General features: G+C 65.7%; 48 protein-coding genes and 4 pseudogenes (2 of these 52 cut by a window edge). 16 read left to right on the top strand and 36 right to left on the bottom strand.

Annotated elements, in window-relative coordinates; genetic code table 11:
* Positions 1-1,608, top strand: the 3' portion of a protein-coding gene (locus GobsT_RS07155; RefSeq protein WP_010034546.1) for a sigma-70 family RNA polymerase sigma factor. It extends 309 nt beyond the left edge of the window; the window shows 1,608 of its 1,917 coding nt (coding positions 310-1,917); its start codon lies beyond the left edge, outside the window; it ends in the stop codon at positions 1,606-1,608.
* An 81-nt stretch (positions 1,609-1,689) separates the two neighbouring features.
* The gene (gene trpE / locus GobsT_RS07150; protein ID WP_010034549.1) at positions 1,690-3,192 is read left to right on the top strand and encodes an anthranilate synthase component I; all 1,503 of its coding nucleotides are present in this window, start codon (positions 1,690-1,692) and stop codon (positions 3,190-3,192) included.
* 100 nt (positions 3,193-3,292) lie between these two features.
* On the opposite strand, the gene GobsT_RS07145 is transcribed toward trpE, so the two are convergent.
* From GobsT_RS07145 to GobsT_RS07105, 10 genes are all read right to left on the bottom strand, one after another.
* Positions 3,293-4,360: a WD40 repeat domain-containing protein gene (locus tag GobsT_RS07145; protein WP_010034553.1), complete on the bottom strand. Its 1,068-nt coding sequence runs from the start codon at positions 4,358-4,360 to the stop codon at positions 3,293-3,295.
* Between the two features lie 103 nt (positions 4,361-4,463).
* On the bottom strand, positions 4,464-5,573 hold the full coding sequence (locus GobsT_RS40440) for a CobW family GTP-binding protein (protein WP_010034561.1): 1,110 nt from the start codon (positions 5,571-5,573) through the stop codon (positions 4,464-4,466).
* Between the two features lie 268 nt (positions 5,574-5,841).
* On the bottom strand, positions 5,842-7,314 hold the full coding sequence (locus GobsT_RS07135; protein WP_010034562.1) for an ABC transporter permease: 1,473 nt from the start codon (positions 7,312-7,314) through the stop codon (positions 5,842-5,844).
* A gap of 139 nt (positions 7,315-7,453) precedes the next feature.
* Positions 7,454-8,356 (bottom strand): DUF4351 domain-containing protein, encoded by a 903-nt coding sequence (locus GobsT_RS07130; RefSeq protein WP_010034563.1) that lies wholly within the window; start codon positions 8,354-8,356, stop codon positions 7,454-7,456.
* Positions 8,357-8,414: 58 nt separating this feature from the next.
* On the bottom strand, positions 8,415-9,131 hold the full coding sequence (locus GobsT_RS07125) for an ABC transporter ATP-binding protein (RefSeq protein ID WP_010034564.1): 717 nt from the start codon (positions 9,129-9,131) through the stop codon (positions 8,415-8,417).
* A 179-nt stretch (positions 9,132-9,310) separates the two neighbouring features.
* Positions 9,311-11,392, bottom strand: coding sequence for a hypothetical protein (locus GobsT_RS07120; RefSeq protein WP_148087641.1), 2,082 nt, complete (start codon positions 11,390-11,392; stop codon positions 9,311-9,313).
* Complete coding sequence (locus GobsT_RS07115; protein ID WP_148087640.1) at positions 11,280-14,588, bottom strand: TolC family protein; 3,309 nt, start codon at positions 14,586-14,588, stop codon at positions 11,280-11,282. The genes GobsT_RS07120 and GobsT_RS07115 overlap by 113 nt, the downstream gene beginning before the upstream one ends.
* A 114-nt stretch (positions 14,589-14,702) precedes the next feature.
* Positions 14,703-14,861 carry a hypothetical protein gene (locus tag GobsT_RS38660; protein ID WP_197905103.1) on the bottom strand — a complete coding sequence of 53 codons (159 nt, stop codon included), beginning with the start codon at positions 14,859-14,861 and terminating at the stop codon, positions 14,703-14,705.
* Positions 14,849-15,313 carry a 2OG-Fe(II) oxygenase family protein gene (locus GobsT_RS07110; RefSeq protein ID WP_050790202.1) on the bottom strand — a complete coding sequence of 155 codons (465 nt, stop codon included), beginning with the start codon at positions 15,311-15,313 and terminating at the stop codon, positions 14,849-14,851. Before GobsT_RS07110 ends, GobsT_RS38660 begins: the two co-directional genes overlap by 13 nt.
* Positions 15,314-15,352: 39 nt before the next feature.
* Positions 15,353-17,404, bottom strand: coding sequence for a serine/threonine-protein kinase (locus tag GobsT_RS07105; RefSeq protein ID WP_010034058.1), 2,052 nt, complete (start codon positions 17,402-17,404; stop codon positions 15,353-15,355).
* A gap of 470 nt (positions 17,405-17,874) precedes the next feature.
* Between GobsT_RS07105 and GobsT_RS07100 the strand changes: the two genes are divergently transcribed.
* Positions 17,875-18,894 (top strand): hypothetical protein, encoded by a 1,020-nt coding sequence (locus GobsT_RS07100; RefSeq protein WP_010034062.1) that lies wholly within the window; start codon positions 17,875-17,877, stop codon positions 18,892-18,894.
* A 456-nt stretch (positions 18,895-19,350) separates the two neighbouring features.
* Here GobsT_RS07100 and GobsT_RS07095 read toward each other — a convergent pair whose 3' ends face one another.
* Both GobsT_RS07095 and ltrA read right to left on the bottom strand, forming a co-directional pair.
* Positions 19,351-19,737 carry a (2Fe-2S) ferredoxin domain-containing protein gene (locus GobsT_RS07095; RefSeq protein WP_010034066.1) on the bottom strand — a complete coding sequence of 129 codons (387 nt, stop codon included), beginning with the start codon at positions 19,735-19,737 and terminating at the stop codon, positions 19,351-19,353.
* A 184-nt stretch (positions 19,738-19,921) separates the two neighbouring features.
* Positions 19,922-21,169 carry a group II intron reverse transcriptase/maturase gene (gene ltrA, locus GobsT_RS07090; protein WP_010041184.1) on the bottom strand — a complete coding sequence of 416 codons (1,248 nt, stop codon included), beginning with the start codon at positions 21,167-21,169 and terminating at the stop codon, positions 19,922-19,924.
* Between the two features lie 881 nt (positions 21,170-22,050).
* Here ltrA and GobsT_RS07085 point away from each other — a divergent pair.
* A complete protein-coding gene (locus GobsT_RS07085) occupies positions 22,051-23,175 on the top strand; it encodes a tyrosine-type recombinase/integrase (RefSeq protein ID WP_010034070.1) in 1,125 nt (374 codons plus the stop codon).
* A gap of 315 nt (positions 23,176-23,490) precedes the next feature.
* Entirely contained in the window at positions 23,491-24,006 is a 516-nt protein-coding gene (locus tag GobsT_RS07080; protein WP_010034072.1) for a DUF5675 family protein, read from the top strand.
* Positions 24,007-24,041: 35 nt separating this feature from the next.
* On the opposite strand, the gene GobsT_RS07075 is transcribed toward GobsT_RS07080, so the two are convergent.
* From GobsT_RS07075 to GobsT_RS07050, 6 genes are all read right to left on the bottom strand, one after another.
* A complete protein-coding gene (locus GobsT_RS07075) occupies positions 24,042-25,940 on the bottom strand; it encodes a MotA/TolQ/ExbB proton channel family protein (protein WP_010034073.1) in 1,899 nt (632 codons plus the stop codon).
* A gap of 174 nt (positions 25,941-26,114) precedes the next feature.
* On the bottom strand, positions 26,115-26,831 hold the full coding sequence (locus GobsT_RS07070) for a hypothetical protein (RefSeq protein WP_148087639.1): 717 nt from the start codon (positions 26,829-26,831) through the stop codon (positions 26,115-26,117).
* A 154-nt stretch (positions 26,832-26,985) separates the two neighbouring features.
* Positions 26,986-27,516 carry a hypothetical protein gene (locus tag GobsT_RS07065; RefSeq protein WP_109571232.1) on the bottom strand — a complete coding sequence of 177 codons (531 nt, stop codon included), beginning with the start codon at positions 27,514-27,516 and terminating at the stop codon, positions 26,986-26,988.
* The gene (locus GobsT_RS07060) at positions 27,513-28,322 is read right to left on the bottom strand and encodes a hypothetical protein (RefSeq protein WP_148087638.1); all 810 of its coding nucleotides are present in this window, start codon (positions 28,320-28,322) and stop codon (positions 27,513-27,515) included. Before GobsT_RS07060 ends, GobsT_RS07065 begins: the two co-directional genes overlap by 4 nt.
* A 66-nt stretch (positions 28,323-28,388) precedes the next feature.
* Positions 28,389-29,735 carry a hypothetical protein gene (locus tag GobsT_RS07055; RefSeq protein ID WP_010034082.1) on the bottom strand — a complete coding sequence of 449 codons (1,347 nt, stop codon included), beginning with the start codon at positions 29,733-29,735 and terminating at the stop codon, positions 28,389-28,391.
* 23 nt (positions 29,736-29,758) lie between these two features.
* Positions 29,759-30,481 carry a hypothetical protein gene (locus tag GobsT_RS07050; protein ID WP_148087637.1) on the bottom strand — a complete coding sequence of 241 codons (723 nt, stop codon included), beginning with the start codon at positions 30,479-30,481 and terminating at the stop codon, positions 29,759-29,761.
* 217 nt (positions 30,482-30,698) lie between these two features.
* On the opposite strand from GobsT_RS07050, the pseudogene GobsT_RS40965 reads away from it, so the two are divergent.
* A pseudogene (locus GobsT_RS40965) lies at positions 30,699-31,340 on the top strand (ISAs1 family transposase); the annotation flags it as partial.
* Positions 31,288-31,788, top strand: a pseudogene (locus GobsT_RS40960) (ISAs1 family transposase); the annotation flags it as partial. The pseudogenes GobsT_RS40965 and GobsT_RS40960, both read left to right, overlap by 53 nt.
* Positions 31,789-32,597: 809 nt before the next feature.
* Here the strand turns inward: GobsT_RS40960 and GobsT_RS07030 are convergent.
* The 9 genes from GobsT_RS07030 to GobsT_RS06995 form a co-directional block, all read right to left on the bottom strand.
* Positions 32,598-32,870 carry a helix-turn-helix domain-containing protein gene (locus GobsT_RS07030; RefSeq protein WP_010034095.1) on the bottom strand — a complete coding sequence of 91 codons (273 nt, stop codon included), beginning with the start codon at positions 32,868-32,870 and terminating at the stop codon, positions 32,598-32,600.
* Between the two features lie 44 nt (positions 32,871-32,914).
* Entirely contained in the window at positions 32,915-33,094 is a 180-nt protein-coding gene (locus GobsT_RS37575) for a hypothetical protein (RefSeq protein WP_010034098.1), read from the bottom strand.
* A gap of 6 nt (positions 33,095-33,100) precedes the next feature.
* A complete protein-coding gene (locus GobsT_RS07025; RefSeq protein WP_010034102.1) occupies positions 33,101-33,289 on the bottom strand; it encodes a hypothetical protein in 189 nt (62 codons plus the stop codon).
* Positions 33,289-34,149 carry a hypothetical protein gene (locus GobsT_RS07020; protein WP_010034105.1) on the bottom strand — a complete coding sequence of 287 codons (861 nt, stop codon included), beginning with the start codon at positions 34,147-34,149 and terminating at the stop codon, positions 33,289-33,291. Before GobsT_RS07020 ends, GobsT_RS07025 begins: the two co-directional genes overlap by 1 nt.
* Entirely contained in the window at positions 34,146-35,087 is a 942-nt protein-coding gene (locus tag GobsT_RS07015; RefSeq protein ID WP_010034107.1) for a hypothetical protein, read from the bottom strand. The genes GobsT_RS07020 and GobsT_RS07015 overlap by 4 nt, the downstream gene beginning before the upstream one ends.
* An 81-nt stretch (positions 35,088-35,168) precedes the next feature.
* A complete protein-coding gene (locus GobsT_RS07010; RefSeq protein ID WP_010034109.1) occupies positions 35,169-35,615 on the bottom strand; it encodes a hypothetical protein in 447 nt (148 codons plus the stop codon).
* A gap of 72 nt (positions 35,616-35,687) precedes the next feature.
* Positions 35,688-37,271, bottom strand: a complete 1,584-nt coding sequence (locus GobsT_RS07005; protein WP_010034118.1) for a type IV secretory system conjugative DNA transfer family protein — start codon at positions 37,269-37,271, stop codon at positions 35,688-35,690.
* A gap of 38 nt (positions 37,272-37,309) precedes the next feature.
* On the bottom strand, positions 37,310-38,137 hold the full coding sequence (locus GobsT_RS07000; protein WP_081471425.1) for a ParB/RepB/Spo0J family partition protein: 828 nt from the start codon (positions 38,135-38,137) through the stop codon (positions 37,310-37,312).
* Positions 38,138-38,304: 167 nt separating this feature from the next.
* Positions 38,305-38,496 (bottom strand): hypothetical protein, encoded by a 192-nt coding sequence (locus GobsT_RS06995; protein ID WP_010034124.1) that lies wholly within the window; start codon positions 38,494-38,496, stop codon positions 38,305-38,307.
* A 282-nt stretch (positions 38,497-38,778) separates the two neighbouring features.
* Between GobsT_RS06995 and GobsT_RS06990 the strand changes: the two genes are divergently transcribed.
* Together GobsT_RS06990 and GobsT_RS06985 are read left to right on the top strand one after the other, a co-directional pair.
* The gene (locus tag GobsT_RS06990) at positions 38,779-39,396 is read left to right on the top strand and encodes an RNA polymerase sigma factor (protein WP_010034127.1); all 618 of its coding nucleotides are present in this window, start codon (positions 38,779-38,781) and stop codon (positions 39,394-39,396) included.
* Between the two features lie 33 nt (positions 39,397-39,429).
* Positions 39,430-39,834: a hypothetical protein gene (locus tag GobsT_RS06985; protein WP_010034131.1), complete on the top strand. Its 405-nt coding sequence runs from the start codon at positions 39,430-39,432 to the stop codon at positions 39,832-39,834.
* 190 nt (positions 39,835-40,024) lie between these two features.
* Here the strand turns inward: GobsT_RS06985 and GobsT_RS06980 are convergent, their stop codons facing one another.
* Positions 40,025-40,615, bottom strand: a complete 591-nt coding sequence (locus GobsT_RS06980; RefSeq protein ID WP_010034134.1) for an RNA polymerase sigma factor — start codon at positions 40,613-40,615, stop codon at positions 40,025-40,027.
* A 137-nt stretch (positions 40,616-40,752) separates the two neighbouring features.
* Here GobsT_RS06980 and GobsT_RS06975 point away from each other — a divergent pair, with 137 nt between their 5' ends.
* The 3 genes from GobsT_RS06975 to GobsT_RS06965 all read left to right on the top strand — a co-directional run bounded on the left by GobsT_RS06975 (position 40,753) and on the right by GobsT_RS06965 (position 49,090).
* Positions 40,753-42,549, top strand: coding sequence for a serine/threonine protein kinase (locus tag GobsT_RS06975; protein ID WP_010034137.1), 1,797 nt, complete (start codon positions 40,753-40,755; stop codon positions 42,547-42,549).
* A 54-nt stretch (positions 42,550-42,603) separates the two neighbouring features.
* Positions 42,604-46,746 carry a CHAT domain-containing tetratricopeptide repeat protein gene (locus GobsT_RS06970; RefSeq protein ID WP_010034140.1) on the top strand — a complete coding sequence of 1,381 codons (4,143 nt, stop codon included), beginning with the start codon at positions 42,604-42,606 and terminating at the stop codon, positions 46,744-46,746.
* A gap of 235 nt (positions 46,747-46,981) precedes the next feature.
* Positions 46,982-49,090, top strand: a complete 2,109-nt coding sequence (locus GobsT_RS06965) for a caspase family protein (RefSeq protein WP_010034148.1) — start codon at positions 46,982-46,984, stop codon at positions 49,088-49,090.
* Positions 49,091-49,232: 142 nt separating this feature from the next.
* Here the strand turns inward: GobsT_RS06965 and GobsT_RS06960 are convergent, their stop codons facing one another.
* From GobsT_RS06960 to GobsT_RS06950, 3 genes are all read right to left on the bottom strand, one after another.
* Positions 49,233-50,015, bottom strand: coding sequence for a hypothetical protein (locus GobsT_RS06960; protein ID WP_010034150.1), 783 nt, complete (start codon positions 50,013-50,015; stop codon positions 49,233-49,235).
* Between the two features lie 236 nt (positions 50,016-50,251).
* Positions 50,252-50,668 carry a PIN domain-containing protein gene (locus tag GobsT_RS06955; protein ID WP_197905102.1) on the bottom strand — a complete coding sequence of 139 codons (417 nt, stop codon included), beginning with the start codon at positions 50,666-50,668 and terminating at the stop codon, positions 50,252-50,254.
* Positions 50,625-50,882, bottom strand: a complete 258-nt coding sequence (locus GobsT_RS06950) for an AbrB/MazE/SpoVT family DNA-binding domain-containing protein (RefSeq protein ID WP_010034153.1) — start codon at positions 50,880-50,882, stop codon at positions 50,625-50,627. The genes GobsT_RS06955 and GobsT_RS06950 overlap by 44 nt, the downstream gene beginning before the upstream one ends.
* 188 nt (positions 50,883-51,070) lie before the next feature.
* Between GobsT_RS06950 and GobsT_RS06945 the strand changes: the two genes are divergently transcribed.
* On the top strand, positions 51,071-52,048 hold the full coding sequence (locus tag GobsT_RS06945; RefSeq protein ID WP_238323532.1) for a tyrosine-type recombinase/integrase: 978 nt from the start codon (positions 51,071-51,073) through the stop codon (positions 52,046-52,048).
* Between the two features lie 59 nt (positions 52,049-52,107).
* Here GobsT_RS06945 and GobsT_RS06940 read toward each other — a convergent pair whose 3' ends face one another.
* The 3 genes from GobsT_RS06940 to GobsT_RS06930 form a co-directional block, all read right to left on the bottom strand.
* Positions 52,108-52,407, bottom strand: coding sequence for a type II toxin-antitoxin system RelE/ParE family toxin (locus GobsT_RS06940; protein WP_232068338.1), 300 nt, complete (start codon positions 52,405-52,407; stop codon positions 52,108-52,110).
* A 22-nt stretch (positions 52,408-52,429) separates the two neighbouring features.
* Positions 52,430-52,702, bottom strand: coding sequence for a type II toxin-antitoxin system ParD family antitoxin (locus tag GobsT_RS06935; RefSeq protein WP_010034157.1), 273 nt, complete (start codon positions 52,700-52,702; stop codon positions 52,430-52,432).
* Positions 52,703-52,830: 128 nt separating this feature from the next.
* Positions 52,831-53,118 carry a hypothetical protein gene (locus GobsT_RS06930; RefSeq protein WP_010034158.1) on the bottom strand — a complete coding sequence of 96 codons (288 nt, stop codon included), beginning with the start codon at positions 53,116-53,118 and terminating at the stop codon, positions 52,831-52,833.
* A gap of 220 nt (positions 53,119-53,338) precedes the next feature.
* Here GobsT_RS06930 and GobsT_RS06925 point away from each other — a divergent pair, with 220 nt between their 5' ends.
* Positions 53,339-53,566 (top strand): helix-turn-helix domain-containing protein, encoded by a 228-nt coding sequence (locus GobsT_RS06925; RefSeq protein ID WP_010034160.1) that lies wholly within the window; start codon positions 53,339-53,341, stop codon positions 53,564-53,566.
* Between the two features lie 527 nt (positions 53,567-54,093).
* Here GobsT_RS06925 and GobsT_RS06920 read toward each other — a convergent pair.
* A complete protein-coding gene (locus GobsT_RS06920; RefSeq protein ID WP_010034162.1) occupies positions 54,094-54,303 on the bottom strand; it encodes a hypothetical protein in 210 nt (69 codons plus the stop codon).
* 176 nt (positions 54,304-54,479) lie between these two features.
* Here GobsT_RS06920 and GobsT_RS06915 point away from each other — a divergent pair, with 176 nt between their 5' ends.
* A complete protein-coding gene (locus GobsT_RS06915; protein ID WP_010034164.1) occupies positions 54,480-55,139 on the top strand; it encodes a GP88 family protein in 660 nt (219 codons plus the stop codon).
* A 98-nt stretch (positions 55,140-55,237) separates the two neighbouring features.
* On the opposite strand, the pseudogene GobsT_RS41420 reads toward GobsT_RS06915, so the two are convergent.
* Positions 55,238-56,494: pseudogene (locus tag GobsT_RS41420) on the bottom strand (IS110 family RNA-guided transposase).
* 365 nt (positions 56,495-56,859) lie between these two features.
* Between GobsT_RS41420 and GobsT_RS06905 the strand changes: the two are divergent.
* A pseudogene (locus tag GobsT_RS06905) lies at positions 56,860-57,248 on the top strand (DUF6444 domain-containing protein) (its annotated part continues 252 nt past the right edge of the window); the annotation flags it as partial.

Raw genomic sequence — 57,248 nt, 5'->3', positions numbered from 1 at the left:
GCCCGGCGAAAAGCGCGCGAGCAGAAAGTTGCGCGCCCGGAAGCATCCCGGCCCGTTTCCGACGGCACCTGGAACGCCCTCCTGCGCGCGGCACACGAGGAAGTGCAGCACCTCCCCGAGGCCGAGCGGGTCGCGTTCGTGCTGTGCGATCTGGAGGGGGTGCCGCAACCGGACGCGGCGGCGCGTCTGGGGTGGCCGCTCGGGTCGCTGTCGGGGCGACTCTGCAAGGCCCGGCAGCGGTTACTGGACCGGCTTGCGGCGCGCGGGATCGCTCCCACGGCGGCGGTCGGGATCGGATTGGCGGCCGGCGGCGCCAGCGCCGTGCCCACGAAGTTGTTCGACGTGGTGAAAACGTTTCCGCGAACACCCGGCGCGGCTTCGGCTGCTGTCACGGGGCTTGCCCGCGGGCTTACAGAGGGGCTCACGATGCGTGCGAAGTTGATGGCGACTGCGACCGTACTGGTCGCAGCGGTCGGGTTAACCGGCGGGGCGGCGCTGCTGTCGCACGCCGACGCACAGTCGCCCGATGTGGTGCGAGAGATCAAGGACCTCACCGGGGCGATGGACGCGCAAGAGCCGGGGCGAGGGCGGCCGGGCAGTGGTGCGCCTTCGCCTGGTGGTAGTGGGGCACCGGGCTTGCCCCCCGGTGGGGCGTTTCCCGGTGGCATGCCTGGTGGAACCGGTCCCGGTATGGGCGGTCCGGGTGGGTTGGGCAGTTCCAGCGGCCCCGTCACGCCTCCCGTACCGAACGTGGAACACAAGTTCGTGGACATCAAGAGCGACCGTAAGGCATTCGAGGCGGCCATCGCTCAGCACGGCAATGCGGGCTGGGAGTTCTGCGGTTCCGAGCGGTTCGGACAGGGAGAACTGACCCTCGTGTTCAAGAAGGTGAAACCCACTAGCTCGCCATTCATGGGAAGCGCATCGGGCGGTGCGGGTAGCGAGGGTGGTAGCGCAACCGGCGCGGGTAGCGGACGTAGTACGCAAGACCCGGAACGCGGATGGCAGATGCTCCAGCGGCTCACGAACAGCACTGGTGACACCGTGGACCTCGGTTCGATTCCGCCGCAGACGCGCGAGTGGCTCAAGGGCGTGACCGAGCGCAGCGGCGGCATCCCGTTACCGGAATCGGGCACCATGACGAAAGCGCAGTACCTCGATTACCACGCCCGGAATGAAGCGGCTCGCGCCGCCGCAGGCAGTTCGGGCGGGAACAGCCCTGGAGGGAATAGTCGAACCGATACCCCGGGCTCTGGAGGCAGCGCTCCCCGCTCGGGCCGTGGCGGGTTTGGAGGTTCCGGCATGGATGGGCGGGGCTCAAGCGGGGGAAGCTCGGGCGGGACATGGGGGAGCGGGGGAAGCCCGAGCGGGGGATGGGGGAATGGTCCTGCCGTAACTCCCCCGAGTAAATTCCTTAACGTATTTCCCCTCAAGGTCAGCAAGGCCGATGAAATGATCCTCACGCTCAAGCCGCTCTTCCCCAATACGGATCTGGCGGCCGACCCGCGCACGAACACGATCCTGGTCCGCGGGGACGAAAAGACGCTCGACGAACTCCGCACGCTGATCACGCGTCTGGAAGGGATCGAGTCGGCGAAGCCCAAGTGACCGCATGGCAAAGGTACGCTCGCCATTCCGAACCCGGGTCGCGACAATAACACCAGTTTCCGTCGCATCCCGGGTTCGATCATGCACTTTCGTCCGACGTTCGACGAGTTCGCGGCGCTCGCCCGCGAGCACACCGTTGTCCCCGTGTACCGGCGCCTCACCGCGGACACGCTCACGCCCGTGTCGGCGTTCTGCAAGCTCCAGGAGGGGGACTGGTCGTTCCTGTTCGAGAGCGTCGTCGGTGGGGAGCGGGTGGGGCGGTACAGCTTCCTCGGGGCCGGACCGTTCCGCACGTTCGAGGCGTTCGGCACCCGCACCGTCACCCGCGAGGGCGCGAAGACGGTCGAGGGCGAATCCGCCGATCCGCTCCGCGTGCTGGAAGACATGATCGGCGAGTTCCGGGCGCCGCACCTCCCGGGGCTGCCGCGATTCTGCGGTGGCGCGGTCGGGTACGCCGGGTACGACACCGTTCGCTACGTTGAGCGCCTGCCGAACGCCCCCAACGACGACCGTGGGCTGCCCGACCTCAGCTTTGGCTTCTACGACCGCATGGTGGTGTTCGACCACGCCGCGAAAACGATCCTGGCGGTCGCACACGCCCGAACCCGCGCGAACGACGACCTCCGCGCCGCTTACGCCGCCGCGTGCCGGCAGGTCGATGAGTTGGTGGAGCGGCTCCAGCGCGGCGTCGCGGACCTGCAACTCACCGACATCGACCCGAAGGCCCCCCGCGCCGCCGCGGGCGCCCGCCCGCCCCTGGCCTCCAATTTCACCCGCGCGGGGTTCGAGGCGGCGGTGGAGAAGGCCCGCGAGTACATCAACGCCGGCGACGCGTTCCAGATCGTGCTCAGCCAGCGGTTCCGCACCGAAACGACGGCCCGGCCGTTCGACATCTACCGCGCGCTGCGGGTGGTGAACCCCAGCCCGTTCATGTTCTACCTCCGCGCCGGGGCGGTCACGCTGGTGGGCGCCTCGCCCGAAATCATGTGCCGGGTGGAGAACGGCGTCATCACGAACCGCCCGCTCGCCGGCACCCGGCGCCGCGGCGCCACCCCGGAGGAAGACGCGCAACTGGCGACCGAACTCCTCGCCGACCCCAAGGAGCGGGCCGAGCACATCATGCTCGTGGACCTCGCCCGCAACGACGTGGGCCGCGTCGCCGAACTGGGTAGCGTGAAGATCAGCGACCTGCTGACCGTCGAGCGGTACAGCCACGTCATGCACCTGTCCAGCACCGTGACCGGCAAGCTGAGGCCGGAGTTGACCGCGTTCGACGCGATGCGGGCGAGCCTGCCGGCGGGCACACTGTCGGGGGCGCCGAAGGTGCGGGCGATGGAGATCATCGACGAACTCGAGCCGCACCGCCGCGGCCCTTACGGGGGCGCGGTCGGGTACGTGGACTTCGGCGGCAACATGGACACCTGCATCGCTCTCCGCACGATGGTGCTGCTGGGCCAAACCGCTTACGTTCAGGCCGGCGCCGGTCTGGTCGCGGACAGCGTCCCGGCAACCGAGTATCAGGAAACCGTAGACAAGGCCGCGAGCCTGCTGCGTGCGATCGAAGTGGCCGAGACGCAGTTATGAGAAGGGTTTGATCCGCAGGCGGGCGCCGGCCCCGAAGACAAGAAGCCACTCTTCTGTCCTCGGGGCCGGTGCCTGCCTGCTCATGGGCGTCTCGCAGTGCTCAACCGGCCCGGAAGACCGCAACCGTTCCCGCCCCGCTCCCCGCAGCCAGCGACTTGTCGTCGAGCGACCACGCCAATGCGGACGCCTCCGTCACTCCGGGGAACGCGAACTCGCCGACCTGGGCGCCGCGGCGGTTTGTCGGTTGCCACAGCATTACCTTCCCGTCGCTCCCCGCGGACGCCAGCAGGAAGCCGCGGTGCTGGTATGCCAGCACAGTCAGGCTCGAATTCTCGTCGTGCCCGGGCAACATCGTCGGCTTGGTGCCCTCCGGCCCCTTCGGCCCGCCCTGGCAGTCCCAGATGCACACGACGGGACCGCCGCCGGTCGCGAGGTACCGCGAGCTGAAGTCCCACGCCAGCTCGCGCACCTTGGTCTTGTAGCCCCACATCTGCAAATCGTGTGACGCGTCGAAGTACCAAAAGTGAACCGTCGAGTCCTGGTTCCCGTGGGCCAGGATCTTGCCGTCCGGGCTCCACGCCATCGCGAGGGGAGAACCCTTCCAGGAGAGCAACTTTACCGGTTCGAGCCCGGCAAACGGGTCGTAGGTAGCCGCCGCACCGTATGCGAGGAGCGTGATGTGGTTGGTGCCGGGCCGCCACTTCAGGTCCATCACGGTACCGGCCTGCGCGGACAGTTCCCGCACCAGCTCACCGCCCGCGGACCAGACACGCGCTTTCTTGCCGGCCGCGGCGGCGAGGAACTGCCCCTGCGGGTGCCACGCCACCTTCTCGGCCCACGCCGCGCCGGCGTCGAGCGCTTTAACTTCCACGCCGGTTGCGGTGTCCCAGAGGCGCACGACCTTGTCTTGCCCGACCGAGGCGAGCAGGCTCCCCCCGGGCTGCCACGCGATCGCCGCGGTACCGAACCCGTTCCCCTTCAGCTCGTGCAGCGGCTTACCGGTGTGCGCGTCGAACACGACGACCGGCCCGCTGACCGTTGCGGCGGCGAGCTTGGCCCCGTCCGGGGACCAGGTCAGCCCGACGACGTGGTCCGGCGTCGGCGCCTGCCACACCGGGCGGAGTCGGTTCTCGGCCTTCGCGCCGCCAAAGATGTTGATGCGAGCCATATCAAGTCAACAGGGTAAAGGTAAACGGCAAAGACGGACCACAAGTGCAACGAGCGCCCCGGCACGGCGAACCGCCGGGGCGCCACGACCGATTTGACTTGTGCTACGCCAGGCAGCTCTTGAAGCCCTCGGTGAGGGCGCCGCGGTCGAGGTTGCGGCCGATGAAAATGAGCTTATTGGACCGCGGCGTCTTGCCCCACGGCTTGTCCGGGCGGCCGTCGAACAGCATGTGAACGCCCTGGAACACGAACCGGTTCGGGTCGTTCTTGATGCTCAGCACGCCCTTCATGCGGAAGATGTCCGGCCCCTTCTCCTGGAGCAGTTCCATCATCCACTTGTTCAGCTTCTTGACGTCGAGGTCGCCGGCCAGCGTGATGCCCACGCTCGTCACCGACGAGTCGTGAACGTGGTCGTGCTCCTCTTCTTTCATCACCCCGAGCGCGTGCGTCTTGTGCTCATGCTTGTGATCGTGGTCATGCTCGCACTTACCGTGCTCGTGATCGCAGTGGGAGTGATCCTTGTCGTCGTGCTCGTGATCGTGATCGTGCGAGTGGCCGCCGTTCTTCAGGAAGTCCGGTTCGTGCTCCAAGATGCGGTCGAGGTCGAACCCGCGGACGTTGAGCACGTTGTCGAGGTCGGTCTTCGCGTTGGTGGTGCGGTGGATCTTCGCGCTCGCGTTCATCTTCCGGATCAGCTTTTCGAGCTTGTCCAGTTCCGGCGGCGTCACGAGGTCGGTCTTGTTGAGCAGGATCACGTCCGCGAACGCGATCTGCTCCTGTACCTCGTGCGAGTCCCAGTGCAGCAGGACGTGCTTCGAGTCCACCAGCGTCACGATGCCGTCGATGGCGGTCTTGGCCTTCACCTCGTCGTCCATGAAGAACGTCTGCGCGACCGGCCCGGGGTCGGCCATCCCGGTCGTCTCGATGAGGATGTAGTCGAACTTGTCCCGGCGCTTCATCAGGTTGCCGAGGATGCGGATCAGGTCGCCGCGAACGGTGCAGCAGATGCACCCGTTGTTCATCTCGAAGATTTCTTCTTCCGAGTTGATGACCAGGTCCTGGTCGACGCCGATCTCCCCGAACTCGTTCTCGATGACCGCGATCCGCTTGCCGTGTTGCGCCGTGAGGATGTGGTTCAGCAGCGTGGTCTTCCCGGCGCCGAGGAAGCCGGTGAGTACGGTGACCGGAACGCGGTCGGTCGCGGTTGCTGGCATCGGTGTCTCCTGATCCGTGATTGGTGGGACAGGGGAATTGTACCAGTCCGGACCAGAGCGCGAAGGTTCTGAACCCCGTGCCCGCAAAAACGGCCACCGAACACGAGCCTTTACTGCCTCGCGCGACGAAGCGGTTTAAGAAAACGGGGCGCCCGGCCGGGTCGCCCCGGACCGAACGCCCCGCCAGCGGAAGAGCGGGGAACACCCCCGCCCGCGGGTAGAATGGCGAAGCGGGGGGGAACTTGCGCGTGTGTAGCGAACGATTGCACTACACGTGCCGCAGGGCCTCAATCGGGTCGAGCTTCGCGGCACGCCACGCGGGGTACAGCCCGAACACCATACCGACCAGGATCGACACGCCCACCGACAGGAAAATCGACAGCACGTGCAGCTTCGCGGGCAGCCGCACCTCGGACGCGAACCACGCGGTCGAGCGGACCAACTCCCACGCGGCGGGCACGCAGTACACCGACAGGACGCCGATCGCGGCCCCGAGCAGCCCGCCGATTGTCGTTTGGACCACCGCCTCCACGAGGAACTGGAGCACGATGTCCTTACGCTTCGCCCCGAGCGCGCGGCGGATGCCGATCTCGCGGGTCCGCTCGGTCACGGTCGCGAGCATGATGTTCATGATCCCGATCCCGCCCACGAACAGCGAGATGAACGCGATCACGCCCATCAGCATTGTGAACCGGCTCTGGGCGCGCTCGGCCTCTTCGAGCTTGTCCAGCGGGACCGTCACCGAGTAGTCCTTCTTCGGGTGCTTGCGGTCCAGCATCCCTTTGATCTCGTTGCCCACCGCCTGTACCTTCGCGCGGCCCGCGGGGGTGTCCACCTCGGCGTCCACGGTGAGCGTGATCTGGCTGTACTCGACCTTCTCGTTCATCCGCGCCCCGGCGGTGCGGACCGAGATGATCTCGCCGAACCGCCGTTTGCTGGTGCGGATCGGGATGTAGATGTCGCGGTTGTAGTCCTCGGCCGCCTGGCTGCCGCCGGAGCCGCCGGTCGGCATCCGGTCCCTCAGTACACCCACGACGACGAAAAAGTGGCTCCGCATCCCGACCGTCTGTCCGAGCGGGTCCTCGTAGGGGAACAGCCGGTCCGCCGCCTCGGCCCCGAGCACGCAGTAGTTTTCGAGGTCGCTGTCGTCGTTCTCGACCAGGAACCGGCCGCGGGACATTTCGAGCTTGTTCACCGCCTGGTAGTCGGGCGTCGTCCCGATGACGCGGGCGTTCACGAGCCGGTCCAAATACCGCGCCTCGCTCGGGAACACCCGCATGGGAACAATCCGCGCCACCGCCCCATCGGTCGTGAGCGTGCTGAACCGCTCGAGGTCGTCGCGCACCAGGCCGTAACTGGTGACGAACCCTTTCGCGGCGGTCGCCGAGTCGTCCGGCGGCTTGGTGCTGCGGACGATGATGTTGGTGGCGCCCTGGCGCTTGATGTCGTCGAGCGCGTCCTGCATGGACCCCTCGCCGAACGACATCAGCGAGATGACCGAGCACGTCCCGATGATGATGCCGAGCACCGACAGCACGGAGCGGAGCTTGTGCAGCCACAGGCTCTTCATCGCCAGTGAGACGCTCCGCTTGAGCTTCGCGGTGTTGCTGGCGAGCGGAACGCGCGCGAGCACCCAGGCCGCCGCCGCGCCGCCGAACACGAAAAACAGTACGGTGGCCACAACCAGCGCCGCCGCACCGAGGCCGACGAGTTGCAGCAGCGAGAAATCGTAACCGAACATTCACGTCTCCGAGAGCCGTACCGGGGCGCGGGATCGGGCACGGTCCTCTTCCGCCGGTTCTCGGCGGCAGAGGGTGGTTCGGAACGGGCGACGGGTCCGAACCGGGCGAGTGGCAGCGTTAAAGGCGCCCGCCTCGGGCTCACGCCCCGGCGAGGAGTTCGTCCCAGGTGCTGACGTCGAGCAATTTTTCGGCCAGCGCGTCGAGCCGCGCGAGGTCCGACAGCGCATTGAGAGCGGCCTCGTGTGTCACCGTCGGCGAACCGAACTTTTTGACCCCCTGGCGGAGTATCACCTTGCGTGCTTCATTCAACGAGCCCTGCTGCAAGCCCTGCTGCAAGCCCTGCTGCAAGCCCTGCTGAAGGCCGTCTTGCAGCCCGCGTCGGAGGATCGCCTGGTACGTCACGGATTCTTCCATCTGCATCACCCCTACGCACACGGCATCGATCAGCGGTTGCTCGAACGCGAGTCCCATCAGCACGTAACTCGCGCCCCACAGTTTTGCGGCCAGCGGAGGGTCCACCTGCTCGTCAATTCGGGCCTTCATGCCACGCACCACGGACGGCAGATCACCCTCGCTCACTCCGGCCAGCGGGGCGGGCGGGAGCAACCCGAGCGGCCCGGTCAGGAACTCAGACGCCGGCCGCTCCCACACCCGCACCACCTGGTACCGGAACGCCCAACTCGGCCCGACCGGCGGGGCAACCGGCATGTGCCCGCTCAGCCACGCTATGTTACCCTTCCGCCGAAGCAGCACCACTGCGGACGCCACCGGCACCCCATGCCGGGCGGTCAGCAGCGCGTTGTAGCGGAACACCCGGCGCTCGAGGTCCGCGCTCGGTCCGGTCTGAATGTCCAGGTGCAGCAGCCATCGGAACGGTTCGTCCACCCGGATCACCTTGTCCGCGGCCGTGGTGACCGTGGAGAGGTCCGCGTCGATCAGCCCCACCGCGGACGCCCGGACGGCCCCGCCAAGGAACGCGACCCAACCCGCCGGGTCCGTTTCGATCAGCTCCTTGGTCGTCGCGTCGTAGGGTAAGCTCATTCGCGGGCCGCCTCATCGGCTCGGAGTAAGGAGTACGGCCCTGCGGCGCTCGACGCGCTCAGCGGTCCATCTCGACGATGGTGCGGGTGTCGTTCCGCACGTCGGATTCGACCCGCCCGTCGCGCAGCCGCACCACCCGGCGCGCCCACTCGGCGATGTCGTTCTCGTGCGTAACCATGATGATCGTTTTGCCCGCCCGGTTCAGTTCCCGCAGCATCTGCATGATCTCGATGCTGGTCTTCGTGTCGAGGTTCCCGGTCGGCTCGTCGCCCAGAATCAGGTGCGGGTCGTTCACGAGGCTCCGCGCCACCGCCACGCGCTGCTGCTGACCGCCGGATAACTGGAGCGGCTTGTGGTCTAGACGGTCTCCGAGCCCGACCAGTTCGGCGAGGGCCACGCACCGCGCCTTCGTCCGCTCGTCGAGTTTGATGCCCTGGTACAGGAGCGGCAGTTCGATGTTCTCGACCACCGTGTACTGCGGGAGCAGGTTGTACGACTGGAAAATGAACCCGAGGTAGGTGCTCCGCACCTCGGAGAGCTGATCGTCGTCCATCTCGGACACGTCCACGTCGCCGAGGTAGTAGTGCCCGCTGCTCAGCCGGTCCAGGCACCCGAGCACGTTCAGCAGCGTGGACTTGCCCGACCCGGACGGCCCCATGAGGGCGACGAAGTCGCCCTCGTCGAACGCGAGGTTCAACCCCTTGAGCACGTTGAGGGTCTGGGTCCCCATGTAGTAATTCTTGACTAGATCGACGATGCGAACGATGGCAGGCATAAGGAAGCTCGAAGGGCGGGTCGTGGGTTCCTGAGCGGCCCGGCGTGAGCCCGCCGGAGCGACAGCGTTTCGCGGGCCGCGTAAGCCCGCCGGCGCGGCGCGAGCCCGCCGGTGACACCACACAGGTGCAATTCGCACCCTGAGTCGTGTCACACCGGCGGGCTCGCGCCGCGCATCGATCACCCCTGCTGGGGGCCTCCGGCGCCCGGCGGCGGGCCGCCCGCGCCGCCCTTTTTACCGCCACCTTTCTTACCGCCGCCCGGTGCGCCGGATCCGTCGCCCTTCGGGCTGTCACCGAACCCGCCGCCCTTGCCCTCACCCTTGCCACCACCGGGTGCGGCGTCGCGGGTGCGGGTCTTGTCGTCCGGGGCCAGCAGCACCTTCGGGTTCATCACCACGTCGTCGCCCTCGGACAGGCCGGTCTTGATCTCCACGAACTTCTCGTTGTAGAGCCCCAGCTCCACCTGCTTTCGATCGTATCCCCCGGCCGGGGACTTGACGTAGACCTCACGCTTCACGCCCATCTCGGTGCCACCGATGATTGCCTGCACCGGAACCGTCAAAACGGCCTCCCGCGCGGTGTCTACCGTAATCGTCACCTCCGCGGTCATGTCCGGTTTGAGCTGCTCGTTCTCGATCCGCTTCTTGGTCCCGTCCGGGAACACCTCGGAGTCGATCATGACCAGCGTCTGGTACAGCTTCACGTCCGAGATCCACGAGTCAGCCTGGCTGGCGACCGCGGACACCGTGCGCACGTGGCCCTCGAACTGGCGGTCCGGCAGCGCATCGACCCGCACCGTGGCCCTCTGCCCGTCAGCCAGCTTCTTGTACTCTTGGTTGCGGAACTTCTCACGCACCCGGTCGATCAGGTCGCTCCGCTGGCCCACGAGACGGCCGAACGGGTCGGTGTTCAGCAGCATCACCGCCTGGAACCCGTCCACGAGGTGGGTCGGCACCCGCACATCGCCGCGGATGCGGGCCACCATCGCCTCGTGGACTTTGGTGTTCACTTGCATCCGGTGCAGGTTCGGGATGCGGAGCAGCTTCTGCCCCTCCTTGACCTGCGCCCCCTGCTCGATAAGCCCCTGGCTGCTGCTGCTGCCGAACCGGTTGGACTCGGACCGGAAATACACCACCATCGAGTCCGGCTCGATGTCGCTCGGCGCCGTGATCTTGCACTCGGCGCGCTGGAGCGAGATCTCGCGCTGTTTCTCGTCCTGCTGGATGAACTCGGACGTGGCCCGTTTCTTCTCGGCCAGTGCTTTAGCGAGGTTCGCGTCCGCTTGCAGCACCGCCTGCTCGTAGGCCAGCAGTGCGCTCGTCCGCTTGCTCCGGAAGTCCGTGAGCTGCTGTTTGCGGTCGTAGCTGAGCATCTGTGCGAGCTTGGCCCGCTTGCTCCGCAAGTCCTCGACGGCGCTCTCCATCTTCGACCGCTCGGCCTGGGCCTGGGCGGCGCTCATGTACGAGAGCTTCACCATCCGGTCGGACCACGCGGCCCGCTCCCGGTACTGTTCCAGGTTGCTCTCGGCCAGTTTCACCTGCCCGGTCTGATCGTCCACCAGTTGGCGGAACGAGCCGGTCTCGGACAGCGACGCCATCCCGCCGCCGACCACCGCGAGCGCGCCGAGGGTCGGGTCGTAGTTCAGCCCGGTGAACTTCTCCAGATCGATCTCGGCCAGAGCCAGCGCGTTCTTTGCGGTCTCGACGGCGATCTCGTTCTGCTTGACCACGATGTCGTAATCGTTCTCGGCCTTGATTTTGTTGGCCGAGGCTGTGTCAACCTTGATCTGCTGCTCCTCCTCCTGGTCCTTCAGGGCGGAGTCATCGAGAATCATCAGAAGCTGACCGGGCTTGACCCGGGAGCCGTCGTCGATGACCCAGTTGATTGTGCTGGCGAACCCCTTCGAGCCGGCCCGCACTTTACACACGATGTCGCGGTTGTCGGCCGACTCGAGGGTCCCCTTCTCCGCGACCGTGACCACCAATGGCTCACGCCGGACGGTGTGGAGCAGCACGTCGTTGCGGACCGGGACCGGGCGGAAGGCGTACCACCCGCCGATCGCGGCGGCCGCCAGCGCCAGCGTCCCACCCAGCGCAAGCGGCAGGAGCAGTTTCCGCCCCTTGGCCCGGGACGGAAGCTGCCGCGGCTTACCGTCCGAATGGCCGGGGGGCAGGAAGCTGTTCACCGACGGGCTGCCGGGGGCGGTCGCCGGCGGGCTCGGGTGAACGACGGGAACTGTCGGCTCGGTTGAAGAACTCATCGATCCACACCCCGCGGTCGTCGAGGGTCATCTGTTCGAGGTCGAGGTACAGCTGCATCCGGCTGGTCTGGTAGGCGACCCAAATCTGGTACAGCGAGTTCTGCCCGGCCACCAGCCGGCTCTGGGCGTCGAGCACCTGCTGGGTGAGGGCGGCGGCGCTGCCCGCGTCGTTCCCGGCCCCGGGCGCCGGGGGCGCGAGCAGGATCGCCTGGGCGTTGTCCACCTGCGAGTACCCGAGTTCCACGACCCGCTGTTGGATGCGGTACAACTGAGCGAAGGTTCGCAAATCCCGGAGGTCGCTGCGCACGTCGTTGGTGATGTTGTCCTCGAACGCCATCAGCGTGCGGCGCGAGCGCTGGTAGGAGACCAGTGCGGCACGGTAATTATTACGCTCGGCGCGGCGAATTAGAGGCAGTTCCGCGTTAAAAGTCAGTCGGTGGTCGCTCCGGTCGGCGGAAAACGCGAGACCATTGTTCCGACCGGCCGGGGTGCTGCTCGTTAAATCATACCGGACGTCGAAGACCCCCTGCAACGAATTTGCCTGAATTGCGATCTGGCGCCACGAGTCCACCACCTGTGCCCGGGCGTTCATCAGGTCGAGCCGGTTCGACAGGGCCGCCCGGATCGCGGCCGTGTACGCCTCATCCAGCGGGGCCGCCAGCGCGTCGGTGCTCCCCTCCTGGCCCGCCCCGATGGGGAGCGGCGGCAGCTCGGGCCACTGGTTCCGGACCAGCACCAGCCGGTCGTTGCGGGCCTCCAGGATGAGCAGGTAGAACGCGCTGAACACGTCCCGGAACGCGCCGGCCTGGGCCGCCGCACGGGCCGGGCCGGTGAACTTGGTCCACGGCTGCGACTCGTACACCCGCACCAGCCGGTCGAACTCGCCCAGGTCGATCTCGTCCTCCAGCAGCGCGACGCGGCGGGTGTCGGCGGGCGGCTCCGGCTGGCCCTTCGCGAGCAGCGCGGCGCGGGCGTCGAGCAGCTTCCGCCGCTCCTCCCGGAGCAGGGCCAGTCGGGTGGCGGCCTGGTCGTCGTTCAGTTTGGCCGGCGCCCACGAGTCGAACCGCTCCCCGATGCTCTTCGCGAACGCGGTGCCCTTTGCCAGCGGCGACTCCGTGAGCAGGGCGCGCCACCGGCCGCGGAACTGCGCCACCGGCACCGCCGGGTCGTACTTCGCGGCCTCCAGTTCCACCTGCTGCACCTGCGCGTACACCTCCTCGAACCGACCGAGCTGCTGCCGGATCGGCCGCAGCGGCGTGTCGTCGAGGTCCAGCGCGACGGTCACCGGCAGCCCGAGCTGGAGCTTGTAGTTGTCGAGCGCGTCGAGGTACCCGCGGATCCCGCTCCCCCCGCCGCCCCCGCCGCCCGCCGCCACGCCCCCGACCTGCCCGAGGAGCTGGCCGCGGCTGCTGAGCAACTGCACTTCCACCTGCCCCACCTGGAGGTCGGACTGCTGCCCGCCCTCGCGGAACGCCTGGTACAGGCGCAACAGCCGCTCCAGCGCGGTCACGTTCTTGCGCTGGTTGCTGATGACCGCCGACTGGTACAGCAGCGGCATGAACCCGGTGCTCGGGGCGGTGAGGTTGCCGCCGATGCCGCGCCCCAGGTTCGTCGACAGCCCCTGGAGCCCGTACGGGTTGTTCGTGTACCCGCCGCCGCCCGCGATCGCCACGTAGAAGATCTTCCGGAACCGCGCGTACGAGCGCATCGCGTACAGCAGCGTGCGCTCCGCCTGCGTCAGCCCTTCGAGCGTGACGGCGAACCCGCCGCCGCGGAGGAACGGCTGCGCCAGGCTCAGCGTCAGGTTGCTGATGCTGGTCTGCGGCCGGTCGCCGGACAGGTCGATGACCACCTGGTTTGCGAGTTGTACGGCGAGCAGTGCCCCGGTCGGGAACAGTTTGTTGAAGCCCGCCGTGGTGCTCATGTTCCAGCGCTCGCCGCCCCCCAGTTCGCGCCCGGTGGACCGGCGAACCACTTGCTCGGTGAAGAACGCTTGCGCCGCGAAATTGAACCGCTCCAGCGTGACCGGCAACGCACTCAGGTACAGGTCCTCGCGCCGGTCCTGGTACTCGCGGGCGTTGAACAGCCCAAGCTCGACGGCCTGATCGAGCTTGATGCGGTACCCGGATTGTGCGGACTCCAGCGCTTTAAGGTAGTCCGACGCAGGGTCGCCGGTGGCGAGCACCGGCGGGTACAGGTCGGACATCGCCCCGAGCGGGCTCTCGCCCGACGGCTTCGTCTCAGACGGCTTCGGGTCGGGCAGCTTTGTTTCGGGTGGTTTCGTCTCCGGAACGGGGAGCGGGAGCGGCTGCGCCGGGGCAACGTCGGGCGCCGAAACCGGATCCGGCACCACGACGGGCGCGCGACCGACCGCAGGAACCGCAACACCACTCGGCTCGTCCTTGCCCGAAACGACGACCACGGTCGGCGGCGCCAGCTTGGCGCGCCCCGGCTCCGTATTCGGCGTGGGCGTCGTGCGGTTCGCTGCTGTCCACGGACCGAACTCGCCCGGCTTGGCGGGAGCGTTCGGCGCGACCTTGGCAGTGCCCGACGAGGTCGCCGGTTGTTTCGCGACCGCCGCGGGCGGCTCGACCGGGCTCGCACCGGGGAAACCGGGCGGCAAGCTGTGGCGCACGGCGGGGCGGTCGGGGGCCGGTTTCGCTCCGTCAGCTTCCGCCCGGGGGGCGGGCTTTTGTGCCACGGTGCGTTCTACGGGCCGCGCCCCTGGCGTGGTCGGCCACTGAGAGGTTGTCCCCCCGTCCTTCTTCACCGTCGGAGCCGAACCGGGGCTCTGCTCCGCGACCCCGCGTGCCGGTGGTGGCGGTTCTCCGGCGCGGTTCTCTGCGTCCCACTGCTCGAGCATCGCCACGTACCCGTCCCCGTCCACCCGCCCGACCCCGGACTTCTTCGTGGGGCGCTGCGGATGGGGGGACAGGACGCGGGCCGCGAAGTCGTCCGGCGGGTACGGCGGGCGGTCCGGATTGGAGTTGTCCGCGAACCGCGACCGCGGGTCGGGGTACACGTGCCAATCCTTCTTCACCTGCCAGTCGGGGAAGATGTTCTTTTGAGAGATCACCCCGGCGACATCCTTGTCGGCCCGCTCGCGATAATGAAATCGCGAGCAGCCCGGTGTCGCAATGAGGGCGAGGAGAGCGAACCCGGCGATGTAGGGCAGGCAGCGTGCTGATCCGTGCATGTCGCACCCGTGCAGAAACCGGAACACCGGCACGTTAGGCACGATGGTATCGACCGCGCAGTCTGCCCGAGTTGAAACGAACCGCACGGACAAGCGAATCCGTACAACCGGACGTTACCCAGACCGCCCCGCCGCATTCACGCCCCGGGGGCGCCCGTACATCACGTCGGTGCGCAGCACGTACTTTCGCCCGCTCTCCACGACCGCCCCCTCGTGGAGCAGTCGGTGCCGGAACACCAGCGCCGTGCCGCGCACCGGCTTCACCACAGCCACGGCCCCACACCAAACTGAAAGTGCGTCAGGAGGTTGTGGAAGAAGTTCGTGCCCCCGCCGGTGAAGTCGTTGTTCAGGTAGATCAGGAACGTCAATTCGCTCGACTGGAGCTGCCGGAACCGGTGGTGGGCCCCGTCGTGGTGCGGCTTGAACGTCTGCCCGGGGCCGTACCGGTAGAAGCGCCACCGCTCGTTGAAATCGACCAGCTCGTGCCCCTCAATAACTGATGGCAGGAACGCCCTCGCGCGCTCGAAGAGGCGCGCCGCGAGGGCCGGGTCGTCGAGCGTTGCCCGGTCGTTGTCGCGGAACGACTTGACCACCTCGCCACCGGCAAGCGGCGCGTCTCCGAACCCAACGGCCTCGCTCTGGGCAATGAACTGGGCGCATTCCTCCGGCGTGAGGAAATCGGTGATGGTGAAGATCGCTTCGCCGTCGAGCGGCGTCTTGGTCATCGGACTAACCTCCATATCAGGAAGTGAGTTCCGAACAGTTTACACCAACTGGCACGCGGGCCGGCGCTTCTGAAACTCGACCCGCACGTCGATGGTGTCGGCCCGCGGGGGCAGCGCGAGCCGTTTCAGCTTCCGCATCCTCGCGAGGTACGGGATCACGGTCGGCGAAACGTAAGCGGTGTTCGCCAGCCCGACGGCTTCCAGGTCAGGAAAGCGTGTCAGCAATAGTGTTACGCCCGAATCGGTGACCTGGGTGTCGGCGAGCCCCACGGCCTTCAGCCCGCGCAGGCTCGCGAGGTGCATCAGCCCGGCGTCTGTGACGCGAACGCAGCCCGACAGGTCGACGGCTTCGAGCCCCGGCAAACCGGCAAGCGCCTTAAGTTTGACAAGTTCGGCGTCGCCGGTTGTGTCGGGATTGAGGGAAAGGCGGTACACTTCCCCGGGCTTCGCGACCACCTCACCGGGTAGTTTTGCGCCACCCGGCGTCCACTGAGCGTCCAGTCCGTTGGTAGCCCGGGAGAACCATTGCCCGCGCAGCGGGATCAGCCACTTCTCGGGTTCGGCCGGCACCGCCTGCGCGACGATCGACACCGGCGCCGAGCCGCCTTCGAGCCCCGACGGGGTCGGGAGCGCCGCCCCTCGCCCCTCTCGCGAGGGTGCGGACGGCACCGCAGGCTTCACTGCCGACGAGCCGCCCGCCCGTTTCGGTTCCGCGGGCACCTTCTCATCCTTCGCCGCTGGGACAGGGGCCGAAACAGGGACCGGAGCGGGCGGACTACCCACCCGGGCCGGTTCGGAGACCGGGCTCTTCCCGCCGCGCAACTTGCCCAACCGCTCCGCCAGCTCGGCCGCGTCCTTCGGCCGCCCGGTCGGCTCGGTGTCCACGCAGTCGCCCACGATCTCGATCAGTTCATCGGACACGTTGCGGCGTTTGAGTTCGCGCTCGAACCGCGTCCCGGGCGCCTCGGCGAGTTTGCCCGTTAGCATTTGGAACGCGATCACCCCGAGCGCGTGAACGTCGTCGCGCGGGTCCGGTTTCGCGCCGCGGGCCTGCTGGGGGCTGGCGTACAGCGGCGTGTACGACCCGCGCAGCGACGTTTCGAGCCAGCCGGTCATCATCGACAGGCCGGCCGGGTTCGTTCGCAGGTAATCGACCGCCACCCCGCCGATGCCGAAATCGGTGATCCGAAGGCGCACGTCGGCGGCAGAGCCGCTCGGCCGCGCGTCGACGTGAAATAGGATGTTCGCCGGCTTCAGGTCGCGGTGAACGATCGCGGGGCTGAGCCGGTGAAACGCGCCCACCGCGCCGGCCAGTTGCCCGATCGCGAGCGCCGTCGCCGCTTCCCGTTCCGCCTCCGGGAGCGCCTGCCACCGGTGGATGAGGTCGATCAGGCTCCCGCCGCCCACGTACTCGTACATCAGCCACGGGGCCTCGCCGTCGAGTACCGCATCGAGGAGCGGGACGACGTTCGGGTGCGGCCCCTGCTCCATCACGCGGGCGATCACCCGGCCCTCGTGCGAGGTGAGTTTCGCGCGCACCTTCGCGTCGGTACAGAACTTCACCGCCCGCGGCTGCGGGAGGAAGCCGTGCCGCGCCAGCCACACCTCGCCGAACCCGCCGGCGCCGAGCAACTCTTCGAGCTTCCACCCCGGGCGCCCGGGGAGGTCCGCGCCGGGCCGGAAGTGCGGCACCCGCATCGGGAGGAGCTTCGCCAGGTCCTCGGGCTCCCCGATCGCGAAGTCCGGCGGGACCGTCTGCCCGGTCGGGTCGTCGGCGCGCTTCAGCGACTGCCGCACCGCCCCCGGCAGTTGGGTCAGGTACAGTTCGAGGGTGAGCCGGTCCTCGATCGAGCCCTCGTTCACCACCTGCCGCGCGACCTGTTCGGCGACCTTCTTGGCCTCGTCGGCGCTGCTGGCGGCGGCCTTCGCGATCTCCTCCCGGAACGCCTCGGCCTTCTTCCGCTCGCAGTACAGCGCATACGCCTGCTGGGCGACCTTGGCCACGTACTGCCCGCCGGGGACCAGTTCGGCCAGCCCATGCACCCCGTGCTCCTTGACCGCTAGCGCCACGCACTCGAAGACGGCGAACATGGGCCTGCTCCGCTCGGAAGTTTGGGGCCAACGGTCAGGAAGTCGCAACACGCAACAACGGACTCGGTCATTTTGCCGACTGTGTTCGCCACCTGTCTGCGTCAGTAGGCGAGTGCAACGAAACCAGAAAACCAGACCCGGACGCGGCACGGACGAGTAGAGCGATTGTGACCTCTCCGTCGGTCGTGGCGAATGATCTGTGGCCGGAGTACCGCCCGCACAGGAACGCAGACGCACGAACGGAAGAGGCGACGGCGAAGGTGCGTGAGTTGCTCGCGGATCGCGCCCGATGGCGTGCCCGGATCGCTGTATTTGCGGCCGTTGTCGCTCAGGTTACCATTAACCTGGCGAGCATCGCCAGCATTCTCCCGTCGCCGGCGCGCCACACCCTGGCGACCCGGGTACTGCGTGCGTGGTGAGGTTATTATCCGGGAGCGTTTCCTGTTCGTTGCTGCAACACCGAGGCCGCCATGAGTGGGCAGGCCGGGGGGCGAGGTTATCTGGTTCAGGCGTTGATCTCCGTGCTCGACGCACCGGCGAACGACCACGACTGGTCCTCCCTGGCGTTGGAGCCGGACGTGTCTTCCGACACGGTCGACATCCTCTGGGAGTATCCGGGTCGCCGGAAGGTCGTGCAAGTCAAGTCGTCCCAGAACCAGATCAGCGTCCCCGATACGAAGAGCTGGGCTGAGGATCTCGAAAGGTCGATAGCCGCCGACGAGTACGAGATCCGCCCTATTGGGCCGGCGTCGCAAGGCGTAATCGACTTGGGGGCGCACGGGCGGGTGCAGGTTCCCGCCCCGCACAATCTGGATCTCGGCGGGCTCATCCACCAGGCCGCCCACCAGTTGGATCACTACTTCCAGGCCCGCCAACTCGGCATCCGCTCACCGCCGATGCGAGAGATCGTCGTGAATGCCCTGGTCGCCCGCCTGTCCGCGTTTGCGACGACGGGAACGCCGGTCCGACGGGAGGCGTTCGACGGTCTCCTCCTCACCTGGATCGGGAAGGCGGTCGATGTCGGCCTTCTTCCGTCTCACGTCCCGACCATGCAGCCGCCGGCCTTTGAGCCCACGCCCGAGGAGGTGGAGTTCCTGACCCGCCTGATCGACTCGCGGACCAAAATGCTCCTCTTTGTTCGGGTCGGGTTGGAGGCGGGCTTCGCAGTCTTGATCGACATGACCGAAATCACGAGCTCACGGGATGGGGACGCCGCCATACCGTACATTGAGGGCGTTCAGCACCTGGAGCGGCATGGACTGCTGGTGAACCCCACCCGCGATGGGCAGGTGTGCCACCCGTCATCAGAAGGACGGGCTTTGGCGAAGAAGCTCAGGGGAAAATGCGCTTGCTGCAAAGGGTCGATGGTGAACGTCGGGAAGACCCGTCTCAGCCGCCGGTCTGGGAGTGCCGCGACAGCCTATGTTTGGGCTCGAAACGGCACCGGGATGCCGTCTTTCCGAAGTGCTGCAAGCGGCCCGTCGAGATAACAGACGGCGGGGTCGGGTATAGATTTTCTGTGCGGGGACGGCCACGCGTTTACGACGACACCCACAAGCGACGCGAAAAAGTCTTGGCCGGACGGTTCCTCGGTCTCACACGGTCTGTTGTGCCGACTCTGACGACGTGTGTTGTTGCATCATCCACGCGGACTTGGGCCTGGGCACGCAAAAAGAGAAGAACCGCTACACGCCGGAACTCGTCCGCGAGCGGCGACGCCTGCCGGTCTGACCCTATTACCGTTCGGACGGCGCTGAACGGCGACGGGGTGTGCGCCTTCGAGAGCAGCCCGATCCGGTTTCCTTGCACCCTCGACTTTTCAAAACCACTTATTCAATCGCCTCCCGTAACCCATAATCGCGGACGTGCGATCCAGGTTGTGAGGGAGGGGAGTGGTTCTCCGGAACAACGCCACCGGACCGAAATCGCAGTTCCGTCGGCCCGTGTCACCCGACCTCGCCCTCTTCGCTCGCCCCGAACCGCTCGAACCGGAGGCCGTCGAACCCGGCCGACAGCGGGGCGACACGCCCCGTGTGGTGGCACTCCCGTGCCCAGGCAATCAGGGCCTCGTACACGGCGTCCCCGGCCAGTCCGCCGAACCAGTTGTTCCCGCCCGGGGTGATGACCAGGGCGACGTTGGCCAGGTCGCACGGCCCCAGGCACCCGGAGACGGTGAGCTGCACCGAGCGGTTCAGCTTCTCGCCCTTCCACACGTCCTTGAGCCGCCCGACGGGCACCTCGGGCCGACCGCGGTCCGTGCGCCCGCAGCAGCACCCCTGGCAGACCACCAGTTGGGCGAGCGGCCGGCGGTTCGTGACGGGCAGATCGATCATGGCCACTCCGTCGAACTCACGGTTGGGCAGCGACAACTCGGCATCAGTTGGTTGTCTTCAAAGTGGTCGTGTCGATCTGATTTGATGGGAATCGAGCGGCGTGAAGGGTCATCGATCGGGTAGGAGGCGGGATTGCCCCGCCGTCCTCCCACACCACCGGACGTACTTACGTATCCGGCGGTTCCTAACGTGTTTGCAACTTCTCGTACCGACCGACGAGATTCACCAATCCGAGCGTCTCCCACCAACTGGATGGCATCGCCTGGTTCGCCACCGGCGTCCCCGACTTCCGCCACCAGCCCTTCCCCGACAACGCGGTACACCACGCCTGACGCAGCGACACGCCCTGCCGAGCGAAGAAATCTACCATCGGCTTCACTCGCTTGCACTGCTTCAACCGCACGCACCGCAGCTTCCGGCGAACCCAGCCGTCCAGCTCGGTCAGGTGATTTTTCATCGCCGCGTGGCGAAAATACGTCACCCAGCCGGTCAGAAACGAGTTGAGTTCCCTGACCATCCGCTCGAGGCCGATGCCCCGATTCCGACGGGTGATCGCCCGGATGCGGTCCTTGGCCCGCTCCAGACTCGCCGGCGCGATCCCCAACCGCCCGTCGCTCAGGAGGCGATAGCCGAGGAACTTCCGCTCCTCGACCCGTGCCACCGCACTCTTCTCACGATTGACGCGCAACTTGAGTTTCGCCTCCAGGAACGTCACGACCGACGCCATCACCCGACGACCGGCCGCCTCCGACCGCACGTAAATGTTGCAGTCATCCGCGTACCGGCAGAAGGTGTGGCCCCGGCGCTCCAGTTCCTGGTCCAGGTCGTCCAACAGCAGATTCGCCAGCAGCGGCGACAGCGGACCCCCTTGCGGCGTCCCCTCGTGACGTGCGACACACACACCGTCTTGCATCAGCCCCGCTTCCAGGAAGCGACGCACGATCCGCAACAAGCGCGTGTCCGACACACGACGCGCCAGCCGGGCCATCAGGATGTCGTGGTTCACCCGGTCGAAAAACTTCTCCAGGTCCACGTCCACCACAATCGCTCGACCATCCGCCACGTACTCCTTCGCCTTCAACAGCGCCTGGTGAGCGCTCTTGCCGGGACGGAAGCCGTAGCTGGATTCCGAAAAGGTCGGGTCCAACAAACGCGTCAGCACTTGCAGAATCGCCTGCTGAACCAGACGATCCACCACCGTCGGAATCCCTAACTGCCGCTCGCCTCCGCCCGGCTTCGGGATCAAAACCCCACGCACCGGACTCGGACGATACGACCCGTCGAGCAGACTCGACAGCAGTTCCTGCTTGTGCTCGGCGATCCAGCGGAGCGAGTCCTCGACGGTCATCCCGTCGATTCCCGGTGCCCCTTTGTTCGCCTTCACCCGAGAGTAAGCTTGGTTGAGATTGCCTCGCTGGCACACCTCCTCCATCAGACGATCCGTCAAGGCGCGTGACGGCTCCAACGCCGCAGACGCTTGTGACTCCTCGACCACACCCGCTCCGGTTCCGCCTTCGCCGGTTGTGTCGTGGCGCCGGTCGGCCTCCGAGCCCTCGAAGAGGGTCCGTTGGTCCGGCCGGCCTTGCGGTCGCTTCACGCCCATCGAGTCGGCTCCGGCTGCTCCTTGGCACATTAAGTTCGGCCCTTCGTTCGTCCTTACGAGGTGTGGGTGCCTCCCCCGTGGATCGCTCCACCGGACGGACGAGTTACTACGGCCTCGGCTGACTTCTCCCGAACCATCCCCCCACCGTTACCGGTCGCGGTGCGAAGATCGCCTTCGCGGATCGGGAGATCTCCCAGGGTAAGTTGCGTTGCTTCGTCGAGCGACCGCCGGATTTACCCGCGTGTGCGTCCGAGTGAGATTGGGCTTCGCGGTCCGTTGCCCGCTGACCCCGCCACGCCGGCCTGATATCCGGTTCCTGTTCGTCGGCTCCCGACTGGGGGCTTCGGCTTCCTTCAGATTCCGCCTCGCGACGGGCACCCTTGCCTCGCCTTGCGGTTCCGCTCACCACGGCCCGCGGAGGACTTCCACCTCCTCATACGCAACATGCCTGGCACACAACGAAAACGCCCCGGTGACAACCGGGGCGTTGGGTTTGGTGCACTCTGCTCTGCACCCTTCACGAAACCCTTTGTTTTCCAGTATGCCCGACAGGAGTTGAACCTGTAACCTTCGGCTCCGGAGGCCGCGGTTCAGGGAGTCAATCGCTGGAAAATGAGTCTTTTTCGCACATTGATGATTGGTACAGCCCCCATAATTCGGTACGATCCGCATGGGTTTAGTACGGGTTTGGTACACTCCCAGGGGGCACCATGGCACGCCCGGCAAAGGTTTGGTACAGGTCCGACATCGGCTGGTGGATGATCACCCTCGGGGGCGAGAAGACCCGCCTCGTGCAAGGGCCGAACGACGACCACCACCGGCACCTCGCGGAAGAGAAATACATTGAGCTGCGGAAACTCCGCCGCACCGCTCCGGAAGCGGTGGGGAGTCGAACCGCCGACGTGATCGAGGCGTTCCTCCATCACAGCCGCGTCCACTTCGCTGCCGACACCCACCGCCTGAACAAGTATTACTGCCAGCTCTTCGCCGAGGCGTGCGGCGAAGTGCTCGCCCGCGAGCTGAAGCCATACCACATCGACCGCTGGATCGACCCCAAGGTCGAGGCGGAGGAATGGGGCGAGACAACCGTCTACAACGCGCGGAAGGCCGCAGGGAGGGTGTTCTCGTGGGCAGCAGAACGGAAACTTCTGCCCGAGAACCCGATCGATGGGATGAAGAACCCGAAGCCGCGGCCCCGACAGCGGGCGATCACCGACGTCGAGTTTTGGAAGATGCACGAGAACGCTGGCGGACCGTTGAAGGATTTGCTGCTCGCTCTCTACCTTACCGGCGCGCGGCCGAAGGAGGTGCGGGAACTGACATGGGATCAGGTTCAAGAGGACCGCTGGGTGTTGATAGAGCACAAGACCGGGAAGAAGTCGGGCAAGCCGCGCGTGATCTACCTAACCGGGCCGTTGAAGGAGATCACCGGCCGGCTCCGAGGGAACGGGCACACGCATGTTTTCCTGAACACCGAAGGCCTGCCGTGGACGATGAACGCCCTTCGGCTGCAGGTATGGCGAATCAAGAGGAAGTTGGAACTGCCCAAGGACGTGTGTGCCTATTTGTGCCGCCACGGATTTGGAACCCGGGCGATTCTCGCGGGCGTTGATGGCCAGACATTGGCGGAACTGATGGGGCACACGTCGCAGGAGATGATTTCCAAGGTGTACGTGCACCTCGCGGATCAGCACCAGCACCTGAAAGATGCGGTGAACAGGATCAACGGGGTTTCCGTGCCTTTGCAAGCTGTGGAGGGTTCAACTCGGAAAAGGGCAAAGCCGGTGAACCCAAAGAAGCCGGGACCAAAGCCAGAGGATGTACCCCAACTTTGAGCGACGTCAAACGCGAAATAGCCTCACGCCGAAGCCACAACCCGCAAAGGGCGGACGCGACTGCGATAAGATCGGTCGCTTAACTCTTTATTTACCAGCGGGAGCACGCCGACCGCGATTGCGTTGCAACCGCCGCGTCGTTTTCAATGCGTGATAATTTACACATATAGAATACCAATAGAAATTCCAATAATTGTGGTGTATTAAAAATTTAAGAGTGTATATAAAGCAATCAATTAAGAGTCGCCCGTCTTCACTCTTCCCGCCCGCGCCGTATGATCGCTTTCAGCTACCACCTCAAGTCAGGGGGCCATCATGGGCAAGTGCTCGCTCTCCGCGTGGGTCATCCTCTTTGCTGCTTCCGCAGCCCCGGCCGCCGACCCGTTCAAGGTGGTGGTGACGAGGGGCGAGACCAAGGACGGACTCATCGTCGGAAAGCTCTCCGTGAACGGTGAGGCGGTGGGTACGGTTTACGAGCGGGCTGACAAGCACGTCCCGGCCGGCACCTACAAGGCTCACCTTCGATACGAGTCCGGCAAAAACCACGTTCAGGGGCCGGGCGGCGTCCTGAGCAAAAAGGGCGACTTCCTGATCGAACTGGACACGTTCACTGCCGGCGGGAAGAAGTGGGAGTTCATTCAGTTCCACGCCGGAAACAAACCGGACCACTCGGACGGGTGTATCCTCTGCGGCCCGGCCACGACAGACGAAAAGACGAAAGAGAAGATCGCCCCCGAGACGCTGAAGAAGTTCCGGCTGAAGTTTTACGGGGCCGACAAGCCGAACTCCACGCCCGAGCGGGAGATTACAGTCGAGTTCAAAGGGCCGTAACTCGCGACTGGTGGTGACCGGAAGTCCTCGGCCAGTCACTCGCGTTGTTTGGCATACTTGGACAAATTGGCCCACTGTGCTTTTATCTGTGACTCAACCGCCAAAGCTGCGGCAGAGTCCTTCCCGAAGTAGATCGTCAAACTGCCTAACGTGATGGTAATACCGACCACAATCGCGATTGCGTCGGCAGAGTAACGCCGACGCAACGGCCTTATCTCACGCAATCGAAGTACCACCGGTTGCTGCGGCCGGCGCGGTGCAGACGGGTTCGGTGCGGCGGTGACCGCCGTGGCGGGTTGCAGGTGGAGCGGCTGTAATGAGGCATGGGGCGGCGCCGAAACTTGGTTCGGGTCGATGAGCGAGTTCAGCGTCCGCTCGGCTGCACGTTGGATGAGTTCCTCCTCGCTCTTCTGAATCGAGCCAATCATGAACATTGTAACGATGCTAAGTATCAGCGCCACAAACGTAGTATCAAATGCTGTGCCGAGCTTTCCCGCGATAGCTTGAATGGCGGACTGTTGCTGTAGCGGGTTGGTAGAGAGCACGTCGCCTGTGCCGAGAAGCGCGTCTCCAATGCCAATGACCGTGCCGACAAACCCGATCGAGGGGATGAGCCAGACCAAGAACCGGAACAGCCACTGACGGCTACCGGCTCGCTCCAAGAAGAGCGACACGCGAGTCTGGACGAAGGCCGGCACACCTTCGGCGCGCATATTCGCCGCGATCAGCCCGCAGTAGCCACTGTACGCGATCTCAAGCGGGATGCAGGCAATCACGCTGTCTCTGCCTTGGCCCTCGCGGTACTTCTGCCGCAATGCTTCGAGGCTGCGGACTCGCGCTTCGACATGATCGTGATCAACCGTAGTGTCGTCCGTCGGGAACAGCTCACCGCTCTCGAGGTAGTCGCGCTGGTTCTCCACGACACGCCATTGGGCGAAGTAAATGACGACCGCCGCCCAGAACGCAACGACCGTCAGGAACTGGATGACGCCGAGAACATCGCTACCTTGAAGCCGGCGCGGCCAAGCCGTTCGCTGCTCCAGCGTTTCGTATTCACGGTCAGTCCGCAACCCTTGCTCACTGCCGCCTGATGGCAATTCCTTTCCCAGTTTCCTGAGAATCACTTGTTGAATGAACGTCTCGACCTCTTGCACCTTCGCCCGATCCTTGAGAACGATGTTCACCAGGTTCGGCCGGCCTCGGACATCAGCCTTCATCTGATCGACGAAGCGCGACGCTAACTCGCCGGCCGAGTGGTTGACCGCACAGGGTTGTAGCGCCGCGAACCAGTACGTTGGCCGGTCGAGCACGACGAAAGCTTCCTTCACCGCGGACGGCTGCTCCTTGCCGTCGATGACGGGAAAATACCGGGCAACGATTTTGAACTGTAACCCCACCTCTACTGCCTTAATCTCCAAGACGTACACCAGAGGCATTTCCACCTTGGCGTTCGGCTTTGGCTTGTCGCCATCGGCGGCCCCTGCCGGCGGCCCATCACCGCTCCGCCAAACAACGGCAAAAGACGGGCCGTCGGGCTGTGGCAACCCCACTTCCGAGCCCACCTTATGCCACTGCTCCTTCCCTTCGCGAGCACTGGTCAGTTGAGTGTGTCCCACCACACGGTACGGTTGCATAACCGCCAACTTCTGCAACTCTTCCCTGCCCTCTTTGGTGAGCGTCGGAGATAGCACCGATCGACTCAGGACTGTGGCTGACGCCGGTTCGGCGAACGATTTTAGGTCTGACGGCGGATAACCGATAGCTCGTGCGTAGCATTCTAGTTTGTCCGCTGGGGAAAACGATTTGAAACTGCGGATGTCTGAATAGAGTGTCGAATTGAAGATCAGCCCCAGAGCGAAAAACGTGAGCCAGGCGAGGCTCCAACTGACAACGCACAAGATCAATAGCCCGAGCAGGCTGCCCCCGGTCAGCATTCTGACCACCCGGTTTGGTGGAGGCGGGGGCTGAAGATTGGATTCTGGGGGCGTAGTGGGACGACGCTTCAGTTTGCCGACGATTTGCGACCAACGCTCGCGAAGACTTTTGCGAGTCGGCTCGCCAGTTGGGTCCTCCCCGCCACCGGACTGCGCAACTCCGCTTGACATAGGTTAGTCTCCGAAGAACCACACATCCGGATCGGACGGGTAGCTGTAAGGGTGTGAGTGCCACACATCTGGCGAGGTGACTGCGAGCGCGGCGACGGCATCCATGCCCGCCACCGCTGGGTCCACTCCTCCGAGCGTCCTGACCCAACCAGGAAGTCCGCAGCGCGCAATAAGGTGCGATCGGGTCGGGCGCAGTGCACCCGACCGCCACTCGGCAATCCTGTACTCCCTCGCCGTGGCGAACGCTACCCCCTCCCTGCCCAATCCGATCCAGCGGGCCGAGTGCGTCTCGGCCGCCACGAGAGTGAGTAGCGGTTGCAGGGCTTCGGAGGCGATGCCGTCCTCGAACACGTCTAGGTCGTATGGCAGAGAAAGCAGCGGGGAGGCCACACGAGCGGTTAATACCGAACGCGTGTCTTTCTGAAAGATGAAAAAGGCATCTGCCGCCTGCGACTCACGGTACCCGATCTGCTTCCCGCCTTGGCCGAATTTGGACACCACATCGAGAAACGAAGCGTACTTGTGGGCCGGCCTCAATTCTCCCGGATAAGTGTTGTTCAGCATGTCTTTCCAGAACTGCTGGCTTGTGACGGGGTCGATCCGCTGACAGTCGGAGCGCGGCCCCCACTCTAGCCAGACCTGATCGTTCGCGTCGCTCAGGTAGACCCGAAAGTCAGACATGCTCGAATAGTAGCCGAGTTGCTTGGCCTTGGGGTCCAAGTACCCGTTCAGTGTCGTGAAACGCTGGGCAAGTTGTGAACTACTTGTGGTTGGGGGCTGGGCCGTGGTAACGGTGAATGGACCGACGACAGTCGCCCCGGCGAGGACGACGCCAGTGAAGGTCAATGTCCGCCTCCAACGCCTCATCACGCTCTCATTCCCATCGGAAACTGTAGGTATCTGACTCGACCCCCTCAAGCGTGAAACTTCGGTGGGCCGCCTCACCCGGTTTCAACTGCACCTTGTCCTTGGTCGATGCACCTTTCCCGTACCGTTCGACTTCCACGTCGATCCCTTGGCGGGGGGCGTCAGCGTAGTCGTGGATGTATACACCCACGCGGTGGGTGCGGTCGAATCGCTCTCCGGTCAGCACGACGGTATACTCGTTCGCGCCGAGATCTTGTGGGATGATGCTCAACTTCACTCCCCCCACAGCCAGCGGCGGCTCTCCCGCGCTCAGCCGGCAGCCGACATCGCCGAGTTCGACGTAAACGCCGAGCTTCGGAGGTGCGCTGCCCGTGTGCGGCACGACGCGAACACGAATTAGGGTTGTCTCGCCCTTCACCCTACCCTGAGACATTTTCGAGGCGGCGAAAACGAGGCAGAGCAGGATCACAGCCCCCAGACCACAGGAGAGTAGGTCGAGGAACGAGGTGCTGAAGACAGTGATCTCTCGGGTTCTCATGGCCACCCCACCTGCTTCACCGGGTCAGTACCCGGCTCTGCATCGGGATCTAGAATGATCGATATCGAAAATGTGCCGTTCGGCGATTTTACGAACTGGTACGTGTAAATGTCCCTGTTGAATGACACGGCTGAGTTTGTTGTGTATATAGACACGCTCACTCTAGTTGGCAATGTGTATATAACTTCTTCTCGACCTGCGTAGGTATGCGACACCCACCCTCTACCGTTTGGAGCTGGACCGCCTACGAAGTTGAGATTGTCATCAAAGTGATGCGCAGAAGATGCGGAGATCAAACCCCGATGGACAGAGTAGGTGACAGCCCTCGGCGAGTTCCAATCGCGGATGGATATTGATGTCTGCCGCCGTCCGGTAGGCATGTGGTCCGTGAGCCTGCAGACCACACCTCCAGACGCGCGGCCGGGAAACGTCAGCTTTGGCGCGTCCAGCGGGTCTCGCCAAAAGTTGCTTGTCACGTCGGCCCCGTCCAGGTTCGAAGCCCCCCCCACCCTCGGCACAGCCTCGCTCTCCAACCCCACGAACGTCGGAGCCGAACCTACCGTATACTCGAACGGCTTGGCGCTATCGCCGCTTGGTCGAATCGCGAGGAGTGGTTTGCCGTCCAAGGTCCAGACCTCACGGTGGGCCACAATTGGAATGTCGCCGTAATCGACTCTGAACGAGACCGACGCAAATGCGGCCGCGTCGCGTGGCTCAATCCGCAGCCTACTCAAGAAGATGATGAGCAGGATGATCACCGCCCCCATCCCGCACGACAGCAGGTCAAGGAAAGACGTCGAGAACACGTTTATCTCGCGAGGCCGTCCCATGTGGCAGTCTACTCTGAGGTGCGCGGGCCGGTCGTTCACCGGTCAGCGTTCAGGCAAGTCCTTGGCACTGATTGGCCGCATTGTCATCTTGCCGCGGCCTTCCTCACGCACCTCGATCATCCAGTATGTCTTCGAGCCTTTTGGCGACTCGACATAGACCCGACGGATGCCGTCACCATCGGTCATAGCGATGACCACTCCCACCCCAGTCTTGAGTTTCTCGACCCCGCTATCGTCCACCTGCATGAAGAAGTCCCAGGCCGAGCCGCCTGCTTTCCGGCGTGAAAGTTCTTTGCCTTGCAGCAGCAGTTCGTAGTCACCACCGCCGCCATCCACATTGCCGCTGTTCTTTGCGGGCTGCGGTTTCTCGTCCGGTTTCGGGTTCTCAACTTTTTGCGGCGTGGTCGTGGGCGGCGGGCTTGTAGACGGCGGGTTGGGCGGATCGGGATAGTCACCCTTGTCGCCATCCTTATCCCCGTCTTTGGTGCCGTCTTTGGTGCCGTCCTTGGTTCCATCCTTGGTGCCGTCTTTGTCGCCACTACCAGGCCCTTCACCACCACCCGACGGTATGGCGTTCGCCAGTGTCATTAGCGCGAAGGCGAGTTCAGGATTCCCGCTCGCGAAAGCGATGAGGGCTGCCGCGTTTAGCAGGTTCTTCAGGAGCGTGAGTACGAGGCGGGTGGTTTCGTTCTTCTTTCGCTCAGCCTCGAGCTTTTTCTCGACCTCCTGTTTCTCTTGTTCGAGCTTTTTGAGCCGCTCCTCCTCCTCCGGCGTACGGTCTTTCTTTTTCTTTAGCTCCTTGATTTGTTTTTCTTGCTCTTGTCGCTGCTTGCCGAGCTGTTCGATCAGCTTTCTCGATTTCTCCTCTTCCGCTTTGAGTTCGTCTATCGTCTTCTTCAACGCGTCCTGCGCGTCTTTTGACTCCAACGACTTTATCGGGTTCTTGGCGATCTCATCAGCCTTCCTTATCGCGTCGTCGAGCTTCTTGCGTGCGTCTGAGTCTTCCACCTCGGCGGTGTGTTTTTTGGCGGTGTCAGTGTCGTCCTTGATCTGCTTGCTCTCATCCTCGGTCAGGCCGTTGCCGCCCTTGTCCATCATCTGCTTCCTGACCTGTGCCGGCACAAGTTGCCTTTCGACCTGCTTGCGGAGGTCGTCGATCTGCTTCGTCTGCGCCCGCACCGAGTCCAGCAAGACGCGGTTGGTATCTGCCTGTGAGCTGGCCTGTTTGCGGAGCGTTTCGACCGTCCCGCTCATCCACTGTTGGACCTCGCGGTCGTACTGTTCTCGGGTTGTTGCGGCGCGTTTCGCTTCGTCCCGCGAAGTCCAGGACCACACGCCGAGCGCCACGACGCCGGCCAGCAGCAGGAGAGTCAGGGCGTTCTTCTTCATCTGTCGGCCTCACAGGCGTGTAATCAGTGCGGGGGCAACCGGAATGCGGCAACCGTGAAAAGATTCGCCGCGACTCCGGCCAGGTACATCACCAAATGCCACATGCAACGCGAGTAGGTGACCTCCCCGACTACCTCTGCGAACACTTTCGAGTTCCACTTTGGTGCGGCTTGGATTCCTTCGACTGCATTCCGGACGGCAGCGTCCACTCGTCTGAGTTCATCCCTACTCTCGGGGCTGAACGAGTGCTCCCGTGAGGCGTTAATGTAGTACGGTATCACCGCCCCTAAGTTACCTAGCTTGACAGAAAGCAGAGCGTTGTACAGCCAGTCTCCGACCGGATTGCCTTTGCGAGTCGAGCCGTCGAAATAACCGAGGACGGAGGCCCGCCCCACGTGCGTCGGAACGACGAGTTCGAAAACTCCCAGCGCGATTAAGGTCACGAGGCACACGGCGACACTGGTTCCCAGTGTCGCCGTTTGGATAAGCAACTCGCTGCCCGAAACATGTGTCAGCAAGTCACCCCGGGACAACGCTGCGCTCAGGCCGGCAGTAAGCAGGCCGACCAGCAAGAACCTGGCAGACAATCGCCCCACAACGTCTTGGCGCAGCGGCCATAGGAGGTCGCGTTCGACCAGTTCTCTCAATGGCTTGTTACTGGGGATGGCCTCGACCGCCGACGGCACGAACCAGTCGTGCAGGAAGAACGATTCGACCGCTACCAGAGCGTGACGCAGCGAGCGCAACGATACCTCCCGGAAGTGGTAATCTGGCATGGAAACGAGCAGCCCCCAGACCGAGCTTCGGCCAACGAGGCAGAACGGATCACTCGGAAAAGTGAATCTCCATGTAGTAATGTTGTACCCGATCAACCCGGTAGCCGCAAGAAGCGTGTTGAGGAGGTCGCGTCGCGGCCAGGGCCGTTCCTTATTTCATCTTGGCGCGAGCGGGTTTGTTAGATAGATGGGGAACTCCTTCGGCCCGAGGTGCTCGATGCCCGCGCGCTCGCTGTATGAGGAGTTGTCAACGATCCCGGACCCGCGCGGGTTGCAGGGCCTGATTCACCCGCTGCCGGCGGTGCTCGGGTTGGTCACGTTGGCCCTGCTGATGGGGCGCACGAGCCTCCAGGGGATCGCTCGGTTCGGGCGCCAGCACGGGTTCCCGCTGGCTCACGCGCTCGGGTTCCGACGCGGCAAGACCCCGGCCGCGTCGACCCTGTCCCGGACCCTGCGCCGGTTCGATCCCCAGCAACTCGAAGCGGCCCTGACCCGATGGCTCGACGGGCGCGTCGGCCCCGTGGCCCGGACGCACATCGCTTTGGACGGCAAGACGTTGCGCGGCAGCCGGGACGGCCAAGTGCCGGGCCAGCACCTGGTGGCCGCGTACGCCCCGGCGGCCCACGCGGTGCTGGCCCAGGTGCGGGTGGACGCCAAGACCAACGAGCACAAGGCGGCCCTCGCGCTGCTGGGCATCCTACCGGTAGCCGGGTCGGTACTCACCGGGGACGCGATGTTCTGCCAGCGGGACGTGGCCGCGGCGGTGATCGCCGGCGGTGCGGATTACGTGCTGGTGGCCAAGGACAACCAACCGGGGCTGGTGGCCAGCATCGAGGCCGGGCTCGGGTTCGAGGACGCCGCCCGAGGGATCGCGGCGGCTACTTCCCCCCGAGCCGGTCCCAACGCCCGAGCAACTGGGGCGCCAGGCGACAACGGTGGACAAGGGGCACGGGCGGATCGAGAAGCGGACCCTGCGGGCCACCCCGATCGTGACCGCCCACGACCGGTGGAAGGGGCTCAAGCAGGGGTTCCGGATGACCCGCACCCGGACCACGAACGGCGCGACCACGGTGGAGGTGGTGCACGGGATCACCAGCTTACCGCCCGAGCGGGCCGACGCACGAGCACTTCTGGATTGGGTTCGATCGCACTGGCACATCGAGAACCAACTCCATTACGTGCGGGATGTGACCCTGCGCGAGGATGCGTGCCGGGTCCGCAAGGGGGCCGCGCCGCAGGTGCTCGCCGCGCTCCGCAACGCCGCCATCCACCTGCTGGGTAACGTTCCGGCACGCAGCACACCCGAAGCACTCGAATGGCTCCAGTTACACCCCGAGTACGCACACAAACTTATCGGCATCCCTCAAAGTGAATAACGGAACGGCCCTGGCGTCGCGGCTTGCAATGTCTCTCGCTCTATCGAGTGAGAGATTCGCGGTGCGGTTTCGCCATAACTGATGGGCAGAACGAGTCATGAGCGCGCCTCGTTTCACGTCCGAGGAACGGGACGAGCTCCGGGAACGGGCACTCCGGGTCCAGAGCCACATGATCCCAACAGTCCCCGCGGTGCCCTCGGATCCGCAGTACTTCTCCTTCCGGTCCACGAACGACTACTTCTCATCGAATTAGACCTTGTTGGTCCGAGGGGGAAAGAGCCACGAACTCATGGTGGTGGCGGGCCTGTTCACCGGCCGCTCAGGTGTGTCAAGTGACGGTGTCCCGACGCACCCCGGCCGACCGGGCAGTCTTCCGTGTTCCGATCCTTTCGGCCACATGGCTCAGCACCGTGACCACCTTCGGAGCCGACAACCGGCCCGTACAGCAGGGGTCCATACGCTCGGAGAACCGCGCCCGGCATGTGGAACAGCGGAGCAGGCGGGGCCCGTTTAGCACATATCGTGCCGGGATCGTCAGGCTTCCGAAGCCCGGGCACTCCGGATTCAAACAGCAGGAGCAGGATCGGCTTAGGCCCTCCACGAACGATCTAAATAAGCATATTTAAAATAACTACGATATTATGAGATATTTTTGACGTGTATCAAGCATATTTTGTAATCTTAATTTATTAAATTTAATACATATAATATCAACCCCGCCTCCATGCCTTCGCAAGCCGCTGAGAGTTCAACTCGGAAAAGGGCAAAGCCGGTGAACCCGAAGAAGCCGGGGCGGAAGCCGAAGGACCCGACACCTTGAACGCGGCCATCATCCCGTCCAGGTCCTCGACGCGGATGCGGATCGTGCCCCGCTTCCCCTTCCGGCCGAGGCGCATGTGCGGCAGCGTGCCGTCGGCACACCAAGCATAAATCAGCGACTCCGACACGGCGGCCCGTTCCGCCGCCTCGCGCACGGTAAGCACGTCACGCTCCCCAAAAGTAGGGGCCGTCCGTAGCCCCGGTGCGATTACTTTTGCCAAACACTCGCCGCCGTGCGCCGCAACCGCTCCTCCCGGTCGTAGTGGCGCCACCAGCGCAGCCGGTAGCGGTCGACCCGCCACCGGAGCTGCTGCCCGTGCACGAACGCGGAGACGAAGACCAGTGCCATGACCGACAGGAACAGCCAACATCCTTCAATGATGTCCATAACCCCTCAGTTGTCGGACGGTTCGTAAACCCACCCGCGTACCCCGTCCCGGTACGCGGCCAGGGCGGCCTCGAAGCACGCCTTCAGCCGTTCAAACTGCTCGCTCGGCGTCAGCGCATTGAGGCGCGGCAGCACACAGTTGAGACAGTACGCCGCGCTCGCGGCGCACACGTCCTCGGTCAGGCTCTCGTTCATTACGCCCCCTGTTGGGGCGGGTGCTTGGGGCCGAGGACGGCCACCGCGGCGCGCACGACCTCCCCGCTCGGGAGCCCGTACTTGCACACCAGCCCGATCGCCGCCAGGAGCACGACCCCGAGCACGACCAGCGCGACGTTCAGCAGCGTGAACACCCCGCCGAGCACCGGTTTGACCACCGAGTCTCCGGCCACCGCGGCGAGATCGCGGGTCCCGCTGAGGAACGGCTCGGGATCGGCCAGGAACGCCGTAAGCGCCGCCCCGCCGGCCAGCGTGGCCTTGTTACGCCACAGGAACTCGACGGCCGAATCCCCGTGCTTGGCGACCACCCCGAGCACCTCCGGGTGCCGGGCGGCGCCCGCCGCCAGCTCACCGTTCAGGAGCATCGCCACCCGCCGCCCGTTTTGCGGGGTGACCGCTCCGAGGGCGCGCACCGCGTGCGCCCCGCCGCTTTCGATCAGCGGCTCGGCCACCCCCGGGTGCCGCACTAGCACCGACGCGGCCTCGTCCCCGTGCTGCAGGAACTGCTTCATGGACGTGGGGCGGGAGAGCACCCGCGCGGCCCCCTCCTCACCGTGCGCGGCGAGCACCCGAAGGGCTTTGGCACCGTTCGGGCCGGCCGCCTCCACGAGCGCGACGCCTTCCGGGCCCCCCCGGCGGAGCGCGACGAGCGCCTCGTCCCCGTGTCGGGCCGCCAGGGCCTCGATCCTCCCGGCCAGGTGCGGCACGCTTCGCCCGGCCGTCCCGCCGCGGGCGACCAACAGTTCGGCCACCTCCTGTATCGCCTTCGCGCGTCCCTGCGCGAGCCCCGTCCCGGGCACGAGCGCCAGAGCGATCAGCGTTCCGAATAGCGCTTTCACTTGTCGCCCCCTTTCAGGTACTCGTAAACCGCCGCCCGCCGCACCTGCGACCGGCTCTCGTGCAACTGCTGCAGCCGCACCCGCAGCGTGCCCGTCTTCTCCCACGGGAGGAAGCTGTGTTCCTGAAGCAGGGCCGTCTGCACCTTATTCAGTGACGCCTCCACGCGGTTCTGCACCTCGCCCGCCGCGTCGTACCCGAGCGCCTCCAGCACCAGCCCGACGATGTAGTCGGCGATGATCCCCACGACCGCCCCGACGCCCAGCGTGGCGGCCGTCGAGCTCCCCATCACGGTCAGGCTGATCCCCATTTGCGTGGCGGCCGCGGTGAGCGCCTGCGAGGCGACCCTCGACACCACCTCCCCGGCCACCAACCGGGCCACGTCCAGGCCCAGATCGGTCTGGAGGTCGGTCGCTACCGCCGTCAACAGCCGCTGGTACTCCTGGGCGAAGGCCTCGTCGGTGCCCAGGTGCGGCAACCCCGCCCCGCCCGTCGCCAGGTCCGCCCGGAGCCGCACCAGCATCTCGGCCTCGATCCCCTCGATGTCCAGCAGGTACCCGCGCACCGCGCCCTCGATGGCGGCCCGCAGCTCGTCCGAGCTGAACACGTGCCGGGTGAACGCGTCGGTCACGTACTCCTTATGCGACCGTCCGTCGAACAGTCCCACCAGCGCGTTCCATTTGCCGCGCATCGACAGGGCGTCTTCGGCGAACGGCTTGGCCCCTTTGCGCCCCTTGGCGAGGACTTCGGACACCGACCGCAGTCGCGGCTCGATAGCCGCCTCGCACTTCTCATCGGCCTCGCGCAGGCAGGCCCGGACCTGGCGCTTCTGCGGGGTGAAGAACTCCAGATACACGCCGACGGCCATGCCCAACATTGCGGCCAGCAGTGCGCCGCCGAAGGCCGTGCTCAGCCAGTGGCTTTGCTTCCCACTACTCATGACTCATCTCGCTCGGGTGAAAGGGACAGATCCCTCAGTGAACGAATCAGCGCGGGGGCGGGAACGCCCCCGCGGCTCGGCTCACAGCTCCAACTCGTTGTCGCATTCCGGCTCCATGCCCCGCGCGGCCTTGGCTTCGCGTGCCAGGGCCCGCAGCTCGTCCATGCCCATGGGTTTCTCCGGGCTCACAAGGGGCTGGGCGATCCCTTCGGAGGTGATGCCTTCAGGAGCGTTCGCTTCGGTAGCGATGCCCTCGAAAGTGAGTCCCTCGGGAGCAACCCCCTCAGGGGTCAACCCCTTGGCGTCCTCCGGTCCGGGCGCCGAGCGCTGGTACATCACGTAGGCACTGCCGCTGAACAGCGCGGCCGCCGCCTCACTGCGTCCATGGTCAAAGGCCGGTTGGGCCACGTCCCACGCCTTCCCGAGAAACTGCCTCGTCGGCTCCAGCTTTTCCAGGACCTGCCCCAGAGCCTGTTTCACCGGAGCCACCTCGTCCCGGATCTTGTCCAGGACTTCCTTCGCACCCATCACACACCTCCGTTCGGCCCGCGCGGCTCGGGCCATCTTGCCGCGGGGACGTCCCGCGGCACCGCGGGCGGACTACCGGGCGGCCAGCACCGCCGCGGCAACGACCAGGGCAGCGACGAGGAGCGCGATCACCGGCCCCCGCCACGGCCGTAGGATCCTTCGGTAATGTCGATCAGCGTAATACTGGATCCGTCGTGCGAGGATCGGGCCCGGCAGCCCCGCCACGAACGCGATAAGCAGGTCCACGGGCAGCCGGAGCACCTCGTCCGGGTAGAGCAGCGGGCGACCCAGCACGGACGTGTTCTCCGAACCGCCCCAGGTGGTGCTCCCCGCCCCGTCCTGGGGGTCGGTCCGGCTCCAGTTGTCCGCGTAGGAGCTGACCGCCTGCGTGAAGTTGCCGAGGCTCTTGGAGATCCGTTCCGCGGTCTCGAGGCTCGCGGCCCCGAGGTAGATGTGGGCCGAGGTGTTGTCGAAGATGAGCGTCGGTTTCTCCGGGAAAGCGGCCTGAACCTGCGCACACGATTGATAGGCCAGCAGTAACCGCAACCCCGAAGACCGGCCGCGCACAAGGGCCTCCTCAAGGGCCGGGAGCGCGCCCAGGGCGCTGGCCTCATCGAGCAGCATGAGGCACTCGCCGTCCGCGCCGCCGCGGATGCGCATCAGCGTCGAGGTCCAAAGCCTCAGCAGCCCCTGTTGCGCGGCGAGCTGGCTCTCGGGGATCGTCAGGTACAGCGTGCCCCCCGCGCGCAAGAACTCACGCGGGTCGATGTCGCTGGCCGCCACCGAGGCGGCGACCGCCGGGCTGGCGAGGAAGTCCAGGTGCCGCAGAGCGGTGGAGACCACCCCAGTCCCTTCTTTGGTGAGAGTTCCCCCGCGATCGAACAAGCTCCCCAGGGCCGCGCCCTGGCTGCCCGGAAAGCCTCCCATCGCGCGGAGCGCCTCGGCGGCGGAGCGGAGCAGCTCCGGATCGCAGATGGTCTCGTAGACGCTGTTCAGGTTCCGGCTGTCAGCGGGGAACTTGATCGCGACCAAGGTCAGGACCGCGGCCACCAGCTGCGTGGCCTTCCCGTCCCAGTGGGGATCCACGGCCTTCACACTCGCGACCACGAGACCGCAGGCCATGCTCCGCACGTTGTCGATCAGCAGCGGGTCGCCCGGGGGGATGGTGTCGAGCGGGTTCCACCGCGCCCCGGTCCCGAACGGGTTGAGCCGGGCCACCGGACCGAGCCTACGGCGCCGGCGGGCGGTGATCTGGTACAGGTCGCCCTTGGTGTCGAACACGACCACGGAGCCGCGGCGGTACTCCAGCAGGATCGGTAGGATGAGACCGATCCCCTTGCCGCTGCCCGTTCCACCTATAATTAACGTATGTACGTATATTGTATTTCTTAGTAGTCTTCCGGCTTGTGATCGTCCGATCACGAGCCCCCGCCGGCCGTAAAGGCCCCAGCGCCGGAGCTCACGTTCGGTCATCCATGCCGCGGTCCCGTGGGCGGTGCGGGACAGCCGGCGGCGGCCGAAATAGGCGACCACGAGCAGGAACAGCATGATCACGAGGACCGCCAGGTTGGCCTCATCCGAACCCGCGCCGGTGGCCATGGGTATCGGGACCGGCGGCGGGTCGGGCGGTCCAAAAGCGTAGGGGTGCAACGACATTTATGGGTCTCCAAAAAGGGTCGGGGTGGCTCGCGGGGTTACACCTCCGCCGTCGCGCCGAACCGCCGGGCGACCGTCTCGGCGACCACCGCAGCATCGAGGTTGAGCTTGCTGAGCCGTTCGATCTCGGTGGCCAGCTCGCGGGCCCAAGTTTTGACCTTCTCCAGTCCGGCGGCCGTTTTCTCCAGCACCGTGCCGACAGGTGCGGTCCCGGGTTTTCGGCCCTTTGGCTGGCCCTTCAGGAGCCCTTTCACAGCGACCTCCAGGGCGTCGCGCGAGAGGCCCGCCGCAGCCAGTTCCTTCTGCTTGTCGGGGTTGCCAACCCGCGCGATGTGGTACGCCGACGAACCCCTCAGCAAGCCCGTCCGGACTGCGCCCTGGAGCTCTGGGCAGAGCCGCTTCAGGGTGAGCGTCTTGGTGACGCTGCTCTCGCTAACGTGGACCGCCTCGGCCAGTTGCTTGGCGGTCCAGTTGTTCTCCCGGATGAGCGCCTGGTATGCCTCGCACCGGTCGATCTCGCTGAACCCGCGGCGCTGCTCGTTCTCAATCAACTGGTCGACGAGCAGTTCGGTCCGAGTAGGCATCCCGTCCAGGACGATGGCCGAGAGGGACTGCATGCCGACCAGCCGTGCGGCCAGCAGGCGGCGGTGGCCCGAAATCACCGTGTACCGGTCGTCCTCGCGCTTCACGACACGGATCGGCTGCTTCTGCCCGTCCTGGACCATGGACGTGCCGAGGTCGAGGAGCTCGGCCTTCTCGGCCGGCGTCAACTGGTCGAGCTTGCGCGGGTTGTCTTCGTGCGGGAGCAGCAGGGCAACGGCGATTAGCACGATCATTCGTGTCTGGCAGGAAGGTGTTTCGCTCATATGGGGCCTCCGGGCAAACAAGGGGATCGGCCCGCGCCACGTGGTGCGGGCGGAATCCTGAGGAAGCAGGTCATAACAGGCGGTTAGATCTGTCAGAACCGATTGCGGAACTAGGCGCGGGGGGCGCGGACAATTCCTCGAACGACCGGCGCGGGGCAAGCCGCGTGTCAGTTTTGTGCCCGGCCACCGGTCACTCCCGCGGGATGCGCCCGTGTGTCTCGTCCGGGTGCGCCGGCGTCGTTCGGCTCGTTGGCGTCGCGGCCGCCGTCGTCCAGCCACCGGCCCAGCGCGGGTGCGTCGGCCGCGCCCGCCGACCAACCGGCTCGGTCGCCAGCCCCGGTGTCGTGTGCAACCGTCATGTGGGAACCTCTGGAGGCTGGGTGCGGGGACGAGCGCCCCCGCGAATCACTATCAGACCATGGCGCTCGACGCCGGCTCGTTGGGCGAAACGAGCGCCACGGGGCCAAGCGGCCCGAACCGGCGAAAAAGCGCCAACGGCCGTCCGTGCCGCGCCATTGATTGAGGAAAGCCCGACGCCCGTCCGCTGGCACGACGCCCACATGGGGCGGGCGTGCGACCACGGGACAACGCCGGGGCGGGTCGTGACATGAGTACCCGTCGCCACTCGCGGAGGGGTTTCGGTGGGCACGCCGGCAATCAACGAACTGCTCGAGCGGGCGCGGCGCGACGACCGAGACGCGCTGAACGGGCTCGTCACGCGGCTGTACGGGATCGTATGGGACTGGTTCCGGGTGCTGTCGGGGGACCCGCACCGCTCGTCGGACCTGACGCAGGAGGTGTTCGCGGTGTTCTGCCGCCGCGGCCCCTACCGCACCGCGCGCGACGTCCCGGCGCTCGTGGCGTGGCTGCGAGAGGCGACGCGGCGCACCTGGCTCGGGGACGCGCGGTCGCGGCGCCGCGACCGGGGGCCGGACGGCGGGGGGCGACTCGTTGAGGTGCCCGCCCCGGAACCCGAACCGCCCGACGTGGCCGAGCGGAACGAGAACGTCGCCGTCCTGCGTCTGTGCCTGGCGGAGCTGAGCGCCGAACTGCGGGAGGTGCTCGTCCTGTCGGCGATCCGGGGGCTCGCGTTCCGGACGATCGCCGAACAACTGGGGACCACCGAGGAGACGGCGCGGTGGCGGGCGTGGAAGGCGCGGGCCCGCCTCGTCGAACTCCTGGACGGGATGAAGCCGGGACTGGCCGAACGGGTCGGTCGCCCAAAGGCCCCGGATCGCGACACGTGGCCCGGAGCGTGAAGGCGGTCACTCCAAGAACCGAGGGGTACGGACATGAGCGATTCACGGACGCAGCAGGACCCGGGCGGGTCGCCCGCCGCGGTCCCGTTCGGGCCGGACGACCCGTTGACCGAACTCGTTCGGCTCGCCCACCACGCGGCCTGGCGCCAACATGGCATGCCCGACCCGGCCGACGCGGTGGCACGGCTGTGGGACGAACTGGGCTGGCCCGTGCCAGATTCGACGCCCGCCCGAACCGATTCGCCGGCGCCGGACGCGCCGACCGTGCCCGACGTTCTGGCGGGAGACACCGTCGATGTTCCTCCGGGTCCGCCCGCCGAGCCGGTGGCCCCGAATGGGACCGGCGCGCGGCCCGGTATGGCCTGGGGGCCGGTACTCGTTCTCGTCGCGCTCGCGCTGCTGGGCGCTGCGCTGCTCGTGGCCGCCTTCCCCCCCTGACCGCCGTGCGCCCCGTTGTCACCGCGAGACGCATGACCACACTCTTCCGCGATGTGCTATCACGAATCGGCCGTCGCGCAGCACGGTGCGAGAAGACGGGTCGCACCGGCCGGGCACCGCTCCCGCCATGCGCCTGTGCGACCGGTGGCCGCAACGGGTAACCCGCAACCGCGGTCGAGCGAGCTGCCGCCTAATTCGGTTCCAGGATGTCGTCGCGCCACAGCGTCCGCACCAACTCCATCCGGCGCTCCACGGTGCGTGGGGTGCGGTCGATCGTCCGGGCGATATCCTCCGTCGTGCGGCCGTCGAGCCGCAGCACCAGCACCTCCCGGCACTCCGGTAGCAGCCCGGTCAGCCGCCGCTCGATCTCCTCGGCGACCTCGGTCACCACCTCCGCAGTGACGTCCGGGGCCGGCCGGTCCACCCCCCGGCCGCCTTCCTCAGGTGCGTCGAGCGGTTGCCCCCGGCGCACGTCGCGCCGCTGCCGCTCACGCCCCTCGGCCGCACGCACCGTGTTCAGGGCGACGCTCACGACAAGGTGCAGGAACTGGTCCCGGTTCGCCAGGTCGAACGTGCCGCGCCGGAGGCGGTTGTAGAAGCTCAGCAGCACATCCTCGGTGTCCGCCCGCTGTCGGGGCCGCGGTTGCGTCCGGCCGGCGATCAGCGCGAGCAGTTCCGGGGTGTAGCGCTGGAGCAGTTCCCCCGCGGCCCGGTCCCGGACCGCCGGGGCCTCCGAGCGGAGTTGCAGCAACAGGTCTGTGACCGAGCCATCGTTTTGCACGGGCGCTCTGCTAAGGTTGAGTGTTGGATATGACTGTGACCCCGATTATACTGACTGTGCTTCATTTTCGGGAGATAGTGTCGGGCGGCGCTCCGCGCCAGCGGTTGGCGGCGGTTCCGTTGTTCTAAGGGGGAACGATGACCGACTCTGCCTCGACCGCGCCGGCCGCGTCCGCCGACGCACTCGCGGTCCACCGGCTCGCGGAATTGTTTGACGGAGACTGGCGGCCGGCGAACTGGGACCGGATCGCCGAACTGGTCGGGCGGGCGCCGCCGCACCTCGCCCGCGCCGTGATCCAGGAGCTCATCGCCATCGACGTCCAGCGGCACGTCGCCAACCAGCTCACCGTGCCGAGCGTTCACTCGTACCTCAACCGGTTTCCGGGCCTGGCCGACCCGGACGGACCGCCCCCCGCCGGCGCGACGGACGGCGGCCTCGAACCTCCGGCGGAACGGACGCTCCCGGCACAAATCGGCCGATACCCCGTCAACAGCCACCTTGCGGCGAGCGGCGAGGCGGACGTGTACCTCTGCTACCACCCGGATTGGCGCGGCCTGGTCGTGGTGAAGTGGATGCGGGCCGAGCGAACGGCCCGGTCGGACTGGCGGGCGCGGTTCGCCCGTCAGGGCGAGCTCCTCAAGGGGCTGGAGCACCCGCACATCGTCCGGATCTACGACCAGGGCGAGTGCGAGGGGCGCCCGTTCATCGTAACGGAGTACGTTCAGGGGCGCCCGCTGAGCCGGTACGCCCTGGACACCCGCCCCGACCCGGCCCGAATCGCCGCGATGGTGGCCGACGTGGCCGCGGCACTGGACCACGCCCACCGGTCGGGCGTGGTCCACCAGGACGTGAAGCCGGCCAACATCATGGTCGACGGCCAGGGCGGGGCGAAACTGCTCGACTTCGGGGTGGCGTGGTTCCGACCGGCGTGGGCCGGGGAAGACGGGTTACCCGGCGGTCCCGCCGGAACGCCCGGCTACCTGTCCCCGGAACAGGCGCAGGGCGGCGAGGTCACGGCGCGTACGGACGTGTTTGGGTTGGGCGCGGTGCTGTACTTCCTGCTCACCGGCTCGGCCCTCTACCCCGACTCGGATTTGAACACGGCCTTCCGCCGCGCGCGGGCGTGCGACTGGGCCCGGCCCGCCCTGGCCCGGTCGGGTGCCCCCACCGGCCTGCGAAACGCGTGCGAACAGGCGCTCGAGATCGAACCAGCTGCGCGGCACGCTTCGGCCGCGGTGTTTGCGGCGGCCGTGCGGGACGCGGTGCGCGTGCCGTGGTACCGGACGCGGCGGGGCGTTGTCGTGGCGGCTGCGCTCGTTTGCCTCTTCTGTGCAGCGGTGGTCGGTGGCCGCTGGCTCGCCGTCCGCTCGCTCCCGGCCGCTACGCCGACGATCAGCGAGAATGCGAACCTGACCGTGCTGGTTCGTCGGCAAGGGTTCGATCCGAAACCGCTGGCCGAGGTCGTGCCGCTTCAGACCGGAGACCAGTTGCAGGTGCGGTTCCGGGTGCCCGCAGGAATGCACGCCAGTCTCGTGTACGTTAACGGCGCCGGGCGGTTAGAAGTACTCGAAACGTACGAACGGCGATCAACCGCCTATGAGGCCATCTGGCCGGGTGCCGGAACCGGCACGGAATTGCTCCCGCCCGCTGGCACCGAGTTCGTGTTCATGTGCGCCCGACCCGACCGCGCGCCAACTCCGGACGAGTTGCGGTTGTCGTGGGCGACCGAGGACGAATGGCCGGCACTGGAGCCGGGCGGGCTGTTCCTGCGCGTGCGGCCCGACGAGGTGGCCGCCGGAGGGGCCAGGGAGCGGGACCTGAGCCGGGCGATGTCGTTCCCGGACGGTGGCCCGGTGAAGCGTCGGCTGGAGCAATTCCGCGAGCGGTTGCAAGACGTGCCGGTACTCGATGGGGTGGCATTCCGACACCAGTGACGTGCTTACGACAACGAATCGAATCTCTCTTTGACAGCCTGCAGGAGTGCGCCCATGAGCGGTTCCCGGTTGGTGATGGGGCTGGTGCTCGCGTTCGATCTGGTGGCCGGCCCAACCATAACGGCCGCGCAACCGTCGGCAGAGAGAGCCAAGCAACGTGCTGAGGCCGGAGCTAAGGTGACGGCGCTGCTTCGAGAAGGCAAGTTTGCTGAGGCGATTGGCCCGGCCACGAAGTGCGCGAAGCTGTCGCGGGAGATCGACGGCCCGAAGCATTGGCGCACGTTCGATGCCGAGCACACGCTCAAACTGGCCGAGGCCGCCGCGGGGTTGACTACCGACAAACAGAAGGCCCTCGTCGCCGCACTGACTGCAGAGGAGAATGTGAAGAAAGCTGAGATAACTGCACCGGAAAAGGCCCTCGCGATCGCGCGGTCGGCACTGGAGATGTACGATAGGGCATTTGTTAGCGAGGAGACGGTAGAGATAGCGCAAGTGCTGCATGCTGTCGGGCGTATCGAGGGGGTTCTCGGGAACACCAATGACGCAAAGGCAATGAACGAGCGGGCTCTGGCGATTCGTCGCAAATTATTGCCGGTGCAGCACCCGGATCTCGGGCGATCGCTCAACAACCTGGCGCTGTTACAAGCCAACTTAGGCGACCGAAAGGAGGCCGCAGAAGGTTATCGTAAAGCGGTCTGTATTTGGAAAGCAGGGCTAGGAGCAGATGACCCGCTAGTGGCGTTCGGTCTGACAAATCTAGGGCTCGTGCAGCACGACCTGCGGGATCTCGAGGGCGCCCGGAGGAGCCACCAGGAGGCACTGGCCATCCGCCGCAAGGCCCTGCCCAAGGATCACCCCGACATCGCCTCGACCCTGAACAACCTGGGGCTCGTGCAGCGCGACCTGCGGGATCTCGAGGGCGCCCGGAAGAGCCACCAGGAGGCACTGGACATCCGCCGCAAGATGCGACCAACGGGCCACTCCGGCGTCGCCATGAGCCTGAACAACCTGGGGCTCGTGCAGCGCGACCTGCGGGATCTCGAGGGCGCCCGGAAGAGCCACCAGGAGGCACTGGACATCTGCCGCAAGGCCCTCCCCGCGGGCCACCCCGGCGTCGCCATGAGCCTGAACAACCTGGGCAACGCGCAGTACGACCTGCGGGATCTCGAGGGCGCCCGGAAGAGTCACGAGGAGGCACTGGCCATCCGCCGCAAGGCCCTGCCCAAGGATCACCCCGACATCGCCTCGACCCTGAACAACCTGGGTGTCGCGCAGCACGACCTGCGGGATCTCGAGGGCGCCCGGAAGAGCCACCAGGAGGCACTGGACATCTGCCGCAAGGCCCTCCCCGCGGGCCACCCCGGCGTCGCCATGAGCCTGAACAACCTGGGCAACGCGCAGCACGACCTGCGGGATCTCGAGGGCGCCCGGAAGAGCCACCAGGAGGCACTGGCCATCCGCCGCAAGGCCCTGCCCAAGGATCACCCCGACATCGCCTCGACCCTGAACAACCTGGGGCTCGTGCAGCGCGACCTGCGGGATCTCGAGGGCGCCCGGAAGAGCCACCAGGAGGCACTGGACATCCGCCGCAAGATGCGGCCCGCAGTTCTCCCCGACATCGCCTCGACCCTGAACAACCTGGGCGTCGCGCACCGCGACCTGCGGGATCTCGAGGGCGCCCGGAGGAGCCACGAGGAGGCACTGGCCATCCGCCGCAAGGCCCTGCCCGCGGGTCACCCCGACATCGCCATGAGCCTGAACAACCTGGGCAACGCGCAGCACGACCTGCGGGATCTCGAGGGCGCCCGGAAGAGCCACCAGGAGGCACTGGACATCCGCCGCAAGATGCGGCCCGCAGTTCTCCCCGACATCGCCATGAGCCTGAACAACCTGGGCAACGCGCAGCACGACCTGCGGGATCTCGAGGGCGCCCGGAAGAGCCACCAGGAGGCACTGGACATCCACCGCAAGATGCGGCCCGCAGTTCTCCCCGACATCGCCTCGACCCTGAACAACCTGGGTGCCGCGCAGGGGATGCTTGGGGAGTTGAAAGCCGCGCGGGAGAGCCACGAGGAGGCCCTGGCCATCCGCCGCAAGGCCCTGCCCAAGGATCACCCCGACATCGCCTTGAGCCTAACCAACTTGGGTGTCGTACAGCACGAATTGCGGGAACTCGAGGAATGTAAGAGGAGCTATCGGGAAGCACTGGACATTTACCGCAAGGCTCTGCCCGCGGGTCACCCCGACATCGCCAGGAGCCTGAACAACCTGGGTGTCTTGCAGTGCGACCTGCGGGATCTCGAGGGTGCCCGGAAGAGCCACGAGGAGGCACTGGACATCTGCCGCAAGGCCCTGCCCAAGGACCACCCCGACATATCACTATACCTATATAATATATGTCTTGTTGATATAGTGAGTCACAGTCTTTCGCACGATACGATTAGATTGGCTGGTGAATCTTTGGCAATAAATCAGGTCAATTTATCGCGATTGGCGAACAGTCAGGCCGAGGCCGAGCAACTTTCTATGGCCGCTGAGGCACAGAGAGCGATTTCGTTGTACCTTTCGGTGGTGCTTGATCCGGGCCGGGATGCGTCAACAACGTATCACCGAATAGGGGCGTTCAAGGGGGCGGTGGCTGCTCGACAGAGGTGGGCTCGTGCGCTCCGCGACCCCAAGGACCCAACTACTGCTGACCTGCTGCGTCAGCTGACTGTGGTTGATCGCCAGTTGCTCGCCGCCGCCCTCCCGAGCGCGTCTGGTGAGATACCGTGTGAGTCAGTGGATCTCAAGACATATTTACAAGGGCGACGGGAGCGGCGGGCCGAGTTAGAGCGGTTATTATCGGAGCGGAGCGCGGCGTATCAGGTGTTCCGTACCAAGGGCGAACTGGGCGGCGACGATATCCGGGCTGCGGTACCCGAATGTACTACCCTGCTCGACTTCCGGGAGTATTGGCACATATGCCCGCCTACGAAGGGTAGGCAGGAACCGGTAACCGAGCAGCGGTTGTTGGCGTTCGTAGTGCGGCCGGGTAAGGGTGGGGTAACGCTGGTGCCGCTTGGACGATCGGAACCGATTGCCCAGCTGGTAGATCGATGGAGGTCTACCCAAGGATCCGGGCGCCTCCCGACTGCTGGCAACCCGGACCCAGCGGTCGAACTCCGCAAGGCTGTCTGGGAACCTCTCGCTAAACACCTGGGCGATGGTGTCAAGACGGTGCTCATCTCACCAGACGGCCCGTTGCACGGGTTGCCATTCGCCGCGCTGCCTGGGGATGAGGAGAACAAGTTCCTGTTGCACAAGTATGCGTTCGCCGTGGTCCCGGTGCCGATCCTGTTGCCCGAGGTGCTGGCGAAGAAGACGGTTGGCCCGTCCGCTCCGAGGTTGCTGCTAGCCGGTGGCATCGACTTCGGGCAGCCCGCCGACAAACCCGCTCTCGCCCCGACAGACACTCGCTTACCCAGGGTCCCCACGTACGACCGCCTGCCGGGATCCAAGAGCGAGGTGAATGACCTGCGGGCGCAGTTCGAGGAGACGTTCCCTGATGCTCCGGCGCCCAAGGTACTGCGCGGGGAACTAGCCACCAAAACCGCATTCGTGGATGCAGTGCCCAAGAAAACATTCTTACATTTAGCTACACATGGATTTTTCGCCGCCGAGACCGAGAAATCGGCTCTCGACACGGACCAGCGGCCGGTGCGAGGCTTTCAGATGGATCGCTTTCTAGTGGGCCGGCACCCGGGACTCCTGTCGGGGGTAGTATTCGCCGGGGTGAACGCACCCGGCACTCCCAAGGAGCAGGCCATCCTGACGGCCCTCGAGGCCGGCGAACTAGATCTGAGCAACGCCGAGTTGGTGGTGCTCAGCGCGTGCGACACCGGGCGCGGGAAGGTAGCCGGCGGTGAGGGTGTGCTGGGGTTGCAGCGAGGCCTCCAGACGGCCGGCGCCCAGACCGTGGTGGCCAGCCTTTGGGCGGTGAAGGACGAGCACACTCACCAACTGATGCGCGAGTTCTACTCCCGGCTGTGGGATACCAAAAAAAACGTGTCCAAAGCGGAAGCCCTGCGGCAGGCCCAGTTGTGGATGTTGACCAATAGCCAGCGGGGCGGGCTGCGGCCCGAAGGTCAAGACGGTAAGGAGGTCCTGCCCCCACACTTCTGGGCGGCGTTCGTTCTCTCTGGCGACTGGAGATAAATCGGGCCGATGATTGAGTAAAACGCATGGGCGATGCTAACCGGCGTTACCCTTGCTCCTCTTGACCCCTTGAGGAATCGGCATGTTTCACAATCGCGTCCGCCGAAACGTCGCTCTCGGCGTCCTGGCGAGCATCCTCGGTGGGTTGGGATTCGGCCTCACCTCAACTCACCTTTTGCCGGTTTGTGAGCATCATCGCGTCGAGCCTGCCGTTCCGTCGGCTGAGACCAATTGGGTGTCGGCTGCCGCCGTGACGCTCGACGAGAAAACGCGGAACGAGTTCGTTCCGCGCGCACGGGCCATGGATGTGGGCAAACGGGCTCTACTCGTCGGGGTCACGAAGTACGATCACTTGGCCCCGGCGAGCCACCTGAGCGGCCCCGGCAACGACATCCGGCTCATGCGGACCACCCTCATCGAGCGATACGGGTTCCCGGCTGAAAACGTGGTCTGTTTGACCGAGGATGAGGGCAAGTCCGAGTTACGGCCGACCCGGTCCAGCATCGCCCGCGAGTTCAAGCGACTGGCCGAAGCCGCCCGCCCCGGCGACCAGGTGGTCGTGCTCCTGGCCGGGCACGGGGATCGCCAGCCCGAGTCTGACCCGCCGGACCCGGTCGCCCCCGAGTCGGACGGGATCGACGAGATCTTCCTACCGGCCGATGTGAGGCCGTGGAAGGATCGCAAGGAGCGGGTGCCCAACGCCATCGCTGACAAAGAGATCCGGGACTGGCTGGCCGCCATTACTGCCAAGAAGGCGTACGTCTGGGCAGTCTTCGACTGCTGCCACGCGGCTTCGATGAATCGTGAAGGAGAGGTCGTGCGGCAACTCCCGGGCGGTGTGCTAGTCCCGCCCGCGGAACTGGCCAAGGCGCGCGGGCGGGCGGCCATGCGTACCGGAAGGCCAGCGCCTGAACAGCGTGCCAAGGGATCCTCTCTGACTCCCGGAATGGCGAATGAACTCCTGGTGGCGACGTTCGCTTGCCGGGAGTACGAGACCACTCCCGAGTGCCTCCAACCAACTGACTCGCCCGGAGCGAAATACCACGGGCTGCTGACCTACTCGTTGGTGCGCGAGCTCGAACAGTCGGCCGCTTCGGGGGCGCCACTCACTTACCGCGAGCTGACCCGACGAGTGCAGGCCGGATACCTCGCGCGGCCGCAAGGAGCGCCGAGTCCGAGCACCGAGGGGGCGGGCCAGGACCGGGTCGTGTTGGGCACTAATAAGCCGGCCCGGCCGACGCTTACGCTCGCCCGCGTTCGGGGCGAACACGTGGTTAACGTTGGGGACCTGCATGGGATCACGCCCGGGAGCGTCTTACGCGTGTACTCGCCGCCCGGAGAGAAGGAACGCCCCCGCGCGGTGGGATATGCCCGTGTGACCGAGACCCGCCCGCTGGAATCGGTCGTCTCGGCGACCGAATACGACAAAACGGCCAAACCGGTTGAGCTCCCCATGCACGGGTTGTGCGAAGTGACGGCGGTGGATTACTCGGTCGGCCGGTTGCGGTTGGCGGTACCGGCCGATCAGCGGGAGCGGGATAAAGTCATTCGATGTATCGGTGACGCTCTCCGCACGCTGCCCAAAGCGGACACAGGGGTGTTCGAGTTGGTGGCCGACGAGGCATCGGCACAGTTCCTGGTACGGGCGTCGGCGGGCGAGGCACGGTTGGTTGGGGTGTCGGGCCGTGTGTTGCCCGTACTACTGCCAGCGCTGGACGCTGAACAATTCGGCGCGGCGCTAGTCGCCAAACTGAAGACGATTCACCGCGCCCGAGCGCTGGTTGACGTGGGGGTGCGGTTGGAGGCCGAGCGAGGCCGCGGTGCCCTGGGGGCGGAGGTGAAGATCGAAGTCCTCGTGCACCGGACCAAGAACGACCCCGGCCAGGTTCTCGAACGGCCAAAAGGCGGGTGGGCGTTCCGTCCGGGGGACCGGATCTCGTTCCGCGTTACCAACACCAGTTCGACCAAACGCCTGGAGGTAACCTTGTTGATAGTCGATCCGGAGTACCGGGTGACCCTGTTCCACCCGGCGCGCAATGAACTCAACAAAGCTCTGGAGCCGGGGGCATCGTTCACCACAGTGGTCGGTGGGATCAGCAACGAGCCGCCGTTCGGGCCGGAAACTTTGGTGGCCATCGTTACCGCTCCGACCAACCCTCCAGTGGACTTCGGTCTACTTACCCAGCCGGGGGGCCAGCAGCGGGGGTACGCAGCCCAGGCTCCCATCGCCCAGTTGCTGGAACGTGCCATGTACGGTACCGGTCTGCGGTCGGGGCTGACCGTTTCGGAAATCGCCGAACAAGGCGCGCGGGTGCTGACCTGGCGAACCGAGCCAAAGGAATGACTCGCCGATTGCCCAATCGCGTTTCGAATCACGGCTACGAACCGCTCGGTCTCGATGTAGACCTGTGGGGACGAGTCCCGCACCTTCCAAGAGATCTGAGGTCAACTGCGCGGGTCGCGTCGAGCCATCTGTCCGTGAATTATTAAATTGATAGGGACGTCCGCTGGGATTGCCTTCCAACGGCGGGGGCTCCCGCAGAAACGGTCGCCTCGACCGGGGTTTTCAGGGTCTCCGCAAGCACCCCTTGCAATCCGACCAAGTGCATTCTCACTTTCGAGGCCGGTCCAGTGCCGGTGCCTTCGCTCGCCTCCGCATCGAGGGCGGTGATCGCGCTCTTGAGCGTCCGCACGACGGCCTCCGGCCTCGCCCCGCTCCGCACCTGGGCGAGTGCCTGGAAGAACAGCGTATGGGCCTCGTTACCGTACGCCGCGCCACCCGAGAGTGTGTCGAGCGCGACTGCCGCTGCTTCGAACTTGTCTCGCAACCCAATCGTAACACTTCCCAGAACATCGGTTGGGACCTGAGGCGGTTTCTTTTTCCGCTCGGCTTCGAGTGCGTCGTAGTCCCGCTTGAAGGAATCGATCAGCTTGGAGTCGATTTTGGGATCGACCCGTTTCAGAAAGGCGATGAACTCGTCCGCGCTCACCTTCTGTTCGGTGAAGTAGTACGTCGACCCGCGACCAGTTTTCTGAAGTGGGCCGAATGAAAGTTTGAAATCTTTCTGCAACTGCTCTTTGGCTTCGGCAACGTGCGACTGCTCGGACTTGTAACTCCAAAGGGTCACCTCGATCGCCCCGTCCGATTGACGGTGGTCGATGTTTAAACTGACACCATCTGGAAATTTCTTGGCGTTATTACGGAAGAAGATTTTAAGAGCCTTTTCACTCGTCTCGAAGTCGCCGACATTCACCTTAACTGGATCCATACTCCCCTCTCACAGTTCCACAACTCGTTACAGCGGTGCTTTAGCAGCAGCGGAAACAATCGCAGTGATTGATTCATTATTTATATATAATACATTTATATTAAAATATGTCAATTTACATTATTATAATATGCGATATATACGACAGCGTGGGGCAGATCTAACCAGTTGCTGGGGATCGCTTCCCGGTCAAGCGCGCGCCGCCAGAGGAATACCATGTGCAGTGTGACCGGCACTCAACGGATGATCTCGACGCGAACGCCAGTATTAAAGGCCCCCCAGGCCTGGTTCGTGGTGAGTACCGGCACGCCATAAACGAGCCCCAGCGCCAGGCATGCCCGATCGCCCAATGACAGACGTGCGGCGTGGGGCGGTTGCGGCAAGTCGGCCACGTGGCCGGCCTGCACTTCGTCGAACGGAATCACCGGCAGTCGTAGCCGCAAGATTGCGGAGGTCACAGCGTGCGATTTGCCGTAAGCAGCCACATTGGTGAGCACTTCGGCTAGGCTCACCGCCGAAATGACCGCGCCGTCGAGTGCGGCCGCGACACGCGCAGCGCCCGGCTCGGACCGGAGCAACGCGAGGAGGGCCGAGGCGTCCAGGACGGTGTCAGTTCCGACAGTCACGCTCGGCGTCGGCACGTCGTTCGGCAATCAGCTCATCGGATAGCAGCACATCCGCTGGTACGATGTCGGCAAAGGACGCCTGCACCTCGCGCAGTACCCGATCGCGGGTGCGAACCAGAAGGCTGTCACCGTCCGACTCCAGCACGAGAATGTCGCCGGCCTGGATTCCGATCTCGTTACGCATTGTGATCGGGATCACCAGTCGGCCACCCTTTCCGAGGATGACGTGTTCGATTTGCATGGCAGCCTCCGTGTGTTGTGACAAGCAGCCAAACCCTGACATAAACCAAGAAGCCGGTCAAGCATTACGAGCGTTGTCAATTCACCGCGCACAGTATATTGAGATACATGCTGCCAATGCTGAAGTTCATTGACACATGCCGCACGATGTGGCTTTGTTGCGCGAAACACACTTTTCGCGTACTATCCGTGACCCACCTCCCGACCCTTAACACACCCGACCAGCGTTTACCGTCCGTTAACGATCTCCGCTCCCAACTCGCCGAGGCGGTATCGGCGTGGCTGACCCGCTCGCCCTCGGTCGAAACCCGGTCCGGCTACGCCCGCGACTTGAACCAGTTCATGGCGCATGCTGGCATAGCGGTTAGAGCGTGGGACGAATTGCCGCACGTCCGCCCCGGACACATCGCCGCCTGGCGCGACCAGTTGCTCGCCGCCGGGCTCACGAACGCGGCAATCAGTCGCAAGCTCTCGGTCGTCCGATCCCTGTTCGGCTACCTGCGAGCGTACGGATACGAGGGGCCGAATCCGGCCGACACCGCTTTCGTGGCCGCGCCGCCGGTACCGCGCGATGGTAAGACGGTGGCCCTGACTCCGGAGGATTGTCGCCGCCTTCTCGACGCCACATCTGCACAGACTCCCGAAGGTGTGAGGGATCGCGCGCTCCTCGCGGTGCTGGCGTTCACCGGTTGCCGGGTGGGCGAGCTGTGCCGCCTGCGTGTAGGAGATTATAAGACCAGCGGCGGGCACAAAGTGCTGGAGATCCGTGGAAAAGGTGGTAAGGAGAGGCGTGTGCCTCTGCATCCGGAGGCGTTCGAGCGGCTCGACGCGTGGCTGGAAACGGCCGGGTTGCAGGGCGCGACAGGGCCGCTATTCCGCCCGGTGCGGACGGCCCGAGGCGGTGGAAGGGAAGGGTTCCGCGCCGCCCCGCTGTCGCGGCGGGCGGTGCAGGTGCTGGTCGCGCGGTATGTCCGGCGACTGCAATTGGACCCGCACGTGACCGTCCACTCGTTCCGGGTGACGGCTCTGACGACGGCGCGGGAGCGCGGGGCCGACATCGTGGATCTGCAGGACTTCGCCGGCCACGCAGATCCGCGAACCACCCTTGGCTACATTCGCAACCGCGACCGGCTCAGCCGCTCGCCGGCGTACGTCCTGAAATACTGATTGGAGCGGTGCTAAAGCCTCGCGCATCCCTCGCATAGGCGTCTCTCACCTATATGCCCTTACGCCGGTACAGTCCGCAGTACCGCGGGAATGTCGCGGGCAGCGTGCAAGACGCGGATCACTTCAACGCCGTCCGCCACTTCCCGGTACAGAATCATCAGGCGGCCGAAGCCGTCGATCTGCCAGCGCCGGATGTCCTCGTACGGGAGTTCGTCGAGCCCGAGCACGGCGCCAATCCGCGGCATCGCGACGAGTTGCTCGAACGCGTGCTCGGCCGCATCGAGGAACCGCAGCGCGACGGCGGGGCCGGCGCGTTCGAGAAAGTGATCCGCCAGTTCGGTGAGGTCGGCGGTCGCCACCTCGCTCTTGTGAATGGTCCGCTCAGGCGCCATCACCTCGTCCCGCACGCGTGCGCACCCGGGCACGGAGTTGGTCCCAGAACTGCCGGGTGATGGGCTCGCCCGGCCGACTGCTCAGCCCCTTGTCCAACTCCTGCTTGAGCCAGGCGCTGTCGGCCTCGCGCGAATGGGCCTGCCCTTCCAGCAAATGCAGGGCGGTGTGAACCACCTCGCCCTCGGACCGAAAGCGACCGGTCGCGAGTTGGTCCCTGACGAACTGTTCCAGGTGTGGAGGGAGTGCGGATTCGAACTTCATTGGCGCATGGTTGCACAACACTCAAAAAATGTCAAGCAATCATGAAATCAGTACCTGTGAACCGCCCGGCCGTTGACCGGTTGCAGTCATCGGTTGCCGGGCGCGGCATCTATTGGGACAGGAGGGCCTCAGGACGCGTCCTGACGGGGAGTTTCGTGTGCCATGACGCCAGCTGTCACCGGATCCGCCAACCGCTCCGCCGTCGCCGTGAAGAATAGCTCGATCTCCTCTCGAGCGTCCGCCGGGGCGTGCTCCAGAGCAATCTGCTTGGCCTCGGCCCAGCGATTCGCCGACAGGTGCCGGCGGACTGCCTCGCACGCCGTGGCGGGCAGCACGATGTCGCGGTGCAGGCGGAGGAAGTGTCGGCCGTCGGCGTAATCGGTCACCGTCTCGACGTTCTTCTGCTTCTGACCCATGAACCGGTTCCTCGGCACAGGCGGTCGGGGGCCGGGCGCGGCCTGTGCACCGCGCCGCGGAAACGGGCTCCGAAGTTCGGGCGAACGGTCCGAATCGGGGCGAGCAGACTCCAATCGCCGTCGCCCAGTGGGAGGTGCGACGGTAGGGAATTGAATGGCAACTATAGTTACGTAACTATAGTTCACAGACTGGCCCGGCGTCAAGTGGTAGCGTCGGGGGGTGTTCGGAAAACTGCTAAAAGAGGCGCGGCTCAAGGCCGAGATGACCCAGGAACTGCTGGCCGTCAAAGCCGAACTGACGCGGGAGTACGTGAGCCTCCTCGAGCGAGACCAGCGCACCCCGACCATCGAGGTGTTCATCCGGCTCGTGCGCGCCGTCGGCCTGTCCCCCGCCGAGGTCATTCTGGAAGTCGAGAAGTCACTTCGGGCTGCCGAGCCCGGCGATTAGCCGGTGCCGCCAGGCGCCGACACCTCAACATCATCCGCCCAACTCGTGACCATGCGGTCCGGAAGAAGGCAGCGCGCAGACGGTAAACAGAGGGAAGAAGGGCTGCAGTTGTTAGCCACCACCAAGTCCGAGATTTAGCTCGAACCGCGTGCAATGCCCTGGATGATCACGCGTGGGCAGGATCGAGTCACGTTCCCCCCCTGACAGTCCCACGTCCCGAGCACGGTCGTTCGCACCCGGACACCTGCACATACGGCGCAGTCGAATCGCCGCCGAGCGCGTTCTGTCCCGACGTGACCGGATGGGCCCCGACACCGCGTTGACACGCTCGCGCGCAGCGATCGGAGGCGCCGGTGAGTTACTGGCGATCGGCCGCACATGTCCGGCATGTGAGACCGGCCGGGTGATACCTGTGATCTGATCGAATAGGCCGCGACGATCCGAGAACGTGACGGCCCGCGAGGTGAATTGGCCGTTCGGAACCGGACGACCGAAGTCGGGCGCGCCGCGCGGCTGAGGGTCCGATCTTACCGGTCCGCCGAGACCCGCTCGGCCCACGTCTGACCGTCCGCGGCCCGGAGCGTATCCAACTCGGTGCGCAGCCGCGCGATCTCCTCCCGCTGCCGCTCGATGATGCGGTACGCGAGCCGCTCACGCGGCTTGCCCGCCAGCAGCCACTTGTAGTGCTTCAGGAAGGCCGCCACTTGGGCGTCCGGAATCGGGTGCTTCTTGGCCATGCCACCTCAGTAGCACATTCAAATAGTTCTTTCAACTCTCGCGGGAACGCGCTACGACTGGCCGCGTTGTGCGGCTTTTCGTCGCGTTCCGTCGGATGGTCCGGCGGAATCAAAGTGGGCCGGGCGGGTGTTGGTCGCACCCCCCGGCCCGTGGCCCTGTCACATGAGGACAGAGCATGGCTACGTTACGTTCGCTACTGGCGCTGGGCAACGCCAAGCTGGGCCGGGCGATTCACCACTTCGACCTGCCCGCGGTCGGCACCTGCCCGGGCCGGTCGCAGGTGTGCGAGTCGGTGTGTTACGCCACCCGCGGGCGGTTCCGCACCGACAAGGTGCGCCGCCGGCTGCGGTGGTGCCTCCGGCAGTCCCGCCGGGCGGACTTCGCCGATCGCATGGTCGCCGAGGTGCGTTCCAAAGGGGCGCTGGTGGTGCGGGTGCACGTGTCCGGCGACTTCTATGACGCGGCTTACGCCGCGAAGTGGGCGTCGGTGTTCCACCGGTGCCCGGTCGCCACGTTTTACTTCTACACCCGCTCGTGGCGGGTGGAGGCGATGACGCCGGTACTGGCGCAGGTGGCCGGGTTCGGCAACGTCCGCGCCTGGTATTCGGCGGACGCGGAGACGGGCATGCCCGAGTCGCTCCCGGAAGGGGCGCGGGTGGCCTGGTTGCAGACCGCGGTCGACGAACCGGTGGCCGGGAACCTGGTGTTCCGCGACGACCCGCTGCGGGACGCGCGGCCCACGTTCTCGCTGCCGCTGGTGTGCCCGAACGAGGCCCCAGCCGGTCAGCGGTTCGGGGTCAACTGTGGGAACTGCGGCCAGTGTTGGCGGCAGTGACCGCGAATCCCACGCTCGGAAACGGGCGTGGGATTTTCTCTGACACTTCTGACTGCAATTCGCCGTGGTATCCGTTCACAGCTGTACTGCTCTGAAAATTACTCCGGTAGTGCTGCCGGCTCGGGCGTCGGGCTTGGCTCCAAGGTCACCTTGTGTCCGAGTTGCTCCAGACGGTGCACCAGGTTGCGGGCCAACCGTTCGGGTTGGAGCCGGTCGTAGAAGTCGGCTCCGAGTTCCTGGTATGCCACCCGATGGCGGAGCACCTGATACACGATCACCAGTAGGGTATGCCCGATCGCCAGCAGGGCCCGCTTGGCGCCGCGCCGCCGGGCCATCCGCCGGTACCGGGCGCCCAGGTACGTCTTCTTCGAGTGGGACGCGGCCCACCCGGCTTGCACCAGGGCCTGTCGGAGCTACCGGTTCCCGCGCCGAGTGCGTCCCGTCCGCCGCTTCCCGGCGCTCTCGTTGTTGCCGGGGCACATCCCGGCCCAGCTTGCGCATCGCCCGGCCGTCGGGAACGGGTCGACGGTCGGCCCGATCTCGGCCAGCAGCACCTCGGCCGTGTGCTTCTGGATTCCAGGGATCGTGGTCAGCAGGTTCAGCGCCTCGACGTCCGGAGCCGTGAGCTGGGCGATCCGGGCATCCAGTTGGGCCACCAGCCGATCCAGCTGATCGATGTGCTCCAGGAGCACCTTGAGTAGGAACCGGTGGTGTTCGGTCACCCGCCCGCGGAGCGCCTCCCGGAGCTACGGGATCTTCCCCCGCATCCGGCGCCGGGCCAAGTCGGCCAGTACCGCGGGGTCGTCCTGCCCGGCGATGATGGCGTCGAGCATGGCCCGGCCGGACACCCCGAGCACGTCGCTGGCCACGCTCCCCAGCTTGATGTTGGCGTCCTCCAGTACCTTCTGGACCCGGTTCGCCGCTGCGGTCTGCTCGGCCCCCAGTTGGGACCGGTGCCGGGTCCGATCCCGCAACTCGCGCTGGCGGGTCGGTGGGATGAAGCTGGCGGTCAGCAGCCCGTGCTGGAGCAGCTGGGCGATCCAGGCGCAGTCGGCCACGTCGGCCTTGCGCCCGGGTACCTGCTTGATGTGCTGGGCGTTCACCAGCAGGAGCGTGAACCGGCCGTCGAGGACGTTGAACACCGGCTTCCAGTACACCCCGGTCGATTCCATGGCCGCATGGGTGACGCCCTCGGCCGCCAGCCATGTGGCCAGCTCCTCCAGGGCCCGGGTGTGGGTGGCGAAGGTGCGCACTTCCTGGCGAGCCCGCTTGCCGCCATCGTGGTGCCGGACGCACGCGACCACGGTATCCTTGTGCACGTCCAACCCGGCGCAGTGCGGGTACACGGTGTCCACGGCCGATCCTCCTCAAGGAGAGCGGCCCGCCCCGGGGACGGCGATGGGGTCAGAACATTCTGCTCGGCGTGCTCCCCGCGGGCGCCGGGGGCAACAGTCTCGTGGTCGTGGGACCGTCCGGCCAGACTTTCTGTCGGGCTTGCAGCACCAGTACCGTGCGGCCTCGCTCCGGGGCGGACCACCTATCAGTGTAACCGATCGCCTGCCCCCCATTTTCATGGTCTCTGTGAGCCGCAACGCGTCATGACGACTTTCCGCGAATTGTAAGCATTCACGGGATGCGAGCTGTGCATTTTCCAGGTCTTTTTACTCGCGTCGGCGCGGGGTTGCCTCACGAGCTGGTGTTCCGTAATCGAACGGACGCGATGGCACCTGTTCCTCAACCGCCGGACCTGCCACCCGATCTGCCACCGTCGGTGGTGGCGTACATTCGCGCGCTGGAAGCGGCGGTGACGGAGTTGCGAGCCACGGTCGCCGATCTCCAGGCCCGGTTGAACCAGAACTCGACCAACTCGTCGAAGCCCCCGTCGTCCGATGGCCCGCCGGTGAAGCCGGCCCCGCCCAATGGGCCGTCGGAGAAGCGTCGGGGCGGGCAACCGGGGCACCCCAAGGCCGAGCGCACCTGCTGCCGCCCGATCAGGTGCGGGCCCTCAAGCCGGACGTGTGCCGCGGGTGCGCACACCCGCTGGTCGGGGACGACCCGACACCGCGCGTGCACCAGGTGCACGAGACCCCGGTCGTCAAGCCGCACGTG

Origin of the sequence: Gemmata obscuriglobus, assembly GCF_008065095.1 — a bacterium.
GTDB lineage: Bacteria > Planctomycetota > Planctomycetia > Gemmatales > Gemmataceae > Gemmata > Gemmata obscuriglobus.
This window is presented reverse-complemented; position numbering and strand designations above follow the sequence as displayed.

Bases quoted from the DNA above. Each gene is read 5' to 3' on its own strand.
- GobsT_RS06995 (WP_010034124.1), bottom strand. From the start codon at position 38,496: ATGACGGTTGCACACGACACCGGGGCTGGCGACCGAGCCGGTTGGTCG.
- GobsT_RS06960 (WP_010034150.1), bottom strand. From the start codon at position 50,015: ATGGATCCAGTTAAGGTGAATGTCGGCGACTTCGAGACGAGTGAAAAG.
- GobsT_RS07025 (WP_010034102.1), bottom strand. From the start codon at position 33,289: ATGAACGAGAGCCTGACCGAGGACGTGTGCGCCGCGAGCGCGGCGTAC.
- GobsT_RS37575 (WP_010034098.1), bottom strand. From the start codon at position 33,094: ATGGACATCATTGAAGGATGTTGGCTGTTCCTGTCGGTCATGGCACTG.
- GobsT_RS07055 (WP_010034082.1), bottom strand. From the start codon at position 29,735: ATGAAGAAGAACGCCCTGACTCTCCTGCTGCTGGCCGGCGTCGTGGCG.
- GobsT_RS06935 (WP_010034157.1), bottom strand. From the start codon at position 52,702: ATGAAGTTCGAATCCGCACTCCCTCCACACCTGGAACAGTTCGTCAGG.
- GobsT_RS06975 (WP_010034137.1), top strand. From the start codon at position 40,753: ATGACCGACTCTGCCTCGACCGCGCCGGCCGCGTCCGCCGACGCACTC.
- GobsT_RS07115 (WP_148087640.1), bottom strand. From the start codon at position 14,588: ATGCACGGATCAGCACGCTGCCTGCCCTACATCGCCGGGTTCGCTCTC.
- GobsT_RS07110 (WP_050790202.1), bottom strand. From the start codon at position 15,313: ATGACCAAGACGCCGCTCGACGGCGAAGCGATCTTCACCATCACCGAT.
- GobsT_RS06950 (WP_010034153.1), bottom strand. From the start codon at position 50,882: ATGCAAATCGAACACGTCATCCTCGGAAAGGGTGGCCGACTGGTGATC.
- GobsT_RS06930 (WP_010034158.1), bottom strand. From the start codon at position 53,118: ATGGGTCAGAAGCAGAAGAACGTCGAGACGGTGACCGATTACGCCGAC.
- GobsT_RS07010 (WP_010034109.1), bottom strand. From the start codon at position 35,615: ATGGGTGCGAAGGAAGTCCTGGACAAGATCCGGGACGAGGTGGCTCCG.
- GobsT_RS06970 (WP_010034140.1), top strand. From the start codon at position 42,604: ATGAGCGGTTCCCGGTTGGTGATGGGGCTGGTGCTCGCGTTCGATCTG.
- GobsT_RS07000 (WP_081471425.1), bottom strand. From the start codon at position 38,137: ATGAGCGAAACACCTTCCTGCCAGACACGAATGATCGTGCTAATCGCC.
- GobsT_RS07130 (WP_010034563.1), bottom strand. From the start codon at position 8,356: ATGAGCTTACCCTACGACGCGACGACCAAGGAGCTGATCGAAACGGAC.
- GobsT_RS07135 (WP_010034562.1), bottom strand. From the start codon at position 7,314: ATGTTCGGTTACGATTTCTCGCTGCTGCAACTCGTCGGCCTCGGTGCG.
- GobsT_RS07085 (WP_010034070.1), top strand. From the start codon at position 22,051: ATGGCACGCCCGGCAAAGGTTTGGTACAGGTCCGACATCGGCTGGTGG.
- GobsT_RS07075 (WP_010034073.1), bottom strand. From the start codon at position 25,940: ATGCTGACCGGGGGCAGCCTGCTCGGGCTATTGATCTTGTGCGTTGTC.
- GobsT_RS06985 (WP_010034131.1), top strand. From the start codon at position 39,430: ATGAGCGATTCACGGACGCAGCAGGACCCGGGCGGGTCGCCCGCCGCG.
- GobsT_RS07080 (WP_010034072.1), top strand. From the start codon at position 23,491: ATGGGCAAGTGCTCGCTCTCCGCGTGGGTCATCCTCTTTGCTGCTTCC.
- ltrA (WP_010041184.1), bottom strand. From the start codon at position 21,169: ATGGAGGAGGTGTGCCAGCGAGGCAATCTCAACCAAGCTTACTCTCGG.
- GobsT_RS07065 (WP_109571232.1), bottom strand. From the start codon at position 27,516: ATGAGAACCCGAGAGATCACTGTCTTCAGCACCTCGTTCCTCGACCTA.
- GobsT_RS07105 (WP_010034058.1), bottom strand. From the start codon at position 17,404: ATGTTCGCCGTCTTCGAGTGCGTGGCGCTAGCGGTCAAGGAGCACGGG.
- GobsT_RS07005 (WP_010034118.1), bottom strand. From the start codon at position 37,271: ATGTCGTTGCACCCCTACGCTTTTGGACCGCCCGACCCGCCGCCGGTC.
- GobsT_RS07095 (WP_010034066.1), bottom strand. From the start codon at position 19,737: ATGATCGATCTGCCCGTCACGAACCGCCGGCCGCTCGCCCAACTGGTG.
- GobsT_RS07125 (WP_010034564.1), bottom strand. From the start codon at position 9,131: ATGCCTGCCATCGTTCGCATCGTCGATCTAGTCAAGAATTACTACATG.
- GobsT_RS07145 (WP_010034553.1), bottom strand. From the start codon at position 4,360: ATGGCTCGCATCAACATCTTTGGCGGCGCGAAGGCCGAGAACCGACTC.
- GobsT_RS07015 (WP_010034107.1), bottom strand. From the start codon at position 35,087: ATGAGTAGTGGGAAGCAAAGCCACTGGCTGAGCACGGCCTTCGGCGGC.
- GobsT_RS06915 (WP_010034164.1), top strand. From the start codon at position 54,480: ATGGCTACGTTACGTTCGCTACTGGCGCTGGGCAACGCCAAGCTGGGC.
- GobsT_RS06920 (WP_010034162.1), bottom strand. From the start codon at position 54,303: ATGGCCAAGAAGCACCCGATTCCGGACGCCCAAGTGGCGGCCTTCCTG.
- trpE (WP_010034549.1), top strand. From the start codon at position 1,690: ATGCACTTTCGTCCGACGTTCGACGAGTTCGCGGCGCTCGCCCGCGAG.
- GobsT_RS07100 (WP_010034062.1), top strand. From the start codon at position 17,875: ATGAGTGGGCAGGCCGGGGGGCGAGGTTATCTGGTTCAGGCGTTGATC.
- GobsT_RS40440 (WP_010034561.1), bottom strand. From the start codon at position 5,573: ATGCCAGCAACCGCGACCGACCGCGTTCCGGTCACCGTACTCACCGGC.
- GobsT_RS07120 (WP_148087641.1), bottom strand. From the start codon at position 11,392: ATGAGTTCTTCAACCGAGCCGACAGTTCCCGTCGTTCACCCGAGCCCG.